We start from the raw sequence: 57,196 nt of genomic DNA on the forward strand, positions 1-57,196 counted from the left end.
GTGTGGTGATGCCGGGGGGCACTGCGCCGATTTTGCTGGAAGAAGAGGCGGGTGAGTTGGTGCGGGTCAGGCTGTTTGGGACGGCGCGGCTTGTGTCGTAGCGTTTTCTGGATGTTTTGCGGTGTGGCCGATGCCGTCTTCGCGAGCAAGCCCGCTCCCACAGTGGATCGGTGTTGGACACAACATTCATGTCCACTGAGGATCCCCTTGTGGGAGCGGGCTTGCTCGCGAAGGCGGCAGTACATCCAACCTGGATGCAACTGACCCACCGCTATTCAGTTCAACTGCTGCGCAAACTCCACCACCGGCATCTGCCGCTTCATCAGCACTTGGCCGTTGCGTATCGAGTAGAGCGGCAAGCCCTGGCTGCGGATCACTTCGTAGTCACTGTCTGCCGACAGGATCAGCAGGTTCGCCGGGCGCCCGGGTTCCAGGCCGTAGCGCTCGCCCAGGGCCATGGCCTTGGCGCTGTTGTCGGTGACCAGGTCCAGGGCGCTTTGCAGGTTGCGGTAGCCGAGCATGTGGCAGATGTGCAGGCCGGCTTCGAGGACCCGCAGGATGTTGCCGTTGCCCAGCGGGTACCACGGGTCGACGATGGAATCCTGGCCGAAGCACACGTTCATCCCGGCTTCGAGCAGTTCGTTGACCCGGGTGACACCGCGGCGTTTGGGGAAGTTATCGAAGCGCCCTTGCAGGTGAATGCTTTCGGTCGGGCACGAGACAAAGCTGATGCCCGAGTGCCCGAGCAGGCGGAACAGTTTGGCGCAGTAGGCGTTGTCGTAGGAGCCCATGGCCGTGGTGTGGCTGGCGGTGACGCGCGCGCCCATGTCGCGGCTGCGGGCCTCTTCGGCGAGCACTTCGAGGAAACGTGAGTGCGGGTCGTCGGTTTCGTCGCAATGCACATCCACCAGGCAGCCGGTGCGCTCGGCCAGGTCCATGAGGAATTTCACCGAGCTGACGCCCTGGTCGCGGGTGTACTCGAAGTGGGGGATGCCGCCCACCACGTCGGCGCCCATGCGGATGGCTTCTTCCATCAGCTCGCGGCCGTTGCGATAGGACTCGATGCCTTCCTGGGGAAACGCGACGATTTGCATGTCGATCAGGTGACGGCTTTCCTCGCGCACCTCCAGCAGCGCCTTGAGCGCCGTGAGCTCGGGGTCGGTCACGTCGACGTGGGTGCGCACATGCTGGATGCCATGGGCGGCGAGGGCCTGGATGGTTTTCTTGGCGCGGGTCTTGGTGTCTTCCTCGGTGATGGTGGCCTTGCGTTCGCCCCAGCACTCGATGCCTTCGAACAGCGTGCCGCTCATGTTCCAGCGCGGTTCGCCGGCAGTTAGGGTCGCGTCCAGGTGAATGTGCGGTTCAACGAAGGGCGGGACCACCAGGTTGCCGCCGGCATCGAGGTCTTCCGGGCCGAGGCTGGGTGCCTCGGTCTGGCGGGCGATGTTGGCGATCAGGCCGTTTTCCAGGTGCAGTTCATGCAAGCCTTCACGGTTACGCAGACGGGCGTTGATGATGTGCATCAGGCGAATCCTTTAGAGGTCTTGTAGGGGCGCATCAGCGGTGCGAGTACCCATTACGCTGATCAATAGCACATACGTTAGCGCGCCGGCAGCGATTCCTACCAGTGGCGCGACCCATGGCGAATTGAACGCCGCGACGGTGCCAACCCCATAGGCCAACAGCCCGGGCCAGTTGAACGCCGGCAGTTGCGCCTCGGCCAGGCGCGGATAACGACCACGCCAGCGGAAGAAGAAATCGGCCATGATTACCCCGCCGATGGGTGGGATCACCGTGCCCAGCAGAATCAGGTATGGCACCAGCAGATCGTACATGCCCAGCAGCGCCAGCAGCGTGCCGATCACCGCACCGCCCAGGGTTACGGTTTTGCGCCGGCGGGTGCGCAGCAGGTTGCAACCGGCCACGGCGAAATTGTAGATGGTGTTGTCCTGGGTGCTCCAGATGTTGAGCAGCAACATGGCCATCGCTGCCATGGCGAAGCCCTGCAACAGTAGCACCTCGACCACGTCCGGCTGCTGATAGACGATGGCCCCGTAGGCGCCGATCAGCACCATCAGGCCGTTACCCAGGAAGAAGCCGATCAGGCTCGCCAGCACCGCGACCTTCGCCGAACGGGAGAATCGCGTCCAGTTGGTCGCCTGGGTCGCGCCGCTGACGAAGGTGCCGAACACCAGCGTGATGGCGGTGGACCAGTCGAGGCTGCCCGTCGGCACTATCGCTAGCAAGCCGTCGAGGCCGCCGACCTTCACCGTCGCGACCCACATCGACAGCATCAACAGCAACATCATCGCCGGCACGGCGATGTAGGAGAGGATTTCCAGCCCGCGATAGCCGATGTAGGCCGTGGCACAGAAGCCCAGGCCGAACAGCACCATCAACCCGAGCACGGTGCCCTCGCTCAATTCGAAATACTTGCCCAGCACCACCGCGGCAGTCGCCGTGCCCCAGGCGTACCAGCCAATCTGCGTGAGCCCCAGGATCAAGTCACTGAGCTTGCTGCCCACCTCGCCGAAACAGAAGCGGCCCATGAGCACCGAATTGAGCCCGCTCTTGAAGGCGATGTAGCCCAGGCCTGCGGCGTAGAGGCCCAGCAGCAGATTGCCGATGACGATGATCGTGAGCATTTCGGCAAAACCGAACGCCACCCCCAGCTTGCCGCCGGCAAACATGGTGGCGGTGAAAAAGGTGAAACCCAGCAGCACCATGGCCGTGGAGGCCAGGCCCTTGCGAGCGTGCATCGGGACTTCGCTCAAGGGATAGTCATTGCCCGGATCGTTCTGAGTCATGTGGCGGTCCTTGCGGATGAGGGGTGTCGCAAGCGTGCAGCGGCCGTGCCAAGCGAGTGATCGCGAGGTTATTTATAGACAATCTTTGGGATTGGGTGGGCGAAGGGATCGAAAGCGGTGCGGCGGTGATTCAAGTTGGAACACAGCTCTCATTGCCGATGATCCAGCCTCCCACAGGGGGAATGCGGTGTGCTTCAGGTTGAGGGGGGCAACGCCAGGAATCGCAACACCGCCGCGACGATAGCCTCCGGCGCGTCTTCCTGGACCAGGTGCCCGGCGTTCGGAACAGGGTGGAACTGTGCACCTGGAATCAGCTTGTGCAGGGCCCGCCCGCGCTCGATGGGGATCCATTGGTCATCCTCGCCCCACAGTATCTGGGTCGGACAGCGTACGGTCGGGTACAGACCCTCGGCTTCGCGGGTATAACGCTCGTCCATCTGCGCAATCTGCCGGTAGAACGCCGCCTGGCCCGACTCGCCAAGCCACGGCTGCACGTAGGGCGCCAGCTCTGCGTCCGGGATGTCCCGTTTGATCGCGCCGCGGATATAGGTTGGCACGATCGCCCGCTGGATATAGTCGGGCAGGCCGCTGAACGCCGCTTCATGCTGGCGTACATGCTGGACAAAGGGTGAACCCCAGGGCGACAGGGCCACCGGGTCGATCAGGGTCAGGCTGCGGTAGTCCTTGCCATTGAGCAGGTGCGTGCGCAGGGCTGTGGCGCCGCCAAAGTCATGGGCCACCACGTCCGGGCAATCCAGGCGCCAATGCTCCAGCAGTTGGGCGAGCAGCTGGTTCTGCACGCCGAGGGACACGTCGGCATCGGGCTGCGCGGACTGGCCATACCCCAGCAGGTCGAAGTAATGCACCGTGTGAGTGGCGAAGAACAGCGGGGCGATGCGGTGCCACACGTAGGAAGAGAAGGGCGTGCCGTGGACAAACACCAGCGGCGGGCCATCGCCGTGGATGGCGTAGCGGATGGGGTGTCCGGTGAAGTCGTAAACCTGATCCAGCGGCCAGTGGGTCATGCTCGATACTCCCTGAAAATGGCTCAGGGGACCAAGCATAGGCCAATGCTGACGGGGTAGGGTAACCCCAATGGTGGCGCTAGATTTTGTGGGAGCAAGGCTTGCCCGCGATGCAGGCGCCTCGGTTCCAGAGAGACTGTGTCATCTTCATCGCGAGCAAGCTTTGCTCCCACAGGCGGACTCCCACAGGTTTATTCGCCGTGGTAGATGCAACCGCTGGTGCAGGTCTCATGGATGCGGATGGCGCTGAGTTCCGGCAGCAATGGCTTCAGTTCATTCCAGATCCACTTGGCCAGGACCTCGCTGGTGGGGTTTTCCAGGCCAGGAATGTCGTTGAGGTAGTTGTGGTCCAGGCGCTCGTAGAGCGGCTTGAAGATCGCCTTGATTTCCGAGAAGTCGCGAATCCAGCCCGTGTGCGGGTCGATGTCGCCGCTCAGGTGGATCGCCACCTTGAACGAGTGGCCGTGAAGGCGGCCGCACTTGTGGCCGTCCGGCACGTGGGGCAGGCGGTGGGCGGATTCGAAGGTAAACTCTTTGAAAATTTCCACAGGTTCGGGCTCTTTAGATATCGGTCGCGAGGCAGGCGGCGGAGTTTATCAGTTTGATAACGGCGTTGCGCGACCGTGCTGACTAAAGGGTCAGCAAACGCTCGCCCAACCCGCCGTTGGCCGTCAGCTCCAGGAACTCATCACCGAGCCGGCGGCTCTCGTCCATCGCCGTGCGCCAGTACTGGCGGCGGCTCGGGTCATCGCCCATGAAGCGCTTGAAGTCGTTGCGGTCTGGCAGTTTGCCGTAGGGCAGGCGCGCCAGGTATTCACGGGACGGCGCCAGCAACAGCACGTCTTGCAGGCGGTCGACGTTGCCCCGGCGCCACGGCAGGCCCTTGTCGAACCAGCCGGGAATGACCCGATCAGTGAAGTGTGGGTACAGCACGATGTCCTCGCCGCTGTACGGCAGGTCGAGGTGGTAGTCCAGCAAACCGCCGTCGCGGTAGGTGCCGGCACCGGCACCCGGCAGGTCGCGCACGCCTTCCATGACCATCGGGATCGAGCCTGAGGCCAGCAGGGCCTGGCGCAGGTTGCCGGCGGCCAACGGAACGAAGCGCGACGGAAAGTCATTCAACGGATGCAGGGGCGGGGCCAGGCGCGGGTCATGGATGATCAGCCGTTCGAAATGCCGCGACAGCCGTGCCCGGCCTCGCAGGTTGTCGGCGATCACCGACGACAAGCCCAGGCCCAGTCGGCCGCGATGATCCTGGGCCAGCAGGCCGTGGCTCTTGACCACCATGATGTTGAGCCGGTATTGCGGGTTATCGAGGATTGAAGCGTCGCGGCCGTCGAGCAAATCATCGAGCATGCGTTGCGAGCTCTGGCTGACCCCGGCCATGGTCACGCCTTTGGCGAAGCTTTGTTCGTTGTACAAGGTGCCCAGACGCCGGATTCCCTCGGCGGCGTCCGGCAGGCAGGCGCTGGCGAAGCGCCAGGCACCCACCGAGGCCCCGATCAGCGAGCGCTCCCGGGGCGCGGCGGGCAGCCATTCGCCGAACAGCGCCAGGTCCAGCCCCTGGATGCCCAGGGCCTTCGGACCGCCGGCAGCGCCCGGCAGGATGCCGACGTCGGCGGCGTTCAAGCCGGCCTGGCGAATCCGCCCGAATGCACGCGGGCCGGCCTTGAGGGTGAGCGCGGGAAACTTGATGTGGATGGCGGTCATACCGGTCTCGAATACGGGTAAGCGGCTGATTATAACGATACAAAACCCTGTGGGAGCGAGCTCGCTCGCGATGGCGGTGGAACTGTCACTTCAATGTCTACTGACTGCTATAGCGAGCAAGCTCGCTCCCACATTGATGTGGGTTCCATGATGGCGATTCAGTTTCAGTTAAGTTCATCCCGATACAGTCCCCCCCGCTGAAGATTATAAAAAGGAGACAACCCATGAACCGCCTGACTGCCTTTTTCATCGCGACCCTCATGGCCCTCGGCACGAGCCTGGCTCACGCACGAGACCTTGATGACGACGAAGCCCGCAAACTGCAAGACGCTGGTACCATTCTGTCCTTCGAAAAACTCAATGCCGCTGCCCTGGCCGAACACCCTGGCGCCACCTTGACCGATACCGAGCTGGACGAAGAGTACGGCAAGTACATTTACCAGGTGGATCTGCGCGACACGAAGGGCATTGAGTGGGATCTGGAATTGGACGCCACCAACGGCAAGGTGCTCAAGAATCATCAGGATACGTAATGAAGCTTAATCTGCGCGCCCATAGTCGATGGGCGCTGGCGCTGCTGGCGTTCTGTTCGCTGGCCGTGGCCCGGGACCTGGATCAGGACGAGGCCCTGCAACTGCGCCAGCAGGGTGTGATCTTGCCGCTGGAGCAACTGCTGCAACAGGCGCTGGACCTGCATCCCGGGGCCAAACTGCTGGAAGCCGAGTTGGAGGAAAAACACGGCGTCTATATTTATGAGGTCGAGCTGCTGGACACCGAGGGCGTCGTGCGCGAATTGGACCTGGAGGCCGCGACCGGCCGCTTACTCAAAGATAAGGAAGACTGATGCGCCTGCTTCTGGTGGAAGATCACGTGCCCCTGGCGGACGAACTGATGGCCGGGCTTGCACGTCAGGGCTACGCCGTCGACTGGCTCGCCGATGGTCGCGACGCGGTGTATCAGGGCAGCAGCGAACCCTACGACCTGATCATCCTCGATCTCGGCCTGCCGGGCGTGCCGGGGCTCGACGTGCTGGCCCAATGGCGTGCCGGCGGCCTGGCCACGCCGGTGCTGATCCTCACCGCACGCGGGTCCTGGGCCGAGCGCATCGAAGGGCTCAAGGCCGGGGCCGACGATTACCTGACCAAACCTTTTCATCCTGAAGAGCTGCAGTTGCGGATCCAGGCGTTGCTGCGCCGCTCCCACGGCCAGGTCAACCAGCCGACGCTGAAATCGGCCGGGTTGCACCTGGATGAGAGCCGCCAGTGCGTGGTCCGCGACGGCACCGACATCCAGCTCACGGCGGCCGAGTTCCGCCTGTTGCGCTATTTCATGCTGCATCCCGAGCAGATCCTTTCCAAAAGCCATCTCGCCGAACACCTGTATGACGGTGAGACCGAGCGCGATTCCAACGTGCTGGAAGTCCACGTCAATCACCTGCGGCGCAAGCTGGGACGCAGCGTGATCGAAACCCGTCGCGGCCAGGGTTACCTGTTCGGCGGGCAGGCGCAGTGAGATCCATCCAGCGGCGCCTGAGCCTGGGGCTGATCGGTGTGATGGTGGTGGTCGGCCTGGTCCTGGCACAGACCAGTCTGTGGCTGTTCGAGCTGGGCTTGCAGCGTTACCTGGAAGCCGGGCTGCGCAACGACAGCGAAAACCTGCTGGTGGCCCTGGTGCGCGGCCCGCAGGGTTTGCAGTTGGATGAGCGACGCCTGTCGCCGGCCTATCTGCGGCCGTTTTCCGGGCACTATTTCCGCATCGATTTTGCCGATGTGCACTGGCGCTCCCGTTCCCTGTGGGACCAGGAATTGCCCCGGCTCGACCACCCGGGCCTGCACAGCAACCTGCAACTGGGGCCTGAGGGCCAGAAGCTCTTGGTGCTGCGCACCGACTATCGACGGCTGGGCCAGGCGATTTCCATCAGCGTGGCCCAGGACTACACACCGGTGCGTGACAGCTTCCGTCGAATGCAGCAGATCGGCCTCGGGCTGGGGTTGGCGGGGTTGCTGTTGATTCTGTTGCTGCAACGCATCACCGTGCGCCGCGCCTTGCGTCCGCTGGACCGGGCGCGGGAGCAGATTGCCCAGTTGCAGCGCGGGCAGCGTTCGCAACTCGACGAACAGGTGCCACGTGAGCTGGAACCGCTGGTGGCGCAAATCAATCATCTGCTGGCCCACACCGAGGACAGCCTCAAGCGTTCGCGCAACGCCCTGGGCAACCTCGGCCATGCCTTGAAGACCCCGCTGGCGGTGCTGCAAAGCCTGGCGTCGAACGAGAAGCTCGATCCGTATCCCGAGTTGCGCAAACTGTTGCTCGAGCAACTGGAGCAGGTCCGCCAGCGCCTGAACCGGGAACTCAACCGCGCCCGCCTGTCCGGCGATGCCTTGCCCGGCGCGCACCTGGACTGCGACGCCGAGCTGCCGGGGTTGCTGGCCACACTGAACATGATCCACGGCGAACACCTGCACCTGAGCTACGTCGCCCCGCCAGGCCTGCACCTGCCGTGGGATCGTGAAGACCTGCTGGAACTGTTGGGCAACCTGCTGGACAACGCCTGCAAATGGGCCGATGCCGAAGTGCGCCTGACCATGACCGAGACAGCCGACGGGTTCAGCCTGGCCGTGGAAGACGACGGCCCGGGCATCCCCAAGGATCGCCGCGACCAGGTGTTCAGCCGCGGCACGCGGCTGGATGAACAGACCGATGGACACGGCCTGGGCCTGGGCATCGTGCGGGACATCGTCGACACCTGGGGCGGCCTGCTGGCGTTGGACGACAGCGAGTGGGGTGGGTTGAAGGTGGTGATCGAGTTGCCCAAGCGCTGACAGCTATTCATGGCACCGCCTGTATGTGGGGCGAACCTGTGGGAGCAAGCTTGCTCGCGATAGCATTTTTAAAGCCAGCACAGGTGTTGTAGGTGACAACGTCATCGTGAGCAAGCTTTGCTCCCACAAATCCCCCTCATACAGGGGGGCGAGACTTGAAAACCCGCCCCACGGCCCTTGCAGCTTGCCGCCGCTTGCTGCAAAGTCGCGACCTTTTTGTCCGGTGGCTTTCCATCGCTGTGCTTTGAGGTAATGATGATAAATGCAGTAATTGCCGCGGTTGGCGTCATGCTGGTGCTCAGCCTGGCCCGCGTGCATGTGGTGATCGCGCTGATTATCGGTGCGTTGGTGGGTGGCCTGACGGGTGGCCTGGGAATCGAGGCAACGCTCAAGGCGTTCAACGCCGGCCTGGGTGGCGGTGCGACAGTGGCGTTGTCCTACGCCTTGCTCGGTGCCTTCGCCGTGGCGATTGCCAAGTCCGGCATGGCCCATGCCCTGGCGGACAAAGCCCTGGCCCTGGTGGATCGCCAGGATGCCGCGGGTGGCACGGGCGTCAAATGGGTGTTGATCGGTCTGCTGGGAACGGTCGCGATCGCCTCCCAGAACATTTTGCCAATCCACATCGCCTTCATCCCGCTGCTGGTGCCACCGCTGCTCTATGTGCTGACCAAGTTGCAGTTGGACCGCCGGTTGATCGCCTGCGTCATGACCTTCGGCCTGATCACGCCCTACATGTTCCTGCCGGTGGGCTTCGGCAATATCTTCCTCAACGAAATCCTCCTGGCCAACATCGCCCGCAGCGGTGTGGACGTCAGCGGCATCAACGTCACCCATGCCATGGGCATTCCGGCGTTGGGCATGGTGTTTGGCTTGCTGCTGTCGTTGTTCTCCTACCGCAAGAAGCGCGTCTACGACCTGAAGAAGATTGCCCGGGTCGAGCAAGTGGCTGTGCGCTATAACCCGCTGAGCCTGATGGTGGCCGGGCTGGCGGTGGCGGCGGCGTTCGCGGTGCAGTTGCTGGTGGACTCGATGATCATCGGTGCCCTGGTCGGGTTCCTGATTTTCTCGCTGTCGGGGGTGGTGCGCTGGCGCGAGACTGACGACCTGTTCACCGAAGGTATGAAGATGATGGCGATGATCGGCTTCATCATGATCGCGGCCTCAGGCTTCGCCGAAGTGATGAAGGCCACCGGTGAAGTCCAGAGCCTGGTGGAGTCTTCGGCGGCCTGGATTGGCCACAACAAGGGCATTGGCGCGCTGATGATGTTGCTGGTGGGGCTGCTGGTAACCATGGGCATCGGCTCGTCGTTTTCCACGGTGCCGATCCTGGCGACGATTTTCGTGCCGCTGTGCCTGCAACTGGGCTTCAGCCCGCTGGCGATCGTCTGCATCGTCGGCACTGCCGGCGCCCTGGGCGATGCCGGCTCGCCAGCCTCGGACTCGACCCTGGGCCCGACCTCGGGCCTGAACATCGACGGCCAGCACCATCACATCTGGGACACCGTGGTCCCGACCTTCATCCACTACAACCTGCCGCTGCTGGTGTTTGGTTGGGTGGCGGCGATGGTCTTGTAACCTCAATACCGAGTTACCTCAATCTCGAGCAAGCTCGCTCCCACAGTGGATCGGTGTGAACACAAGAGTTGTGGACACCACCAATCCTTGTGGGAGCGAGCTTGCTCGCGAAGGGGCCCTCAAGATCGACCCTTCTCTTAGACCCTGTTCACCTTGTCCTACAGTTTTGCCGCGCGGTGCCGTTAATACAGCTAACCACGCCAATAACACCAACAAGAGTGAACAGCATGCGCCTGAGCCTGAAGGCTAAAGTCCTGTCCCTTGCGATACTGCCGGTATTGCTGTCCGCCGTGATCATCAGCCTGACCACGGCTTTCATCTTGAAGGAGCAAGCTAGCAAAGAGGTCCAGCAAACCCGCGAGCGCCTGCTCAGCGAGGCCAAGGCCACGCTGCAGAACTACGTAGCGGTGGGCCTGACCGCCATCAAGCCGCTCTACGATGCCGCCGCGCCTGGCGATAATGAAGCGCGCGCCCAGGCGATCAAGCTGCTGTCGAACATCAGCTACGGCAAGGATGGCTATTTCTTCGGCTACGACTCCGAGACCATTCGTCTGTTCAAGGCCAACAGCCCCGATGGCGTGGGCAAGAGTTTCAAGGACAACCGCGACCCGAACGGAGTCTACGTCAACCGCGACCTGGTGAAAGTCGCCAAGGACGGGACTCACTACCTCGAATACAGCTCGCCGTTGCCCGGCAGCAAAGACCTGGTGCCCAAACTTGGCTACACCGAATACCTGTCCAAGTGGGACCTGGCAGTCGGTAGCTCGGTCAACCTGGACGGCATCGAAGCCCAGGTCGCGCTGGTGGAAACCAAGGTCCACGATCGCCTGCAAGGCGTGATATTGAGCATCGTCGGGATCGCCGCGGTGGTGTTGCTGGTGATTGCAGTGGTGGGCCTGGTGCTCGCCAACACGATCCTGCGGCCGCTGCACCTGATGAAGGACAACCTCGACGACATCGCCGCGGGCGAGGGCGACCTGACCCGTCGGCTGACCATCACCAGCCAGGACGAGCTCGGCCAACTGGCCGGTTCGTTCAACCGCTTCGTCGACAAGATCCACGGCCTGGTGCGGCAGATCACCGACATGACCTCGCAACTGACCGGGCTGGTGACGCAAGTTTCCGAGCAGGCCCAGCGCTCCGAGCAGGCCATGGAACGCCAGCGCCACGAAACCGATCAGGTCGCCACGGCGATCAACGAGATGTCCTCGGCTGCCCAGGAAGTCGCCCGCAGCGCTCAAGGCGCCGCCGTCGCGGCCCAGCAGACCGACGAGGAAGGACAGTCGGCCAAGCGCGTGGTGGCCGGCAGCATCCAGCAGATTCATGCGTTGGTGAACGATATCCGCAGCAGTGGCGTGTCCCTGGACAGCCTGCAGCAGGACGTGGCTTCGATTGTCAGTGTGCTTGGGGTGATTCGTTCGATTGCCGAGCAGACCAACCTGCTGGCTCTCAACGCCGCCATCGAGGCCGCGCGTGCCGGCGAGGCGGGGCGTGGGTTTGCGGTGGTGGCCGATGAAGTGCGGGCCCTGGCCAGCCGGACCCAGCAGAGCACCCAGGAAATCCAGGGCATGATCGATCGCTTGCAATCAGGCACTCATGCGGCGGTGGAAGCGATGCGCCGTTCCAGTGAGGCTGGCGAGGGCACTTCGGAACGGGCCAACGAGGCGGGCGCCTCCCTGGACACCATGGCGCAGTTGATCGGCACCATCAACTCGATGAACGCCCAGATCGCCAGCGCTGCCGAAGAACAGACCGCGGTGGCCGAGGAAATCAACCGCAGCGTGCATCAGATCGCCGTGGCCGTGGACAGCGTCGCCGACGAAACCCAACTCGGCGCCCAGACCTCCCGCAGCCTGGCCGACCTGGGCCAGCGCCTGGGCAAGCTGGTAGGACAGTTCCGGATCTGATCCCATCGCAGCAGGAGCTGCCGAAGGCTGCGATCTTTTGCTCTCGATCCAGATGTTTTCACCTGGGCAACCGGGTCTTATCGAGAAAGAAGGATCGCAGCCTTCGGCAGTTCCTGCCGTGCTTCACAGGTGCAAACCGCTACAAAACCCTGTGGGAGCGAGCTTGCTCGCGATAGCGTTGGATCAGCCAACATTCATTTGGCAGACGCACCGCCATCGCGAGCAAGCTCGCTCCCACAGGGGCTATGGCTCACGCACATCGCGCATCAACAACCCAAACCGCAGATCCACCGCATCGGGAATCGGCACGTACACCACGTGCCCATCCCCCGGTGCCACCTCGATGCCCTGGCCTTTGGCGTTCTGCAACTGATGCAGGTCGAAGTGGAAATTGCCCTTGGGGGTCATCAGTTCCATGTGATCGCCCAGGCCAAAGCGGTTCTTCACCCGCACTTCGGCCAGGCGTTCGCGCCGTTCGCCGGTCAGTTCGCCGACGAACTGCTGGCGCTCCGACACCGAACTGCCGTTCTGGTAGTTCTGGTATTCGTCGTGCACATGGCGCCTTAGAAAACCTTCGGTGTAGCCGCGCTGGGCCAGGGACTCCAGGTCGGTCATCAGGTTGCGATCAAATTCCCGGCCCGCCACCGCGTCATCGATGGCCTGGCGATACACCTGGGTGGTGCGCGCGCAATAGAAGTGCGACTTGGTCCGGCCTTCGATCTTCAGCGAATGCACGCCCGTGCGCGCCAGGCGCTCGACGTGCTGCACGGCTCGCAGGTCCTTGGCATTCATGATGTAGGTGCCGTGCTCGTCCTCGAAGGCCGGCATGGATTCTCCCGGGCGGTTGGCTTCCTGAAGCAAAAACACCTGGTCGGTGGGCGCGCCAAGGCCCAGGGTCGGCTCGGGTTGATAGGTCTGCACAATGTCGCCCACAGCGTTTTCCACCGCCGGTTGCGCCGAATATTTCCAGCGACAGGCATTGGTGCAACTACCCTGGTTGGCGTCGCGCTTGTTCAAATAGCCGGACAGCAGGCAGCGCCCGGAATAGGCCATGCACAGCGCGCCGTGGACGAACACTTCCAGCTCCATGGCCGGCACCTGCTCGCGGATCTCGGCGATTTCCTCCAGGGACAGTTCCCTAGAAAGGATGATCCGACTCAAGCCCTGCTGCTGCCAGAACTCGACGCTCGCCCAGTTCACCGTGTTGGCCTGCACCGACAGGTGAATCGGCATCTGCGGGAAATGCCGGCGCACCAGCATGATCAGCCCCGGGTCGGACATGATCAGCGCGTCCGGCGCCATGGCGATCACCGGTTCGAGGTCTTTGAGGAAGGTGCGCAACTTGGCGTTGTGCGGGGCAATGTTCACCACCACGTAGAAGCGCTTGCCCATGGCCTGGGCCTCGGCAATACCCAAGGCCAGGTTCGCATGGTCGAATTCGTTGTTGCGCACCCGCAGGCTGTAGCGCGGCTGACCGGCATACACCGCATCGGCACCGTAGGCGAAGGCATAGCGCATGTTTTTCAGGGTGCCGGCGGGGGCCAGTAGTTCGGGGGCGGCGAGGGTCATGATGGCGTCGGATCGCAAAAGGCGGCGAGGGTAGCCCATGCTCGGCCAGGCCATATTGATCTGGATCAAAGGCACAGGGCAAACGCGAAGGCACTCCGGCGCGTCCTGGCGGACTAATGTTTATCCCGCCTTTGGACATGGAAAGCTGATGAATCGAAAGATGCTGCAAAACAAAGCCCAGATGTTGCTCCTGGTGCTGGTCACCATCGCCTTCATCTGGATTCTGCTGCCGTTTTACGGCGCGGTGTTCTGGGCGGTGATCCTGGGCATCGTCTTTGCGCCGATGCAGCGCCGCCTGCAGTTGAAGTTCGGCTGGCACCGCAATGTCACTTCGTTGTTCACGTTGAGTATCTGTGTGGTCTGCGCGATCTTGCCGGTGATCATCATCAGTACGTTGTTGGTCCAGGAAGGCGCGGCGCTGTACAAGAGCCTGGAAAGTGGAGAACTGGACATTGCCGATTACCTGGCCCGCTTCAAGGATGCCTTGCCGCCGTACTTTCAGCACCTGCTGGACCGCTTCGGCCTGGGCAACCTGAACGGCTTGCGCGACAAGATCGTCAAGAGCGCGATGCAGGGCAGCGAGTTCTTCGCCACCCAGGCCTTCAGTTTCGGGCAGGGGACCTTTCAGTTCCTGGTCAGCTTCTTCGTGATGATCTACCTGCTGTTCTTCTTTCTGCGCGACGGCGCGGAGCTGGTGCGCAAGGTGCGCACGGCCGTTCCCTTGGCCGAACACCAGAAGCGCCGCCTGCAGTTGAAATTCAACCGGGTGGTGCGCGCCACGGTGAAAGGCAACCTGCTGGTCGCCATCAGCCAAGGTGCGCTGGGGGGGCTGATCTTCTGGATCCTGGGGATTCCGACGGTGTTGCCCTGGGCGGTGCTGATGGCGTTCCTGTCGCTATTGCCGGCGGTGGGGGCGGGCCTCGTCTGGGCGCCAGTGGCGGTGTATTTCCTGCTCTCGGGGGCGATCTGGCAGGGCGTGGTGCTGACGCTGTTCGGGGTGTTCGTGATCGGTCTGGTGGACAATTTCCTGCGCCCGATCCTGGTGGGCAAGGACACCAAGATGCCCGACTACATGGTGCTGGTCTCGACGCTGGGCGGGCTGGCGGTGTTCGGGCTCAATGGCTTCGTGATCGGGCCGCTGATCGCCGCGCTGTTCATGTCGAGTTGGGCCCTGTTCGTCGAAACCACGCCGCGGGTGCAATTGCCTTAGGCTTTGTATGAAAAGTCGCGCAGGCACTTTTCGTATAAAGCCTAGGCGCTCAGCAGGTACGGGCCGATACGTTGCGACAGGGCCTGGGCGGCGGGCAGTGAAGTCAGCGGGCCGCTGATGGTCACGCCGTCTTGCACCAGATACCAGCAGGCCAGCAACCCGAGCTCCCGGAGTGGGGCGGGGACTGCGCTGCCAATGACAGACATGATTTGAACCTTGGGCATGGGAAACCTCCATCAATCGATGGGGTTACCTTACGACTCAGTGGGGGTAACGAAAAATCAACCGGCTCAATAGTAGGAATCGATGCCGCTCAATCGACGACCAGATCGAGCATGTGCACCACTTCCTGCTCGTTGAGCAGGCCCTTGCGCACCAGGTTTTCCGCCAGCAGGGAAAGGAACTTGGCGCTGCGGTGGCCTTCCAGTTGCTTGAGTTCGGTCAGCACGTTGTACACCTTGCTGGAGGTGCACAGGCCGACGATACGATGAGGGTTTTGTGTGGGCATACCTTCGTCCTTGTTTTTATGAAGCTGTTGTTGGCGGACAGAGCCAGTTTGCGGCCCGGTCATGACGCTCATGTGACAGCTTGGGTTGTTGGAAAAAAAGAAAGCAGGATCCGGACCATAATGCCTTTTTGGCGCCGGATTATTGTTCCGGCAGCGACCTCGGCCAGGCTTATACGGCCATTAGTCTATTTTTTACCCACAAAAAAGCCCCTGGATCTTTCGATTCAGGGGCTTTTGTTTGTTGCTGTCTGGCTCCACGACCTGGACTCGAACCAGGGACCCAGTGATTAACAGTCACTTGCTCTACCAACTGAGCTATCGCGGAATGGCGCGTATGTTACTGATTGGAAAAGAGAAGTCAAGCGTCCATTGCCGGACGGCGCATTCCCGGTGCCCTTTGACGGTCAATCAACGATTGGCAGTTACCGCCAGGGCAGGAGAGGACTACCATGGTCGCCCGGAAGTGGCAGGATGCACTGCCGGCCATTCGCCGACATTAAGGTACTCGCCATGAACCACCTGTTACGCCTTCTCAGTGCCCGACGCGCCGAGGTGCTCTTGTGAGTACCGCCCAGATCAGCCTGCCCAAGGGCGTGGGGCCTCATGCCGAGAAACTGTACGATGCCATCACCCAGGCCAGCACTGCCGAAGAGTTGAACCGCGCCGGTGGCAAGGCCGAGGGCTTTGTCCTGGGGCTGGAAAGCACCAAGGCGATCAAGAGCCAGGTGGCCGAGTCGTTGTATGTCGTTTATGACGATGCGGCGAGCCAGCGGGCGACGGAGCTGTAGCTTCAGCGAGTGTGTCGTGCCCGGTGCTCTTGTGACGAGGGAGTCCCCGCCACGTCTTCGACGCTGCGCTGTCGCGCAGGGAACTAGAGCGACGTCCACGAGATATCTGTTTTTGATCGTTCCCACGCTCTGCGTGGGAATGCATTCCGTGACGCTCTGCGTCACACTCCAGAAGCGGAACGCGGAGCGTCCCTGGCGACATTCCCACGCAGGAGCGTGGGAACGATCGATATGTATTTTCAGCCTTAAAATCACATGGTTGCAATTTGTTCCATGAGAGCTTGCTCCCACGCCACAGAAGCAGGCCACAGAAGCATCAGGCCAAAAAAAGGGAAGCCCAATGGCTTCCCGTTTTTCATCCAGCGCCGAGGGCGTCAGATCACCTGGACGATGGCCTTGGTCACCGCTTCGATGTTGTTCTGGTTCAGCGCGGCCACGCAGATGCGGCCGGTGTCCAGGGCATAGATGCCGAACTCGTTGCGCAGGCGCGTCACTTGTTCAACGGTCAGGCCAGAGTAGGAGAACATCCCGCTCTGGCGAGCGACGAAGCTGAAGTCGTGGTGCGGTGCGGCCTTGGCCAGCATGTCTACCATCTGGACGCGCATGCCGCGAATGCGCAGGCGCATTTCGGCGAGTTCGGCTTCCCACTGGGCCCGCAGTTCCGGGCTGTTGAGCACGGCGGCGACGATGCTGGCGCCGTGGGTCGGTGGGTTGGAGTAGTTGGTGCGGATCACGCGTTTGACCTGGGACAGCACGCGGGCACTTTCTTCTTTCGATTCGCTGACGATCGACAGGGCGCCGACGCGCTCGCCGTACAGGGAGAACGACTTGGAGAACGAGCTGGAGGCAAAGAAGGTCAGGCCCGACTCGGCGAACAGGCGCACGGCCGCCGCGTCTTCGTCGATACCGGCGCCGAAGCCCTGGTAGGCCATGTCCAGGAACGGCACGTGGTTCTTGGCCTTGACCACGGCCAGCACGTTTTTCCAGTCTTCCGGGCTCAGGTCCACGCCGGTCGGGTTGTGGCAGCAGGCGTGCAGCACAACGATCGAGCGGTCGGGCAGGGCGTTGAGGTCTTCCAGCAGGCCGCTGCGGTTCACGTCGTGGGTGGCGGCGTCGTAGTAGCGATAGTTCTGCACCGGGAAGCCGGCGGTTTCGAACAGGGCGCGGTGGTTTTCCCAGCTTGGGTCGCTGATGGCGACGACAGCGTCAGGCAGCAGTTGCTTGAGGAAGTCTGCACCGATCTTCAGTGCACCGGTGCCGCCCACGGCCTGGGTGGTGATGACGCGACCGGAGGCGATCAGCGGCGAATCCTTGCCGAACAGCAAGGTCTGCACGGCCTGGTCGTAGGCGGCAATGCCGTCGATCGGCAGGTAACCACGGGAAACGTGCTGAGCCACGCGAGCCGTCTCGGCCTCGACAACCGCGCGCAGGAGTGGAATACGCCCCTCTTCATTGCAGTAAACACCTACACCCAGGTTGACCTTGTTGGTACGGGTGTCGGCGTTGAAAGCTTCGTTGAGGCCCAGGATGGGGTCGCGGGGTGCCAATTCGACAGCGGAAAACAGGCTCATTATTGCGCGGCTCTAATGGAGAGTGAGGGGAGGTGTGGCGCTCCAGCCGAATGCACTAGAGCGGTGCACAAACGGGGAGCTAGTATAGAGGCCATCACCCGGCACGGCGACAGGCGATTCGGTTTTTACGCTAAGTTTTTACGATTTTTTTCGACCGTTAGTCCTCTCGCCGCGTCAAAGTCTTCAAGGCGTGTAGGACGTTCGTCTTGAAAGCGAAGGCTTTCACCTCCACATTGTGTGCATTCCAGTTTTTTCCTCGGGCGACATCAGTCGTTTCGGTCTTTCTCGTTCCTGTCGGCTGGCCGACAGGGGTGAATCCAGAGGTTATGTCATGTCTGAATTCCAGCTAGTCACCCGCTTCCAGCCCGCCGGCGATCAGCCGGAAGCCATCCGCCTGATGGTCGAGGGCATCGAGGCCGGGCTGGCGCACCAGACGCTGCTCGGTGTGACCGGCTCGGGCAAGACCTTCAGCATCGCCAACGTGATCGCCCAGATTCAGCGCCCGACCCTGGTACTGGCGCCGAACAAGACCCTGGCGGCGCAGCTGTACGGTGAGTTCAAGGCGTTTTTCCCGAATAACGCCGTGGAGTACTTCGTTTCCTACTACGACTACTACCAGCCCGAGGCCTACGTGCCGTCGTCGGACACCTTCATCGAGAAAGATGCCTCGATCAACGACCACATCGAACAGATGCGACTGTCGGCGACCAAGGCCTTGCTCGAGCGCAAGGACGCGATCATCGTCACCACCGTGTCGTGTATCTACGGCCTGGGCAGCCCGGAAACCTACCTGAAGATGGTGCTGCACGTGGATCGCGGCGACAAACTCGACCAGCGCGCCTTGCTGCGGCGCCTGGCGGACTTGCAGTACACCCGCAACGACATGGATTTCGCCCGGGCGACGTTCCGGGTGCGTGGCGATGTGATCGACATCTACCCGGCGGAGTCGGACCTGGAAGCGATCCGCATCGAGCTGTTCGACGATGAAGTGGAGAGCCTCTCGGCGTTCGACCCGCTGACCGGTGAAGTGATCCGCAAGTTGCCACGCTTCACCTTCTACCCCAAGAGCCACTATGTGACGCCCCGGGAAACCCTGCTGGACGCCATCGAAGGGATCAAGGTCGAGTTGCAGGAGCGCCTGGAATACCTGCGTTCGAACAACAAGCTGGTGGAAGCCCAGCGTCTGGAGCAACGGACCCGGTTCGACCTGGAGATGATCCTGGAGCTGGGCTACTGCAACGGCATCGAAAACTACTCGCGCTACCTGTCGGGCCGTCCGGCGGGCGCGCCGCCGCCGACTTTGTATGACTATTTGCCGGCCGATGCCTTGCTGGTCATCGACGAGTCCCATGTCAGCGTGCCCCAGGTCGGCGCCATGTACAAAGGCGACCGTTCGCGCAAGGAAACCCTGGTGGAATACGGTTTCCGCCTGCCCTCGGCGCTGGATAACCGGCCGATGCGCTTCGACGAATGGGAAAGCGTGAGCCCGCAGACGATTTTTGTCTCGGCCACGCCTGGCAACTACGAGGCCGAACATGCCGGTCGCGTGGTCGAGCAAGTGGTGCGGCCGACCGGACTGGTGGACCCGCAAGTCGAGGTTCGCCCAGCGTTGACCCAGGTCGATGACCTGCTCTCGGAAATCTCCAAGCGCGTGGCGGTGGAAGAGCGGGTGCTGGTCACCACGCTGACCAAGCGCATGGCCGAAGACCTCACCGACTACCTGGCCGACCATGGCGTGCGGGTGCGCTACCTGCACTCGGACATCGACACGGTGGAGCGGGTCGAGATCATCCGCGACCTGCGCCTGGGCACCTTCGACGTGCTGGTGGGCATCAACCTGCTGCGTGAAGGCCTGGACATGCCGGAAGTGTCGCTGGTGGCGATTCTCGACGCCGACAAGGAAGGTTTCCTGCGTTCCGAGCGCTCGTTGATCCAGACCATCGGTCGTGCGGCACGTAACCTCAATGGCCGGGCGATTCTGTATGCCGACCGCATCACCGGCTCCATGGAACGGGCTATCGGTGAGACCGAGCGCCGTCGCGACAAGCAGATCGCCTTCAACCTGGCCAATGGCATTACCCCCAAGGGCGTGTTCAAGGACGTCGCCGACATCATGGAAGGCGCCACCGTGCCCGGCTCGCGCAGCAAGAAGCGCAAGGGCATGGCCAAGGCGGCGGAAGAGAGCGCCCGTTACGAGGCCGAACTGCGCTCGCCGAGCGAAATCACCAAGCGCATCCGGCAGTTGGAAGAGAAAATGTACCAGCTGGCCCGGGACCTGGAGTTCGAGGCAGCGGCGCAGTTGCGTGATGAGATTGGCAAGTTGCGTGAGCGGTTGCTGACTGTCTGAGGTTTTTTGGCGGTTTTAAGGGCCTCATCGCGAGCAAGCTCGCTCCCACATTTGGACCGAGTCGCGGTCTCTGTGGGAGCGAGCTTGCTCGCGATGGGCGCGACTCGGTCTGACGACTGGCCACACAAATCCCGCTCTCACTGGAGCCCGCCCGCCATCGCCTGTTACCATTCGCCCCCTGTTTGATCTTCGCTTTTATATTCTTTCCGAGACATGCCATGACCACCGTCCGCACCCGCATCGCGCCTTCGCCCACTGGCGATCCCCATGTCGGCACCGCCTACATCGCTTTGTTCAACTATTGCTTTGCCAAGCAGCATGGCGGCGAGTTCATCCTGCGGATCGAGGACACCGACCAGTTGCGTTCGACCCGCGAGTCCGAACAGCAGATCTTCGACGCCCTGCGCTGGTTGGGAATCGACTGGAGCGAAGGTCCGGACGTCGGTGGCCCGCACGGTCCGTATCGCCAGAGCGAGCGCGGTGACATCTACCAGCAGTATTGCCAGCAACTGGTGGACATGGGGCATGCGTTCCCGTGTTTCTGCACCGCTGAAGAGCTGGACCAGATGCGCGCCGAGCAAATGGCCCGTGGCGAAACCCCGCGCTACGACGGCCGGGCGCTGCTGCTGTCCAAGGAAGAAGTCGCCCGTCGCCTGGCGGCCGGCGAGCCCCATGTGATCCGCATGAAGGTGCCGACCGAAGGCGTCTGCGTGGTGCCGGACATGCTGCGTGGCGACGTCGAGATCCCGTGGGATCGCATGGACATGCAAGTGCTGATGAAGACCGACGGCCTGCCGACGTACTTCCTGGCGAACGTGGTCGACGATCACCTGATGGGCATCACCCACGTCCTGCGTGGTGAAGAATGGCTGCCATCGGCGCCGAAACTGATCCTGCTCTACGAATACTTCGGCTGGGAGCAACCACAGCTGTGCTACATGCCGCTGCTGCGTAACCCGGACAAGAGCAAGCTGTCCAAGCGCAAGAACCCGACCTCGGTGACGTTCTACGAGCGCATGGGCTTCATGCCCGAGGCGATGCTCAACTACCTGGGGCGCATGGGCTGGTCGATGCCGGACGAGCGCGAGAAGTTCTCGCTGCAGGAAATGGTCGAGCATTTCGACCTGTCGCGCGTGTCCCTGGGCGGGCCGATCTTCGACGTCGAGAAGCTGTCGTGGCTCAACGGCCAGTGGTTGCGGGACCTGCCGGTGGAAGAGTTCGCCGCACGTGTGCAGAAGTGGGCATTGAACCCTGAGTACATGATGAAGATCGCTCCCCATGTGCAGGGCAGGGTAGAGACCTTCAGCCAGATCGCCCCGCTGGCCGGCTTCTTCTTCGCCGGTGGCGTGACGCCGGATGCGAAGTTGTTCGAATCCAAGAAGCTTTCGGGCGACCAGGTGCGCCAGTTGATGCAACTGATCCTGTGGAAGCTCGAAAGCCTGCGTCAGTGGGAGAAGGACAGCATCACCGCGACCATCCAGGCCGTGGTCGAGTCGCTGGAGTTGAAACTGCGCGATGCCATGCCGCTGATGTTCGCCGCCATTACCGGCCAGGCCAGCTCGGTGTCGGTGCTCGACGCGATGGAAATCCTCGGGCCGGACCTGACCCGTTTCCGCCTGCGCCAGGCCATCGATCTGCTCGGTGGTGTGTCGAAGAAGGAAAACAAGGAGTGGGAAAAACTGCTGGGCGCGATCGCGTAAGCGTTCAATGAGGCAGGACATACCCCGGTTTTCCGGGGTTTGTCGGTAAGTGATTGTTATCCCGGCAAAAAATTTTCAAATTTGTTGAAAATAAATTTGACAGCCCTCCGATACGCCCTTAAGATTCGCCCCGTCCTCAGCGATGAGGGGCTATAGCTCAGCTGGGAGAGCGCTTGCATGGCATGCAAGAGGTCGACGGTTCGATCCCGTCTAGCTCCACCAATTTACACTTCAAGGCCTGGCCACACCGGTCTTGAAGCGATCAACACTCAGCGTTGATCAGTTGTATAGAAGGGTTTGCGTCCCCTTCGTCTAGTGGCCTAGGACACCGCCCTTTCACGGCGGTAACAGGGGTTCGAGTCCCCTAGGGGACGCCAGTTTTACAGAAGCGATGTTGCAAGATGTCACTCCGCCGCGAGGCGAAAAATCTGGGGCTATAGCTCAGCTGGGAGAGCGCTTGCATGGCATGCAAGAGGTCGACGGTTCGATCCCGTCTAGCTCCACCAATTACAGGTTCAAGGTCTGGCCACACCGCCCTTGAATCGATCAGTTCTCAGCACTGATCAAGTCAGAAGGTTTGTGTCCCCTTCGTCTAGTGGCCTAGGACACCGCCCTTTCACGGCGGTAACAGGGGTTCGAGTCCCCTAGGGGACGCCACGATTACCCGCTCTGCGGGATTTTATAAGGGTCATTCAATTCTTGAATGGCCCTTTTGTTTGTCTGGCGTTCGGCCAATTCCCTTATCCTTGAAAATAGACTTCTGACCAGCGGTCAAATTTCCGCTTGCGGAAAATTATTATAGGAATAATATTTCAATCGTAATATTCGGAGGCGACGATGAGCGATAAAAAGGCACAAACCCGTGAACGCATTCTCAAGGCCGCCAGCGATGCGCTGATCCAGCGTGGGCCGGCTGAGCCGAGCGTGGGCGAGGTGATGGGCGCGGCCGGGCTGACGGTGGGCGGTTTTTATGCCCATTTCGAAAGCAAGGATGCCTTGATGCTGGAGGCATTCAAGCAATTGCTCAATCGGCGCCGCGGCCTGATCGCCGACATGGACGGCGAGCTGACAGGCGAAGAGCGGCGCGCTCTGGTGGCGGCGTTCTATCTGTCACGCAAGCACCGTGACTCCACCGAACACGCCTGCCCGATCCCAGCATCGGTCGGCGAGCTCGGCCGGCTGCCGGATGCGTTTCGTGAAGTGCTCAATGAGCACATCGAGTTGATGGTCGCGCAATTGGCGGCCAGCCCGGAGGACGCCGACAAGGCCCTGGCCGACATCGCCTTGATGGTAGGCGGTCTGGCCCTGGCACGGGCCTTGGGCCCTGGAGAGTTATCGGATCGTTTGCTGCGCGCCGCCAAGTCGGCGGTGCGATGAGCTGAGGCGCGAGCCCTGGAGATGAGCGATGAACAGGCTGAGCTGGATTCGTAGCGTCAATGGCACGCTTGGTTGGGTGGCTCCGCGCTTGGTGGCCAAGCAGATGCGCTCGCTGTTCATGCGCCCGCGCAACTTGCCGCCGCGGGATTGGGAACTGCCGCTGCTGGCCTCGTCCGAGCGTATCACCTTGCGCTTCGGTCTTTCGGCCTTGCGCTGGGGCAAAGGCCCGGCAGTCTTGCTGATGCATGGCTGGGAAGGGCGGCCGACTCAGTTCGCGGCGCTGATCACGGCCCTGGTTGACGCCGGTTACACGGTGGTGGCGCTGGACGGTCCGGCCCATGGTCGTTCACCGGGTCGCGAGGCGAATGTCCTGTTGTTTGCCAGGGCCATGCTCGAAGCCGCCGCTGAGCTGCCGCCGTTGCAGGCTGTGATCGGGCATTCCATGGGCGGCGCCAGTGCCCTGTTGGCTGTCCAGTTGGGGTTGCGTACCGAGACGCTGGTCAGCATCGCCGCACCCGCCCGCATCCTTGGGGTATTGCGCGGTTTCTCCCGGATGATGGGCTTGCCGCCCAAGGCGCGTTCGGCGTTCATTCGCCAGGTGGAAAGCGATGTGGGCATGTCCGCTTCGAAGATGGATGTAGCGCATTACCAGCTGGACGTGCCGGGGTTGATTGTCCATGCCGAGGACGACACATCGGTTTCGGTGAGGGAGTCGCAGTTGATCCATGAAGCCTGGTTCGACAGTCGTTTGCTGCGACTGCCACAGGGCGGGCACCAGCGGGTGCTGGCCGATCCTCGTGTCATTGATGGGGTGTTATCACTGCTGGCCGGGCGCAGTCTGCAAGCGCGGCAATCGGCTTGAAGCGAGTTTGCTCGCGATAGCGGTCCAGCTCGGATCCGGTACACTGCCCCGATCCAAATTCGACCAGGAGAGGGGCATGGGCTGGGATCGCGCAACACCGTTCATTATTGATCTTCAGGTAAATGCCGAAGACATCGACGGGCTGGGCCACGCCAACAACGCGGTGTACGTCAGCTGGCTCGAGCGCTGTGCCTGGCGCCATTCCCAGCGCCTGGGCCTGGATCTGGTGGAGTACCGGCGCCTGGACCGGGCCATGGCAGTGGTGCGACATGAAATCGATTACCTGGCAGCCGCCTATGAAGGCGACGAACTGCAATTGGCGACCTGGATCGTCGACTGGGACCAGCGGTTGAAGATGACCCGGCATTTCCAGCTGATTCGGCCCAGCGACAACACCACGCTGCTGCGGGCCCAGACCACCTTCGTCTGCATCGAATTGTCCACCGGCAGGCCCAAGCGCATGCCGCCGGAATTCATCGAAGGTTATGGTCCTGCGTTGAAACCATCCGGGGTCCTCACCGACTGATCCATCGTCATCGCGAGCAAGCTCGCTCCCACAGGGTTTGGTGGTGGACTCCGATGTTGTGGGCAAAATCCGGTAAACTGCCGCACGTTTTTTCGTTCGAGTGTGTGTTTCCATGCAAATTGCCCTGGCGCCCATGGAGGGGTTGGTCGACAACATCCTGCGGGATGTCCTGACCCGTGTTGGCGGGATCGACTGGTGTGTCACCGAGTTCATCCGTGTCAACGACCGCCTGCTCACGCCGGCCTATTTCCACAAGCTCGCCCCTGAGTTGCTGACCGGTGCCCAGACGGCTGCCGGTGTGCCGCTGCGGGTGCAGTTGCTCGGGTCCGATCCGGTGTGCCTGGCGGAAAACGCGGCGCTGGCGTGCGAGTTGGGTTCGGAGGTTATCGACTTGAACTTCGGTTGCCCGGCCAAGACCGTGAACAAATCCCGGGGCGGGGCGGTGTTGCTCAAGGAGCCGGAACTGCTCAACGAAATCGTCGAGCACGTGCGCCGTGCGGTGCCAAAACACATCCCGGTCACCGCCAAGATGCGCCTGGGTTTCGATAGCCCGGACGGTGCGCTGGTGTGTGCCACGGCACTGGCCGAAGGCGGCGCGGCGCACATCGTGGTGCATGCGCGGACCAAGGTCGATGGCTACAAGCCTCCGGCCCACTGGGAGTGGATTCCCCGGGTGCAGGAAGTGGTCAAGGTGCCGGTGTTCGCCAATGGCGATATCTGGAGCGTCGAGGATTGGCGCCGTTGCCGCGAAATCAGCGGTGTCGAAGACATCATGCTCGGTCGTGGTCTCGTTTCCCGTCCTGACCTGGCCCGGCAGATCGCCGCCGCCCGGGCCGGTGAGGACGTGGTCGAGATGTCCTGGGCCGAGCTGCAGCCGATGCTCCAGGACTTCTGGGTGCAAGTGGTCGAGCAGTTGACACCGCGCCAGGCCCCGGGCCGGTTGAAGCAGTGGCTGGCGATGCTGACCCGCAATTACCCAGAAGCGGTGGCGCTGTTTACCGCTTTGCGCCGGGAAACCGACCTGGACGCGGTTGGCCATCTGCTGGGGGTGCAGCGCACCGAGGCGGCCTGAAAAAAATTCAGAAAAAGCTCTTGAAAAGTTTTTGGCAGTCCCTAGATAGGGGTTACGCGATGCCGAATTCGGGTCGCGGAGACAAAAAAACTTGCTGAATTTTTCAGGAGATTTGAATCATGAGTACTGCATTTTCGCTGGCCCCGCTGTTCCGTTCCTCGGTAGGTTTCGACCGTTTCAACGATTTGTTCGAAACCGCCCTGCGCAACGAGCCGGGCAGCAGCTATCCACCCTACAACGTGGAAAAACATGGTGATGACGAGTACCGCATCGTAGTCGCCGCCGCCGGGTTCCAGGAAGAAGACCTGGACCTGCAAGTGGAAAAAGGTGTGCTGACCATCAGTGGCGGCAAGCGTGAAGCCAGTAACGACAGCGTCACCTACCTGCACCAGGGCATCGCCCAGCGTGCGTTCAAGCTGTCCTTCCGGTTGGCCGATCATATCGAGATCAAGTCCGCCGGCCTGAGCAACGGTCTGTTGAGCATCGACCTGCTGCGGGTGATCCCGGAAGAGGCCAAGGCCAAGCGCATCCCGATCAACGGAGCGCAGCAGCAACCCGCGCTGCAAAACTGATGCAGCGTAAATGAAGAAGGGCGCCAAATGGCGCCCTTTTTCATTGTGGAGATCAGTGGAAGATTAATTGTGGCAAGGGGGTTGTGGGAGCAAGGTTTGCCCGCGATAAAAGCGATGCGGTCCTTCAGAAACCGGGTCGCCTGCAGTCGCGAGCAAGCTTTGCTCCCACATAAAACCTCCTCGCCACAAAGGCCCCGTGTTCCAAGTTATGGCAACAACCGCTCAAACGCCTCCAGCGGCAACGGCCGGCTATGCAAATAACCCTGGTACAAATGACAACCAAGCCCCTGCAGGAAGTGCAATTGCTCCAGGGTCTCCACGCCTTCGGCAATCATGATCAGGTTGAGGCTACGAGCCATGGCGACGATGGCGCGGATGATTTCGGCGTCGTTGGGGTCGCTGGTGGCGTCGCGCACGAACGACTGGTCGATTTTCAGTGTGTCCACCGGCAGGCGCTTGAGGTAGGTCAGCGACGAATAGCCAGTGCCGAAATCATCCATGGCAAAGCTCACCCCCAGTTTCTTGAGCCGGCGCATCTTGGCGATGGTGTCCTCCAGGTTCTGGATCACGATGCCTTCGGTGATCTCCAGTTTCAGCAGGGAGAAGGGCAGGCCGTGAGTGACGAGGCTATTTTCGATGCGTTCGACGAAGTCGCTCTGGCGAAATTGCCGTGGGCTGATGTTCACGCACAGGCTGAATTGTTGGGGATCAATCTTGCCCTTGGCGATCAGTTGCTTGAAGCCGTCGCAGGCTTCATCGAGGATCCAGGTCCCGACTTCCAGGATCAGGCCGCTGTCCTCCAGCACTTTGATGAATTCGTTGGGCGACTGGGCGCCCAGCTCCGGGTGATGCCAGCGCACCAGGGCTTCGGCGCCGATGATGCGGTTGTCCCGGGCATCGACCTGAGGCTGGAAATGCACGCTGAACTCGCCACGGGCCAGGGCAAGGCGCAGGTCGGTCTCCATGCGCAGCCGTTCGCTGGCGGCTTTTTGCATGGTGGTGTGAAACATCTGCGAGGTATTGCGCCCCGAGTCCTTGGCGCGGTACAGCGCAATGTCGGCGCGCTTGAGCAAATCAGTGGGCGTGGAACCGTGGTCGGGAATCAGCGCCATACCGATGCTCGGCGTGACCTGCAGTCGCTGGCCATCGAGAAACATCGGTTCCGAAAGCAGTTCGCGCAGGGTGTCGGCCAGGGTCCGCACTTGCTTGCTGACTTCGTTGCGCGAGCCTTCCAGGCCGCTGAGCAGCACCACGAATTCATCGCCACCCAGCCGTGCGACGGTGTCTTCCAGGCGCACGCTGGCTTCCAGGCGCGCGGTGATGATCTTCAGCACGGTGTCGCCCACCGGGTGACCGAGGGAGTCGTTGATGTGCTTGAAGTGGTCCAGGTCGAGAAACAGCAGGGCGCCGCGCAGGTTGTGGCGTTTGAGCAGGGCGATCTGCTGGCTCAGCCGGTCCATCAGCAAGGCCCGGTTGGGCAGGTTGGTCAATGGGTCGTGGTAGGCCAGGTGACGGATCTGGGCTTCGGCATTGCGCAACAGGCTCACGTCCCGGGCGGTCAGCAGCAGGCATGCGGTTTCATTGAGGGTGATAGGCTCGACTGACACCTCCACCGTAAGGATTTCCCCCCGTTTATTGCGCCCGAGCATCTCCTGGTGGACTACGCGGCCCTTGAGATGCAGCTCGGCCAGCAAGGCGGCCCGCTGTTTTTCTTCGGCCCAGATCCCCACTTCGTAGACGGTGTGCCCGATCACTTCGTCGGCGCGGTAGCCGGTCAACCGGCAGAAGCCGTCGTTGACCTCGAGGTAACGACCGCTTTCGAGTTCCGTGATGGTGATGGCGTCGGGGCTGGAATGAAACGCCTTGGCGAATTTCTCTTCACTGGCCTTGAGGGCGGCTTCGGAGCGTTGTTGCTGGGTGATGTCGCGCAAGGTCGTGACGATGCAGGGCTGGTTGCCGACGTTGATCTGCCGGCTGGAAATCACGCAGGTCAATGGCTGGCCGTTCTTATGGTGAACGACGATGGCGACATTGCTCAGCGATTGTTCGCGGATCACCCGTTCGATGCGTTGCAGGCTACTGCCCGAGGCATCCCAGAGGCCGATTTCGTCGGCGTCGAGACCAATCACGTCGCTGGCGGTCCAGCCGAAGGTCTGGGTGAAACTGGAGTTGATCTCGAGGAACCGGCCACTGTCCTGGTGGGTGACGCAGATGGGGTCGGGGCTGACCTGGAACAGCGTGGCGAATTTCTCCTCCGAGGCGGCCAGGCTCTGCTCGCGCTCCACCTGGTCGGTGATGTCGAGCAAGGTGCCGGCCATGCGCAAGGGGCTGCCGTCGTCGTTGCGGTAGAGGCGGGCGCGGCTTTCCAGGTAGCGCGAGCTGCCGTCCGGCAGTTGCACGCGGTAGGTCAACTGATAGTTGCCCGCCGGGCCTTCGCGCAGGCTGCGATAGGCATTGCGCATGTTGTTGCGTTCTTCCGTGGGGACGCCTTCGAAAAACGCATCGAACGATTCGTGGAACGGCTTGGGCTCCAGGCCATGGAGTTGCGCGGCCCGGGCCGAGCCGTAGAGCATGCCGCTGGGAATGTGCCAGTCCCAGGTGCCCAGTTGCGCGGAGTCGAGGGCCAGGTCCAGGCGTTCCTGGCTGTCCTTGAGGGCCTGTTCGGCGAGTTTGTGCTCGGTGGTGTCGAGGAAGGTGCTCAACAGGTAGGGCTGGCCCTCCAGTTCGACTTTCTGCGCGCTGAGCAGGCCGGTGTGGATCTGGCCGTTGCTGGCCCGCAGCTCCACCTCCATGCTAGCCAGTTCGCCCCTGGCCTTGATGGCCTCCAGCAGTTTTACCCGTTGCCCGGGGTCGACCCACAAGCCCAGTTCCAGGGTGGTGCGGCCAATCACATCGTGCAGCGGCCAGCCGAACAGGCTTTCGAAATACTGGTTGGCCTCGCTGATCATCCCGTCTTCCTGGCGGGTCAACAGCACCATGTTCGGGCTCAGGTGAAACAGCGTGGCAAAGCGTTTTTCCGAGCTGCGCAGCGCCTGTTCCCGCTCGCGCTGATGGGTGATTTCACGGATCACCCCGATCATGCGCGGGCGACCGTGCTTGTCGGGCAGCACGCTGCCGCTGATCTCCAGCCAGTGCAGGCTGCCATCGGGCCAGACGATGCGGTGGTGCATGGCCTGTTCCAGCGGCGCCCCGGCCACTGCCGCATGAAAGGCACGCAGGGCCTTGGCTCGGTCTTCGGGTAGCAACAGGTCCAGGTAATCCACATCCGCTGGCAATGGCTGGCGCGGATCGAAGCCGAACAGGGCCTGGGTGCCTCGGGACCAACTGATCTTCCCAGTCTCGATGTCCCACGACCAGGCCCCCAGCCGCGCACCGTTCAGGGCGGCCAGCAACTGCGGCGCGCTGTCCCAGCTCTGCTCGGACCGTTTCGGGTCGAGCGCCTGGATGCGTGGCATGGGCGGGAGGTGGTCAGCGGGTTTGGGCATTATCTCGCGAGCCTTGAGCGGGGTTGGGCGTTAAGCACAGGCTTCAGGCCCTACAGGCGCGGCACAACCTATGCCCTTGTCCCTGGCAAATCGATTTGTGCGTCCAGTAAGGCCATGAAAGCCCGTGCGGCGTTCGACAGCGTCCGTTCGGTGTGCAAGATATAGCCTAGCTGGCGACTGAGTTGTATGCCCGGCAAAGGAATGCGCGCCACCTGTTCGTCGAGCATGGTGCGCGGCAAGACGCTCCAGGCCAGGCCGATGGAGACCATCATTTTTATGGTTTCCAGGTAATTCGTGCTCATGGCGATGTTCGGCATCAGGCCCTGGGCTTCGAACAGCCGTCGCACGATGTGATGGGTAAACGTGTTGCCCCCCGGGAAAACCGCCGGATGCAAGGCAATGTCCGCCAGGCTGACCGCACCGTTTTCCAGCAATGCGTGTTCCGGGGCGACCACGAAATCCAGGGGGTCGTCCCACACCGGCGTGGCCCGTACCAGCGTGTGGGGTTCGGGGGCGAGGGTGATGACGGCCAGTTCCGCCCGGCCATGGAGGATTTCTTCGTAGGCCACTTCCGAATCCAGGAACTGGATATCCAGCGCCACCTGGGGGTAGCGTCGGGTGAATTCCCGCAATAACGGTGGCAGGCGGTGCAGGCCGATGTGGTGGCTGGTGGCGAGCGTCAGACGCCCGGTCACTTCGCCGCTCAGGTTGGTCAGGGCGCGGCGGGTGTCGTCCAGCACGTTGAGGATCTGATAGGCCCGTGGCAACAGGGCCCGGCCGGCCTCGGTCAGGCCCACTTCACGGCCAAGGCGGTCGAACAGGCGTACCTTGAGTTGTTGCTCGAGGCCGGCAATGCGCTTGCTGATAGCCGGCTGGGTCAGGTGCAGGCGTTCGCCGGCGCCGGAGAAACTGCCCGTCTCGGCGATGGCTATAAAGGCATTGAGGTTGGCGAGGTCCATGGCGGTTCCGGTCGAATTCCAGTTGGTTATGCAAAGTATGAAAAATATGAATTTGAGTTATTTAATGTAACCCCATAGGATCAGCCTCACAAGCCAAGGGGTTATTGATTCGTTCAAGGCCCGGGGCATAGAAACAAGCTGATGAGGAACCGTCTGATGGCCGGCAAAACGCTCTACGACAAGCTCTGGGATTCGCATTTGGTCAAGCAGCGCGACGATGGCTCGGCGCTGATCTACATCGATCGTCACATCATCCACGAAGTGACTTCGCCGCAAGCCTTCGAAGGCCTGCGCCTGGCCGGGCGCAAGCCTTGGCGCATCGATGCCAACATCGCGACCCCGGACCACAACGTACCGACCACCCCGGAGCGCAAGGGCGGCATCGAAGCCATTGCCGACCAGGTCTCGCGCTTGCAGGTCCAGACCCTCGACGATAACTGTGACGAATACGGCATCGTCGAATTCAAGATGAATGACGTGCGCCAAGGCATCGTCCACGTCATCGGCCCGGAGCAGGGCGCGACCTTGCCTGGCATGACCGTGGTCTGCGGCGATTCGCACACCTCGACCCACGGTGCTTTCGGGGCCCTGGCCCATGGCATCGGCACCTCCGAGGTGGAGCATGTGCTCGCCACCCAATGCCTGGTCGCCAAGAAAATGAAAAACATGCTGGTGCGCGTCGAGGGCAAGTTGCCGTTCGGTGTGACCGCCAAGGACATCGTCCTGGCGGTGATCGGCAAGATCGGCACCGCCGGCGGTAACGGCCATGCCATCGAGTTCGCCGGCAGCGCGATCCGCGACTTGTCCGTCGAAGGCCGCATGACCATCTGCAACATGTCCATCGAGGCCGGTGCCCGCGTTGGCCTGGTGGCCGCTGATGAAAAAACCGTGGAATACGTCAAGGGTCGTCCGTTCTCGCCAAAAGGCGCGGAATGGGACATGGCGGTCGAGGCCTGGAAAGACCTGGTGTCGGATGCCGATGCCAAGTTCGACACCGTGGTCGAGCTCGACGCCACGCAGATCAAGCCGCAAGTCAGCTGGGGCACTTCGCCTGAGATGGTGTTGGCGGTGGACCAGAACGTACCGGATCCGGCCAAGGAAATGGACCTGGTCAAGCGCGACTCCATCGTCCGCGCCTTGAAATACATGGGCTTGAGCGCCAACCAGGCGATCACCGATATTCAGCTCGACCGCGTGTTCATCGGTTCCTGCACCAACTCGCGGATCGAAGACCTGCGCGCTGCGGCAGTGATCGCCAAGGGTCGCAAGGTTGCTTCGACCATCAAGCAGGCCATCGTGGTGCCGGGCTCGGGCCTGGTGAAGGCCCAGGCGGAAGCGGAAGGGCTGGACAAGATTTTCCTCGAAGCCGGTTTCGAATGGCGTGAGCCGGGGTGCTCGATGTGCCTGGCGATGAACCCGGACCGCTTGGAGTCGGGCGAGCATTGCGCCTCCACCTCCAACCGTAACTTCGAAGGCCGTCAGGGCGCCGGTGGCCGTACGCACCTGGTGAGCCCGGCCATGGCCGCGGCGGCGGCTGTCAACGGCCGTTTCGTCGATGTCCGCGAATTGATCTGAAGGAGCGCAGCATGAAAGCTTTTACCCAGCACACCGGTCTTGTCGCGCCTTTGGATCGTGCCAACGTCGACACCGACCAGATCATTCCCAAGCAGTTCCTGAAGTCCATCAAGCGCACCGGCTTCGGCCCGAACCTGTTCGACGAGTGGCGCTACCTGGATGTCGGCCAGCCGTACCAGGACAACTCCAAGCGGCCGTTGAACAAGGATTTCGTGCTCAACGCCGAGCGTTACCAGGGCGCCAGCGTGTTGCTGGCCCGTGAGAACTTCGGCTGCGGCTCGAGCCGCGAGCACGCGCCATGGGCCCTGGAAGAGTACGGTTTCCGCAGCATCATCGCGCCGAGCTATGCCGACATCTTCTTCAACAACAGCTTCAAGAACGGCTTGCTGCCGATCATCCTCAGCGATGCTGACGTGGATGAGCTGTTCCAGCAGGTCGAGGCCAACCCCGGCTATCAACTGCAGATCGACCTGGCCGCCCAGACCGTGACCCGTCCTGACGGCAAGGTACTGGGTTTCGAGATCGACGCGTTCCGCAAGCATTGCCTGCTCAATGGCCTGGATGACATCGGCCTGACCTTGCAGGACGGCGAGGCGATTGCCGCGTTCGAGGCCAAGCACCGGGCGAGCCAGCCTTGGTTGTTTCGCGATGCTTGATGGATTGATGTAGGCAGTACCGGCCCTATCGCGAGCAAGCTCGCTCCCACAGGTGTTTTGTGAACGCCAAAAATTCCCTGTGGGAGCGAGCTTGCTCGCGATGAGGCCCGCCCAGGCAACACAACACCAAAAGGAAGTCCCCATGACCAGCACCGCCCACAGTCAGGTTGTACAAAAGCAATTCGGTGAACAGGCCTCGGCCTATCTGAGCAGTGCCGTGCACGCCCAGGGCGCTGAATTCGCGCTGCTACAGGCTGCATTGGCCGGTCGTGGCGATGCCCGGGTGCTGGACCTGGGGTGCGGCGCCGGCCATGTGAGTTTCCACGTGGCGCCGCTGGCCGGTGAAGTGGTGGCTTATGATTTGTCCCAGCAGATGCTCGACGTGGTCGCCACGGCGGCTGCCGAGCGTGGCCTGGGCAATATCAGCACGGTATGCGGCGCCGCTGAGCGCCTGCCGTTCGCCGACGCTGAGTTCGACTTCGTGTTCAGCCGCTATTCGGCGCATCATTGGAGCGACCTGGGCCTGGCGTTGCGAGAAGTGCGCCGGGTGCTCAAGCCGGGCGGGGTGGTGGCGTTCATCGACGTCCTGTCGCCTGGCATGCCGTTGCTGGACACGTACCTGCAAAGCGTCGAAGTGCTGCGCGACACTAGCCACGTGCGCGATTATTCTGCCGGCGAGTGGTTGCGCCAGGTCAGCGAAGCGGGGTTGCACACCCGCAGCACCTCGCGCCAACGCCTGCGCCTGGAATATCGTTCCTGGGTCGAGCGCATGCGCACCCCCGAGGTGATGCGGGCGGCGATTCTCCAGCTGCAGCGCTCGATGGGTGACGAAGTGCGTGAATATTTTGAAATTGAGGCCGATGGTTCGTTCAGTACAGATGTACTGGTGCTGTGGGCCGAGCGATAGCATTTTTCCCGGCCAGGCGTTGGGTACAAAGCCCAGGCGTGTGCCGACAGAGCAAACGAGGAAAGCATGAGCAAGCAGATTCTGATTCTCCCAGGTGATGGCATTGGCCCGGAAATCATGGCCGAAGCGGTCAAGGTCCTGGAGCTGGCGAACGACAAGTACGGCCTGGGCTTCGAACTCAGCCACGACGTGATCGGCGGCGCAGCCATCGACAAGCACGGCGTGCCCCTGGCCGATGAAACCCTGGACCGTGCCCGTGCAGCCGATGCCGTGCTGCTGGGCGCCGTGGGCGGCCCGAAATGGGACAAGATCGAACGTGACATCCGTCCTGAGCGTGGCCTGCTGAAGATCCGCGCGCAACTGGGCCTGTTCGGCAACCTGCGTCCGGCGATTCTTTACCCGCAACTGGCCGATGCATCGAGCCTGAAGCCGGAAATCGTTGCTGGCCTGGATATCCTCATCGTTCGCGAGCTGACCGGCGGCATCTACTTCGGCGCCCCGCGTGGCACCCGTCAGCTGGATAATGGCGAGCGCCAGGCCTACGACACCCTGCCGTACAGCGAAAGCGAAATCCGCCGTATCGCCCGGGTTGGCTTCGACATGGCTCGCGTGCGTGGCAAGAAACTGTGCTCGGTGGACAAGGCCAACGTACTGGCTTCCAGCCAACTGTGGCGTGAAGTGGTCGAGCAGGTGGCCAAGGATTACCCGGACATCGAGCTGAGCCACATGTACGTCGACAACGCCGCCATGCAACTGGTGCGTGCGCCGAAGCAGTTCGACGTGATCGTCACCGACAACATGTTCGGCGACATCCTGTCCGACGAAGCGTCGATGCTCACCGGTTCCATCGGCATGCTGCCGTCGGCCTCCCTGGACGCCAACAACAAGGGTATGTACGAGCCGTGCCACGGTTCGGCGCCGGACATCGCCGGGCAGGGCATTGCCAACCCGTTGGCGACCATCCTGTCGGTGTCGATGATGCTGCGCTACAGCTTCAACTTGAACGATGCCGCCGACGCGATCGAAAAAGCCGTCAGCGTGGTCTTGGACCAGGGCTTGCGCACTGGTGATATCTGGTCGCAAGGTTGTACCAAAGTCGGTACGCAGCAAATGGGCGATGCAGTAGTCGCCGCGCTGCGGAATCTGTAATCTTTCGGGCCCACCGCTTCGACGGTGGCCCACTTTTGTATAGGTGTAGTTGCGATGAAACGTGTAGGTCTGATCGGTTGGCGCGGCATGGTCGGTTCCGTGCTCATGCAGCGAATGCTGGAAGAGCAGGATTTCGATCTCATTGAGCCGGTGTTTTTCACCACTTCCAATGTCGGTGGCCAGGGCCCGTCCGTGGGCAAGGACACCGGTGCGCTCAAGGATGCCTACAGCATCGAAGAGCTCAAGACGCTCGACGTGATCCTGACCTGCCAGGGCGGCGACTACACCAGCGAAGTCTTCCCCAAGCTGCGTGAAGCCGGCTGGCAGGGTTACTGGATCGACGCCGCTTCCAGCCTGCGCATGCAGGACGACGCGGTGATCGTCCTCGACCCGGTGAACCGCAAGGTCATCGACCAGCAGCTGGACGCGGGCACCAAGAACTACATCGGCGGCAACTGCACCGTCAGCCTGATGCTGATGGGTCTGGGCGGCCTGTTCGAAGCCGGTCTGGTGGAGTGGATGAGCGCCATGACCTACCAGGCAGCGTCCGGTGCCGGCGCGCAGAACATGCGTGAGCTGATCAAGCAGATGGGCGCCACCCATGCCGCCGTCGCCGATGACCTGGCCAACCCGGCCAGCGCCATCCTGGACATCGACCGCAAGGTCGCCGAGGCGATGCGCAGCGATGCCTACCCAACCGAGAACTTCGGCGTACCGCTGGCTGGCAGCCTGATCCCTTGGATCGACAAGGAACTGCCTAACGGCCAGAGCCGTGAAGAGTGGAAGGCCCAGGCCGAAACCAACAAGATCCTGGGTCGCTTCAAGAGCCCGATCCCGGTGGACGGTATCTGCGTGCGCATCGGCGCCATGCGCTGCCACAGCCAGGCGCTGACCATCAAGCTGAACAAAGACGTGCCGATCGCCGACATCGAAGGGTTGATCAGCCAGCACAACCCTTGGGTCAAGCTGGTGCCGAACAACCGCGAAATCAGCATGCAGGAGCTGAGCCCGACCAAGGTCACCGGCACCCTGAACGTACCGGTGGGTCGTTTGCGCAAGCTCAACATGGGTTCGCAATTCGTCGGCGCCTTCACCGTCGGCGACCAACTGCTGTGGGGCGCGGCCGAACCGCTGCGTCGCATGCTGCGGATCCTGCTCGAGCGTTGATCGATTGCTGCTGTGAAAGAACCCGTGCCTTGTGAGAGGTGCGGGTTTTTTATTGGGGGGCGGTTGTGTGTCAGGGCTGGCCTCATCGCGAGCAAGCTCGCTCCCACAGGTTTTGTGGCCACTGAAGACCCCATGTGGGAGCGAGCTTGCTCGCGATGAGGCCAGCCCAGGCACTGCAAAGCCTCCGGCCAATTGCCTGCATACCCACCACCCGGTAAAGTGCCGCTCCCCACGTTTTACCTGAGGTAGACCCATGAGCCAGTCCTTTGATATTGCCGTGATCGGCGCCACCGGTACTGTCGGCGAAACCCTCGTCCAGATTCTCGAAGAGCGGGACTTCCCGGTCGGCAACCTGCACCTGCTGGCCAGCAGCGAATCGGCAGGCAGCTCGGTGATGTTCCGCGGCAAAAACGTGCGGGTGCGCGAAGTCGACGAGTTCGATTTCAGCAAAGTCCAACTGGTGTTCTTCGCCGCCGGCCCGGCGGTGACCCTGAGTTCCGCCCCGCGGGCCACGGCGGCCGGTTGTGCGCTGATTGACCTGTCCGGCGCCTTGCCGCCCGAACAGGCGCCGCAGATCGTGCCGGAAGCCAACGCCCAGGTGCTCGCCGGTTTGAGCAAGCCGTTGCAGGTCGGTAGCCCCAGCGCCTCGGCCACGGCCTTGGCGGTCGTGCTGGCGCCGCTGCGCGAATGCCTGGACTTGCAGCGCATCAGCCTGACCGCCAGCCTCGCTGTGTCGGCCCAGGGCCGCGTGGCCGTGAGCGAATTGGCGCGCCAGACCGCCGAGCTGCTCAACGCCCGTCCGCTGGAGCCGAAATTCTTTGATCGGCAGATGGCGTTCAACCTGCTGGCCCAGGTCGGCATCCCGGACGAGCAGGGCCATACGCAGCTGGAAAAGCGCCTGGTCCGCGAGTTGCGCCAGGTGCTGAATCAACCTTTGTTAAAGATTTCCGTAACTTGCATTCAAGCCCCGGTGTTTTTTGGCGATAGCTTTAGCGTGACTGTGCAGTCTGCCAGTCCCATCGACCTGGCCAAGGTCAACGCGGCGTTGGAAGCGGCACCCGGTATCGAGCTGGTGGATGCGGGCGATTACCCGACGGCGGTGGGCGATGCGGTGGGGCAGGATGTGGTCTACGTTGGTCGTGTGCGCGGTGGGATCGACGATCCGGCGGAACTAAATATGTGGCTGACGTCAGATAACGTGCGCAAGGGCGCGGCGCTCAATGCGGTGCAGGTGGCTGAGTTGTTGATAAAAGACTTGCTGTAAAAGATACTTGGCATCAATTTGTCGAATGATTCTAGCTGGGCGCTATGCTTGGTCGGAATGCTGAAGGCGAACATCCCTCTGGGGGACTTTCCCGGGGCATGAGTGAAATGATCGCGCGCACCGTCGCTTCGGGGCTGCGCGTAATGCCTTACGGCAGCGGCATCAATACCTTCTCGCTGGCCGAGGAATGTTCAAACAAAGGAAGAGGCTATGGTTCAAGTTCGCAAACTGGTGTTAGCAATAGCGGCCGCCTCGGCGCTGTCCTCCGGTATGGCGCAAGCGCTCGGGCTCGGGGAATTGACCCTGAAGTCGACGCCGAACCAGCCTCTGGTCGCCGAGATCGAGTTGCTCGACGTCCAGCAACTGACCGCTGCCGAAGTCGTGCCGAGCCTGGCCTCGCCCGATGACTTCGCCAAGGCCGGCGTCGACCGCCAGGCCTTTCTCAATGACCTGAGCTTCACCCCGGTGATCAACGCCAATGGCAAGAGCGTCCTGCGGGTAACGTCCAGCCGGCCGCTGTCTGAACCGATGGTCAAGTTCCTGGTGCAGGTGATGTGGCCCAACGGCCGTCTGCTGCGCGACTACAGCGTATTGCTCGATCCTTCCAAATTCTCGCCACAGGCCGCCGACGCCGCCCGGGCGAAACCGCCTCAGGTGGTGTCCACGCCGGTCACCGGGGCGACCAAGCCTTCGCAATACACCACCACGCCGCGCGATACCCTGTGGGAAATCGCCGCCAAGGTGCGTAACGGTGGATCGGTCCAGCAAACCATGCTGGCGATCCAGGCGTTGAACCCGAACGCATTCATCAACGGCAACATCAACCTGCTCAAGACCGGCCAGGTATTGCGCCTGCCGGACCCGGTGCAAAGCACTGCATTGCCGCAACCCCAGGCCATCGCTGAAGTGGCTGCGCAGAACGCCGCCTGGCGCTCGGGTCGTCGTAGCGTGGCGGGTGCTGGCAAGCAGCAATTGGATGCTACCAAGCGTGGCCGTGGTGACGGCGCGCCGGCACAGGCTGCCGGCCGCGACAACTTGAGCCTGGTGTCGGCTGACTCAGCGAAGGCGGGCGGCAAGGGCAAGGGCGCTGCCGGCGATGCCCAGGCGCTCACCAACAAGCTTGCAGTCACCCAGGAAAGCCTCGACTCGGCTCGCCGGGATAACGAAGAACTGAAAAGCCGCATGGCGGATCTGCAGAGCCAACTGGACAAACTGCAGCGCCTGATCGAGCTGAAGAACAACCAACTGGCCAAGATGCAGGCCGAAGGTGCCGCCGTTCCTCCTGCTGGCGAGGCACCTCCTGCAATGTCCGCAGAGCTGACTCCTGCGCCAGCGGCACAGGCCCCGGCGGCTGCACCTGCGCCAGAGGCAGCCCCGGAAGCGACGCCGCCTGCCACTCCGGTCGAGCCGACGCCTGCCGCGTCCAACGAGCAAAAATACAACGACCTGCTGACCAATCCGATCCTGCTGGGATTGATTGGCGGCGGCGCGCTGCTCCTGCTGTTGTTGCTGTTGTTGCTCGCCCGTCGCCGCAAGGCCCAGCAGGAAGCGGAAAAACACTTGCGCATGGCCCGGGCCCTCGAGGAGGAGGCTGACTTCTCCCCGGAGCTCGATCTGCCCCCGAGCAGCTTCGAGGGCATTGATGTTCCGCCGCCAAGCGTAAAACTTGAGCCAAAACCCGTGCCTGCCCCTGCGCCAGTCCCCAAGCCGGCTCCAGTGGTTGCGCCTGTGGTGGTCACACCGCCTATCGCAGCGCCATTGGTGGCTCCGGCTGCCGAGCGCTCCGACGACGTGCTGCCCCAGGCCCAGTCCCATATCGATCGCGGCCGCTTGAACCAGGCCGCCGACCTGCTTGAACAAGGCATCAAGGCCGAGCCCCAGCGCAGCGACCTGCGCCTGAAGCTGATGGAAGTCTACGGTCAGCAGGGCGACCGCGACGCCTTCGTCGCCCAGGAACGCCAGTTGGTGGCCAATGGCGAAAACTTCGCCCAGGTCGAACAGCTGAAAAGCCGTTTCCCGGCCATGGTGATCGCCACCTCGGCAGGCTTGGCCGCCGCGACAGTGGCAGCAGAGCTGGACGCGCAGTACGTCAAGGAGCTGCTGGAAGACAAGACACCGACCGACGAAGAGCTGGACAGCGCCTTCGACCTGAGCCTGGATGACCTGGAAACGACCCCGGCTGCGCCGATGCCAGAGCCTGTCGCTGAGCTGGACGCGTTCCCGGAAGACGACGACCTGAGTTTCGAGTCGGTGCTCAAGCAGCAGACTGAAGCCAACGAAAGCCTGGACGACCTGTCGGAATTCGACCTGGACCTGGGCGCCGATGCGCCGACCCCGATCCCGGCGCTCGACGACGAAGACTTCCTGCTGGACCTGGGCGACGATCTCAAGGGCCTGGATTTGCCTGCGACTGAAGCGCCAGCCTTGGCTGACACCCCAGCCGACGATCTCGAACTGCCGGCGGACTTCGATCTGTCCCTGTCTGACGAAATGGACGCGCACGATGCGCCCAAGGATGCCTTCGAGTCCGAGCTGGATGATGTAAACGCCGAGCTGGATCGCCTGTCCGACAGCCTGGGCCAGCCGACGTTTACCGCCGAAGATGCCCTGGTCGGTGCTGAAGACGAGCCGGACTTCGACTTCCTTAGCGGTACCGACGAAGTGGCGACCAAGCTCGATCTGGCCCAGGCCTACATCGACATGGGCGACAACGACGGCGCCCGCGACATCCTCGGCGAAGTCCTCAGCGAAGGCGACGCCACCCAGAAGAGCGAAGCGCAGGAGATGTTGTCGCGCTTGGCTTGAGTCAGTGGTTATACAAGAATGGCAGCCGGTGAGGCTGCCGTTTCTGTTTGTGGCGGGATTTGCGGGTGTTTGGACTGGCCTCATCGCGAGCAGGCTCGCTCCCACAGGGGATTTGCGGTGGGAGCAAAGCTTGCTCTCGATGACCAAGGTACATTCAACATCAATGCAAGCTGACCCACCGCTATCGCGAGCAAGCTCGGCTCCCACAGGGGGGGTGGTGGGAGCAAAGCTTGCTCGCGATAGCGTCAGCTCATTCAACACAGGATCACCCGTCGGACTGGCATCCCAAGCCATCGGCCTTATAATGCCCGCCTTTGCGTACCTCAGCAGGCTGTAATTTCTTGGCAAACATAGACAACCCGGCCGCCGAAATGGCGGCCGACGGCTTTTTCCGGATCGCCTTGGGCGTTGAATACAAAGGCTCGCGCTATCGTGGCTGGCAGCGCCAGGCTTCCGGTGTATTGACGGTGCAGGAAACCCTTGAAAACGCCCTGTCCAAAGTCGCCGACTCGCCCGTGTCGCTGCATTGCGCCGGTCGTACCGATGCTGGTGTGCATGCCTGCGGCCAAGTGGTGCATTTCGACACCCAGGCCGAGCGCTCGATGAAGGCCTGGGTGATGGGCGCCAACATCAACTTGCCCCACGATGTCAGCGTCAGTTGGGCCAAGGTGATGCCGGCGCACTTTCATGCACGCTTCAAGGCCATCGCCCGGCGGTATCGCTACGTGATCTACAACGATCAGATCCGCCCGGCGCACCTGAACGAAGAAATCACCTGGAATCACCGCCCGCTGGACGTCGAGCGCATGGCCGAGGCCGCGCAATACCTGGTCGGCGTCCATGATTTCAGCGCCTTCCGTGCCGGCCAGTGCCAGGCCAAGTCGCCGATCAAAGAGTTGCATCACCTGCGCGTGACCCGTCACGGCAAGATGATCGTGCTCGACATCCGCGCCAGCGCGTTCCTGCATCACATGGTGCGCAACATTGCCGGCGTGCTGATGACCATTGGTGCTGGCGAACGGCCGGTGGAGTGGATCAAGGAAGTGCTCGACAGTCGCATCCGACGCTCCGGTGGCGTCACGGCGCACCCGTTTGGCTTGTACCTGGTACAGGTCGAATATCGCGATGAATTCGAGCTGCCGGAGCGTTACATCGGGCCACATTTCCTCACGGGCTTCTCGGAACTCGACGGCTGACGCCCTCCGCAGCATTTGCTACCATCCGGGACTTTCACGGATTTGCCTGAGGTTTTACCCACCATGCCGGTCGTTCGCAGCAAGATTTGCGGGATCACCCGCGTCGAGGACGCGTTGGCGGCGGTCGAGGCCGGGGCCGATGCCATCGGGCTGGTGTTTTACGCCAAGAGCCCGCGCGCGGTGACGGTGCAGCAGGCGAGGGCGATCATCGAGGCCCTGCCGCCGTTCGTGACCTCGGTGGGCCTGTTCGTCAATGCCAGTCGTTGCGAGTTGGGCGAAATACTCGATGCGGTGCCGCTGGGTTTGTTGCAGTTCCATGGCGACGAGGCCCCGGCCGATTGCGAGGGCTGGCATCGCCCATACATCAAGGCGTTGCGGGTCAAGGCCGGGGATGACATTGCCGCCAGTTGCGCAACTTTCGCCGGTGCCAGCGGCATTTTGCTGGACACCTATGTGGAAGGCGTTCCCGGAGGGACCGGTGAAGCGTTCGATTGGTCGCTGGTGCCCCAAGGCCTGGACAAACCGATTATCCTGGCCGGTGGCCTGACCGTGGACAACGTGGCTCAGGCCATTCGCCAGGTTCGCCCTTACGCGGTGGACGTGAGCGGAGGTGTGGAGCAGAGCAAGGGCATCAAGGACCCTGCAAAGATTCGTGCATTCATGGCCGCTGTGCGCAGTAGCCAGTCGTCAATGTGACGGCTGGCAGACTGCCGCCGTCCATACCAGCACTGTACAAAGCAGGCAGGTGCCGCCTCCGGGTGGGCCGATAGCGAAGTGGTAGCCGCCGTGCGGTTGCCGGGATGGCTGAGGAAGGTTGGGTTGCACGCAGGTCATGTTTTGCACTGACCGTGGCGGCCCCTCGACTCGCCGCACAATGAATTTAGCTCAAGGGCATACGCGGGGCCGCGAACCAAAGCGTTCGGGCCGCCGGTACTGGAGAAAGAAAGCATGAGCAACTGGTTGGTAGACAAACTGATCCCTTCGATCATGCGTTCCGAGGTGAAGAAAAGCTCGGTGCCTGAAGGTCTGTGGCACAAATGTCCATCCTGCGAGGCGGTGCTGTACCGTCCCGAACTGGAAAAGACCCTGGACGTTTGCCCCAAGTGCAACCACCACATGCGCATCGGCGCGCGTGCCCGTATCGACATTTTCCTCGATGCCGAAGGCCGTGTTGAGCTGGGTGCCGACCTGGAGCCAGTGGATCGCCTGAAATTCCGCGATGGCAAGAAATACAAGGACCGCCTGACCGCTGCCCAGAAGCAGACCGGCGAAAAAGATGCGCTGATATCCATGAGTGGCACCCTGCTGGGCATGCCGGTGGTGGTCTCGGCCTTCGAATTTTCCTTCATGGGCGGTTCCATGGGCGCCATCGTCGGTGAGCGCTTCGTTCGTGCCGCCAACTACGCTCTGGAAAACCGTTGCCCGATGATCTGCTTCGCCGCTTCCGGCGGTGCGCGGATGCAGGAAGCGCTGATCTCCCTGATGCAAATGGCCAAGACCTCCGCGGTGCTGGCGCGTCTGCGCGAAGAAGGCATTCCGTTCATCTCGGTGCTGACCGATCCGGTCTACGGTGGTGTTTCCGCCAGCCTGGCGATGCTGGGCGACGTGATCGTCGGCGAGCCGAAAGCCCTGATCGGCTTTGCCGGCCCGCGTGTGATCGAGCAGACCGTGCGTGAAAAACTGCCGGAAGGCTTCCAGCGCAGCGAGTTCCTGCTGGAGCACGGTGCCATTGACATGATCATCCATCGCCAGGAGCTGCGTCCGCGCCTGGGCAACCTGCTGGCACAACTGATGGGTCTGCCGACGCCGAAATTCGTCGCCGCACCGATCGAGCCGATCGTGGTTCCGCCAGTGCCTGCCGGGCTATGACCCAACGCACCCTGGGCGACTGGCTTGCCTACCTCGAGCAGTTGCATCCATCGGCCATCGACATGGGGCTGGAGCGCTCGCAAACGGTAGCGTCCCGCATGGGACTGGCCAAGCCGGCGCCCCGGGTCATCACCGTCACTGGCACCAACGGCAAGGGTTCGACCTGCGCCTTCGTGGCTTCGCTGCTGCGGGCCCAGGGGCTGAGCGTCGGTGTCTACAGCTCGCCGCACCTGCTGCGCTACAACGAGCGGGTGCAGGTGAACGGCGTCGAAGCCTCTGACGCCCAGCTGTGCGAAGCCTTTGCCGCGGTGGAAGCCGGGCGAGGCGATACAACCCTCACTTATTTCGAGATGGGCACCCTGGCGGCGTTCTGGTTGTTTGCCCATGCCGGTCTCGATGCGGTCGTGCTGGAGGTCGGCCTGGGCGGACGGTTGGATACGGTCAACCTGGTGGACGCAGACATTGCACTGGTCACCAGCATTGGCGTGGACCATGCCGATTACCTGGGCGATACCCGCGAATCCGTGGCCTTCGAGAAGGCCGGCATCTTTCGCCAGGGCGCGCCTGCGCTCTGCGGCGATCTCAATCCTCCCCAGCCGTTGCTGGACAAGGTTCGCGAATTGAACTGCCCGTTCTTTCTGCGCGGGCGGGATTTCGACCTGGCGATGACCGAGCAGCACTGGCAATGGCGCGGCAGCGACCTGCAGGGCAATCCGGTGGAATTGCACGATCTGCCCTTGCTGGACCTGCCGATGGAAAACGCCGCCCTGGCGCTCCAGGCCTACCTGTTGCTGGGCTTGCCATGGGATGCCGGGCAAATCGTCCAGGCGCTGCAGGCGACCCGTGTGGTCGGGCGCCTCGATCGTCGTCGGTTCGATTGGCAAGGCAAGCGTCTGAACCTGTTGCTGGATGTCGGCCATAACCCCCACGCGGCGCAGTACCTGGCCGAGCGCCTGGCACGGCGGCCCGTGGTGGGGCGGCGCCTGGCGGTGTTCGGGCTGCTGTCCGACAAGGATCTGGATGGCGTTGTCGAGGCGTTGGGTGCTAGTGTCCAGCATTGGGCGGTGACGCCACTGGATTCGCCGCGCTCGCGTACCGCGGCGCAGTTGCAGGAAGCCTTGCAGCGCCATGGCGCTTCAGTGCAAGCCTACGCTAGCGTGGCCGATGCCTTGGAAGGGCAGTGCGCCCTGGCGACGGCCGATGATGAAATCCTGCTGTTCGGATCATTTTTTTGTGTTGCCGAGGCCCTTCAATGGTTGGCCCGGCGCTCCACGGAGGAGGCTGCAGATGGCATTGCTGGATAAGGCGTACAAGCAGCGCATGGTCGGGGCCCTGGTGTTGGTGGCCCTGGCGGTGATTTTCCTGCCGATGCTGTTTTCCCGTCAGGACGAGCAACGCCAGGTCACGGTTGACGCGCCAGCCGCGCCCCAGGCGCCTTCGGTGCCGCCTGTGCAAGTCGAACCCGTGGCGGTGCCCGAGCCCCAGGCATTGCCTCAGGAACCTGTCCCGAGCGACGAGGAGCTGGCCGAGCAATCGGCGCCGTCGATGCCGATAGCGCCTGCACCTGCACCCGCAACGCCTGCGCCTGCCGCACCGAACAAGCCGTCAGTCGCTCCGGCTCCAGCCCCAGCCCCCGTTCCGGCCGCTCCAGCGGTCAAGCCGGCCCCAAGCCAGCCGATTACCGCCGCCACGACCAAGCCGGACACCACGCAAAGCCGCGTGGATGCCAATGGCCTGTCGGTCAGTTGGTCGGTGCAACTGGCCAGCCTGACCAGTCGCGAAAGTGCCGAGAACTTGCAGAAAACCCTGCGCAGCCAGGGCTACAACGCCTACATCCGTTCCGCCGATGGCAAGAATCGGGTGTTTGTCGGCCCGCTGATCGAGCGTGCCGAAGCCGACCGCCTGCGTGATCTGCTCAGCCGCCAGCAGAACCTCAAGGGTTTTGTGGTGCGCTTCCAGCCAGAGCGCGGCTGACAGCGATTTAGCTGATTTGAATCGTGCAGCTTACCGACAGCCCTGCGCTCTGCTAAAATGCGCCGCCTTATCCGTCCGTAGGCTGCACCGTGCCATTTACCTGGGTTGACTGGGCGATCGTTGCGATCGTCGCCATCTCCGCATTGATCAGTCTGAGCCGCGGCTTCGTCAAGGAAGCCCTCTCGCTGCTGACCTGGATCATCGCGGGAGTCGTAGCCTGGATGTTTGGTGGTTCGCTGTCCCAGTACCTCGCCGGATACATCGAAACTCCGTCGGCTCGCGTGATCGCGGGCTGTGCCATCTTGTTTATCGCCACCTTGCTGGTTGGCGCAATGATCAATTATCTGATCGGCGAACTGATTCGCGTCACCGGGCTTTCCGGGACGGACCGGTTCCTGGGCATGGCCTTTGGCGCCGCGCGTGGCGCGTTGCTGGTGGTCGTGGCCGTCGGGCTCTTGAGCCTGGGGCCGGTACAGCAGGATACGTGGTGGCAGGAGTCCCGGCTCGTGCCACAATTTCTATTGGTCGCAGACTGGTCCAAAAACCTGATCCTGGGTTGGAGCAGTCAGTGGCTTGCCAGCGGTATCAGCGTACCCGCTGAAATACCGTTCAAGGAACACCTCTTGCCGATGGCCAAAACGCCGCAGTAAGTGTTGTTCAGTTCAGATCCATTAAGTAGGGGTTGCGTCGCATGTGTGGCATCGTCGGTATCGTCGGTAAGTCGAACGTCAATCAGGCGCTGTATGACGCGCTAACCGTGCTCCAGCACCGCGGCCAGGACGCTGCCGGTATCGTGACCAGCCATGACGGCCGGTTATTCCTGCGCAAGGACAACGGCCTGGTGCGTGATGTGTTCCACCAGCGCCACATGCAGCGCCTGGTCGGTCACATGGGTATCGGCCACGTGCGCTACCCGACCGCGGGCAGCTCGACGTCGGCTGAAGCCCAGCCGTTCTACGTCAACTCGCCGTACGGCATCACCTTGGCGCACAACGGCAACCTGACCAACGTCGAACAACTGGCCAAGGAGATCTACGAATCTGACTTGCGCCACGTCAACACCAATTCCGACTCGGAAGTGATGCTCAACGTGTTCGCTCACGAACTGGCCCAGCGCGGCAAGCTGCAGCCTACCGAGGAAGACGTGTTCGCCGCCGTGACCGACGTGCACAACCGTTGCGTCGGCGGCTATGCGGTGGTGGCGATGATCACCGGCTACGGCATCGTCGGTTTCCGCGATCCCCACGGTATCCGCCCGATCGTGTTCGGCCAGCGTCACACCGACGAAGGCGTCGAATACATGATCGCCTCCGAAAGCGTGTCCCTGGACGTGCTGGGTTTCACCTTGATTCGCGACCTGGCCCCGGGCGAAGCGGTCTACATCACTGAAGACGGCAAGCTGCACACCCGTCAGTGCGCGACCAACCCGTCCTTGACCCCGTGCATCTTCGAACATGTCTACCTGGCGCGTCCGGACTCGATCATCGACGGCGTCTCGGTCTACAAGGCCCGCCTGCGCATGGGTGAAAAACTGGCCGACAAGATCCTGCGCGAGCGTCCGGATCATGACATCGACGTGGTCATCCCGATCCCCGACACCAGCCGCACTGCGGCCCTGGAGCTGGCGAACCACCTGGGCGTCAAGTTCCGCGAAGGTTTCGTGAAGAACCGCTACATCGGCCGGACCTTCATCATGCCGGGCCAGGCTGCACGGAAAAAGTCCGTACGCCAGAAGCTCAACGCCATCGAACTGGAATTCCGCGGCAAGAACGTGATGCTGGTGGACGACTCCATCGTGCGTGGCACCACGTGCAAGCAGATCATCCAGATGGCCCGTGAAGCCGGTGCCAAGAACGTGTATTTCTGCTCTGCGGCCCCGGCTGTGCGCTACCCTAACGTCTACGGCATCGACATGCCGAGTGCCCATGAGCTGATCGCTCATAACCGTACCACCCAGGACGTGGCCGACCTGATCGGCGCCGACTGGTTGATCTACCAGGACCTGCCGGACCTGATCGAAGCGGTCGGTGGCGGCAAGATCAAGATCGAGCACTTCGATTGCGCGGTATTCGATGGCAAGTACGTCACCGGCGACATCGACGAGGCCTACCTGAACAAGATCGAGAACGCACGTAACGATGCGTCCAAGGCCAAGACTCAGGCGGTCAGCGCGATCATCGATCTGTACAACAATTGATTAACCAACCGGCCCTGAGGGGCCGGTTTGCGTTTAAACCGATTTCAGGAGTGACAGCATGAGTCAGGATTGGGATGCCGGTCGGCTGGACAGCGACCTTGAGGGCGTAGCGTTCTATACCCTGGCGGTTCGCGCGGGTCAGCACCGTACACCGGAAGCCGAACATGGCGATCCGATGTTTTTCACCTCCAGCTACGTGTTCCGCACTGCTGCCGATGCAGCCGCACGGTTTGCTGGCGAAGTGCCGGGCAACGTCTACTCGCGCTACACCAACCCGACCGTGCGGGCTTTCGAGGAGCGCATCGCCGCCCTGGAAGGCGCCGAGCAAGCTGTGGCCACTGCCACCGGCATGGCCGCGATCATGGCCGTGGTGATGAGCCTGTGCAGCGCTGGCGACCACGTGCTGGTGTCGCGCAGCGTCTTCGGCTCGACCATCAGCCTGTTCGAAAAGTACTTCAAGCGCTTTGGCGTGGAAGTCGATTACGTGCCCCTGGCGGACCTGTCCGCTTGGGATGCGGCAATCAAGGCCAATACCAAGCTGCTGTTCGTCGAGTCGCCTTCCAACCCCCTGGCCGAGCTGGTGGACATCGCCGCGCTGGCGGAAATCGCCCATGCCAAGGGCGCCATGCTGGTGGTCGATAACTGCTTCTGCACCCCGGCGCTGCAACAACCGCTGAAGTTGGGCGCGGACGTGGTGGTGCATTCGGCAACCAAGTTCATCGACGGCCAGGGCCGTTGCATGGGTGGCGTGGTGGCCGGTCGTAGCGAGCAGATGAAGGAAGTGGTGGGCTTTTTGCGCACCGCAGGTCCCACTCTCAGCCCGTTCAACGCCTGGATCTTCCTCAAGGGCCTGGAAACCCTCGGCCTGCGCATGAAAGCTCATTGCGCCAATGCCCAGGCCCTGGCCGAGTGGCTGGAGCAGCAGGACGGCATCGAGAAAGTGCATTACGCCGGCCTCAAGAGCCATCCGCAACATGACTTGGCCTTGCGTCAGCAGCGCGGTTTCGGTGCGGTGGTGAGCTTTGAGGTCAGGGGGGGCAAGGAGGGCGCCTGGCGCTTCATCGACGCGACCCGGTTGATTTCCATCACCGCCAACCTGGGTGACACCAAGACCACTATCACCCACCCGAGCACCACGTCCCACGGTCGCCTGTCGCCCCAGGAACGTGAATCGGCGGGTATTCGTGACAGCCTGATCCGCGTTGCGGTCGGTCTGGAAGACGTGGCCGATCTGCAAGCCGACCTGGCCCGCGGGTTGGCGGCCTTGTGATCGAGCTGGCTACGCCGCCGAGCGGCACTCATGGCCGGGTTGCACTGGTTACGGGCGCCGCACGGGGCATCGGCCTGGGCATCGCTGCCTGGTTGATCTGTGAAGGCTGGCAGGTGGTGCTGACCGACCTGGACCGCGAGCGCGGTTCCAAGGTGGCGAAGACCCTGGGCGACAATGCCTGGTTCATCGCCATGGACGTGGCGGACGAGGCGCAGGTCGCCACCGGTATCGCCGAGGTGCTCGGGCAGTTCGGGCGGCTCGACGCGCTGGTGTGCAACGCGGCCATCGCCGACCCGCACAACATCACTCTGGAAAGCCTGGACCTGGCCTATTGGAATCGGGTCCTGGCGGTGAATCTGGGTGGGCCGATGCTGCTGGCCAAGCACTGCGCGCCGTATCTGCGCGCTCACAACGGCGCCATCGTCAACCTGGCCTCGACCCGCGCTGCGCAATCGGAACCCGACACCGAAGCCTATGCGGCGAGCAAGGGCGGCTTGCTGGCCCTGACTCATGCCCTGGCAATCAGCCTCGGGCCGGAGATCCGGGTCAACGCTGTCAGCCCTGGCTGGATCGACGCGCGCGATCCCTCCCAGCGTCGTGCACAGCCGCTGACCGACGCCGATCACGCCCAGCATCCAGCGGGCAGGGTAGGTACGGTAGAGGACGTGGCGGCGATGGTGGCGTGGCTGTTGTCGCGCAATGCCGGTTTTGTCACGGGGCAGGAGTTCGTGGTGGACGGCGGCATGACCAAGAAAATGATTTATACGTAAGTGCGGTTGCGGGTGCCGTTTGAAACTGTTTTGAAAAAACTTCAACCCTGCTATTGACTTAGCTTCGGTACCTGCGTAAATTTCGCGGCCTCAACGAAGCAAAGGGTGATTAGCTCAGCTGGGAGAGCGTCTGCCTTACAAGCAGAATGTCGGCGGTTCGATCCCGTCATCACCCACCATGTTTTACGAGAGTTTTGCGAAAGCAAGACGGAAGCTGTCAAAAGCCTCCACCGACGCGCAGCGGTAGTTCAGTCGGTTAGAATACCGGCCTGTCACGCCGGGGGTCGCGGGTTCGAGTCCCGTCCGCTGCGCCATATTTTCCGAAGTAGGCTTCGCCTGGTTCGAGATTCAAGCCCAAGGGTTTGGATCAGACGAGTTAACTGGACGCAAGTTCATAGCGATACGCAGCGGTAGTTCAGTCGGTTAGAATACCGGCCTGTCACGCCGGGGGTCGCGGGTTCGAGTCCCGTCCGCTGCGCCATATCTGCTTCGAGGCCCACTGAACGCCTTGAAGCTAAGAAGCAAGCTGCAAAGCTACTTCTAGTCGATAGCAAAGACCCTGGTCGAAAGACCGGGGTTTTTTGTTTTTGCGATTTGAAAGATTGGAACAGGCCCGTGGCGAGGGGATTTAGCGAAACGTCGCACCGCCCCGCTGGGCTGCGTGAAGCAGCCCTTTGGTGATGTGTTGTCGTTCTCAGAACCCCAATTTATCCCGCAACCCGTAATACCAAGCCCCCATCGCCGCAAATGGCGTACGCAACAACTGACCGCCGGGGAAGGGGTAGTGGGGCAGGTCCGCAAACGCATCAAAACGCTCAGCCTGACCTCGCAGCGCCTCAGCCAGGACCTTACCCGCCAGATGCGTATACGTCACGCCATGGCCACTGCAGCCCTGGGAATAATAAATGTTATCCCCCAGCCGCCCGACCTGCGGAAGACGCGACAACGTCAGCAGGAAATTTCCGGTCCAGGCGTAATCGATCTTCACATCCTTGAGCTGCGGAAAGGCCTTGAGCATCTTCGGCCGAATGATCGCCTCAATGTTCGCCGGATCCCTAGCGCCATACACCACGCCGCCCCCGAAGATCAGACGTTTGTCGCCCGTCAGTCGGTAGTAATCGAGCAGATAGTTGCAGTCTTCGACGCAATAATCCTGAGGCAGCAGGCTATGAGCCAGTTCATCGCCCAACGGCGCGGTGGCAATCACCTGCGTACCACAAGGCATGGATTTGGCCGCCAGCTCTGGCACCAGATTGCCCAGGTAAGCATTGCCCGCCACGATAATGAACTTGGCCCTGACCTTGCCCTGTGGCGTATGCACAACCGGGCTGGGACCCCGCTCGATGCGCACTGCTGGCGATTGCTCATAAATCACCCCGCCCAGCGACTCCACAGCCGCCGCTTCGCCCAAGGCCAGGTTGAGCGGATGAATATGCCCGCCGCTCATATCGAGCATGCCGCCCACATACTCATCGCAAGCCACCACCTCGCGAATACGCCGCTGATCCAGCAGCTCCAGCTGGGTATGCCCGAATCGCTCCCATAAACGCTTCTGCGACTCCAGGTGGCCCATCTGTTTAGCGGTAAGGGCGGCGAATACACCACCGTCCTTCAAATCACACTGAATCTGATACTTCGCCACTCGCTCGCGAATGATCCGTCCACCCTCGAACGCCATGTTGCCTAGCAACTGCGCCTGTTGAGGGCCAACGCTGCGTTCGATCACATCAATGTCGCGGCTATAACTGTTAACGATCTGCCCGCCATTGCGACCCGAAGCCCCAAAACCGACCTTCGCGGCCTCAAGCACGGTGACCTTGAAACCGTTCTCCAGCAAAAACAGTGCAGAGGACAGGCCGGTGTAACCAGCGCCGATCACGCAAACATCCGTCTCGACGTCATCCTGCAGGGCAGGGCGCGGAGGAACCGGGTTGGCCGACGCGGCGTAATAGGACGCTGGATAGGATGTGTTCGCCATTCTGCAACCTCTGTTTTATATTTTTTACGAATGCAGCGATCCTACCCGAGATAAAAATCGGCCGCCAGCTACCGCAAAATCTTCGTTGCCTTGGTGAAATTAAATATTTTGCATATTCATAGGGTTAGGTGAAAAAAAGGTGTTGACACCCCTCCGGAATTCCGTAGAATGCCGCCTCACAGCAGGCACGTAGCTCAGTTGGTTAGAGCACCACCTTGACATGGTGGGGGTCGTTGGTTCGAGTCCAATCGCGCCTACCAAACAAAATCCGCTCTGCTGGGCGGTCTAGAAGGGCTCACCGAAAGGTGGGCCCTTTTTTGTTGCGTTTGGAAACGCTTTGGAAAAGCGACCACCGATATCAACCCTTTGATCGCAATGGAAGTATCGAAGTATGGGTTCATGGAAGACCTTGGTAATCGCCATCACGGTATCAATCAGCGCTTATACAGCCGCGGAACCTAAAGGCTCGTATGAACACTCGATGATGATGATCACATTAGCTCCAACCACTGTCCTTTCTTTAACTACCGGGCTTTCTGAGGTGGCTGCAAGAAACTTCAAGCCCGCCAAGGCCGACGCGCTTGCATTCATTGGCTCAGATGGCGAGATTCGCGGCGCTCAGTTTGAGCAGGCACTACGCTATTACCATACGGCATACAAGCCACCGCTGATGTCTGACCAGCAATTCGCCCAAGCAATCGCGGCCTCTTTCTGATGCCGACCTGGCCTTTCCTATACGCCAGGTTTCTCGTTCTACTTTCCGCCACGCTCCCTGAGCGTGGTACAGCACCGCTTAATCCGTCAAGCAGACCGGATAAGCCTGGTCTAAAAATCATCAGGGCCTCGTCCCTGGTTCAGTAGCCGTCCGGTAGGTACGTCTTGACGAAATCACCTTAGGCCGATGGCGTGGGCAAGACGCTCTTGTTGACGGTTGCCTTGGAGCCTTTACGAGCTTTGGGGGGAAGGCTGCTTGCCCCGCTATTGCAGCGGAACATACACATCAGTTTGCCAGTGATCCTGCGGTGTCTCGGGGTAGATGCTCAGGTAATGGAAGAACAGCGGCTGGTCACGAAGTTCCTCTCCACTGGCAGGAAGCCAATCGCGGTAAATCGGATAGATCGTTTCGCCGATGTGATCCGGTGACCCCATATGTCGTACCACGACGCAGCGACCGCCGGGAATGACGATTTCGCGCACGCCGAACTCATTCGGCGCCACGGCCTCGTGAATCTCGCCGCAGATGGCGAATCGGAATGCTTGCGCAGGTGTCGTATCGGGGTTGCCATAGGGAATGCCAAAGCTGCGACTCGACGCCACCGGCGACTGTCCGCTCTGCTTACGCCACTCGATGAACTTGCGCACGCTCTCATTGACGAGCCCGGCGGGCCCGCAGTGTTCAAATGCTGCGACCCTGACTTCAGGGAATTGCACGATTCGTATTTGCATGATGATAGTCCTGGAAAAATGAGGGATTGCGAACACCGCATTCCAGACCTGCCAGTTCGGCTCCTTCCTGAACGCACTCGGCGTCATACCGAACGCCCGCCTGAACGCCCTGCAAAATGCCTCCGGGCTTTCGAAGCCGGCACCGAGTGCGGCCTCCAGTACCGAGTGATCAGCGGCGGCGGCTAGGCGGTGCGCCGCGCGTCGTAATCGCATCAGTTGCACATAACGTGAAACAGGCACGCCTACGAACGCGGTGAATTGTCGATGGAAGTGAAATGCCGAAAAGTTCGCCACATGGCTCAACGTATTCACCGACAGATCACCTTCGAGATTCTCATTAATGTAGGCGAGGACGGCGTTGAAGCGTTTTGTGTAAGCGAAGTTGGGCGACATGTCAGACACTGGGAAAAGGCTCCTGGAAGTACGGTCGGCAATAGAGTCGACTATAGCGACGTGAACGCGCCTAGCCGCGTTTGCTCAAGGTACGTTTTGGGTTGGCACATGCGATCTCTTCCAAGGCGATGTGAGGGGCGGGGGCATTTCAGATGACCACTTCTGGCCGTTCTCTGCTGGTGTTCACTACCTCGCGTGCTGGTCAAGTCGAATGAGGAAAAAAAGGGGGTAGATTGATTTTTTGCTTCGCTGCGCTGAGAGCTTTCATCGAGTGGATTCGCTTGGATCAACTGCCGACTAGAAAATAAATCCCTTCCCTTTTCCCATAAGTCAGCGCCCTGTGAGTGATAACCTACGAGTTCTTCTATAAATGATATTGGATGCAGTATGACAAGCTGTTTGAGGACGCTCGGAGCTAGCCTCGCTAACAGTATAGTGATCCCCGCCGCTTGGTTATCGGGGCTTACGACGATAGGACTCTTGTGGGGCATGATAGAGTTTTGGCCCGATAAGCTTTCAGTCGATGGACGTCAGCTCTTCCTGGCTTCTGTTTCTATTTTTTGCCTCGCCATATGGCACTTGATACAGCGCAAGAGACGAGCAAAAGCACTTGTAGCATCCATCAACCTAAAAGAAGGTCTGAGCCTTGACGATACTCAACTGCTCGGCTATCCAAGCCCCATATTTTTTGTCTTTGACCTCTCCAACAAGAAGCTCGCTCAATGCCAAAGCGCCACCGGCGACTATCAAATTCGAGACTTCACGTGGGTAACAGGCTGGCAGTGTGAGTGGCAACAGATTGACAGCATGGTGTCGGGCGGCGTTATTCAAATAGTCGATGGGGCAGGCATGAGCGTTCCAGCCGACGAGATTCGGCGTAGATTCATAGGATTCTCACTGGTTTTGACGGTTGCCGATACAAGTCATCCTCTCCTCCGTTTTCCAATGAACCGGAGCGCAGCTGAAGGGTGGTGTGCCCGGTGCAATTTACTTTTCAATTGCTAAACACGAAGCATCACACCAGAAGATAATCAAATCTAAGGACAGACCGCGATTATGCAGGATCCACCAAGCTCGGTTCCTCAAGCGACTGTGTCCTGATCGCTCGTTGCCTTGACTCATAGCAAATTGACGCTACGTATTTTTTGCGAAGCTCAGAAAGGTTGCGCGGTAGATGCACCGCCACCGTCTTTCTATTTCACATCGAAATCAATTTGCGGACACAAGGGGAAATGCATGCTAACCAACATCAAACCGGGACCTAAGCCAGCGCGCGACGATGGTAAGGATGATAGAAGGCGCCACGTAAACCCGGAAAATAAGCCGAAACATCCAACCCTGCCGGTGCACAAACCTTCTAAATAGAGAAAACCGGGACAGGCCACGATTGTGAGAGCCAAGTAAAGTTATTTCAAATCATGGCCTGTCCCCGGTTTCCCTCGCATGGCTGTTGGTTCTTACTGCGATCAGCATTGCTTAAACTGCGTACGCAGGGCTGCTTAACCCTGTGGCCGACGAGCCTGGCCCATGCTTTGCCCGGTCTGGAGCGCTGATTACCGTTCTTGCGAGGGAAAACGGGGACAAACCACGATTGTGGACGGGCTGATTGTCGGCGGATACAAAATCGTGGTTTGTTCCCAACGTCACTCGGTCCCAGTGCCAGGCTTCTTGTATCTGTCTAATCCGTTCGTCAGGCAGGTGAATGATTAGCGGCATGCCCAGGCTGCGCATGAAGATCAATGCCTAGCGCATGAATGACCTTGAGTACGGTATCAAATCTCGGCTTTGATCCGGGTGCGAACGCCTTGTACAAGCTTTCTCGCCCCATGCCAGAGTCCTTAGCGATCTGCGCCATTCCGCGGGCCTTGGCGACATAGCCGATCGCTCGGAGAAACTCCTCGCTATCACCATCAGCCAGCACTTGGGAAAGGTATTCACTGATGGCTTCGTCGCTATCGAGTAGTGCCGCCATGTCAAATGTCGTCAGGTGTTGGCTCATGTTCAAATCTCCTTTGCCAATTTCTTCGCTCGCCGGATATCAGCACTCTGTGAAGACTTGTCACCACCCGCCAGTAGCACGATGACCAATCCACCGCGCATGGTGAAATAGTCCCGGTAGCCAGCGCCTACATCCACACGCAACTCTGAAATACCATCACCGACAGGTTTCACATCACCCAGGTTACCTGCTGCGGCGCGATCAATGCGGCGGGCAATAGCGTTTTTTGCTCGCAGATCACGGACCGATGAATGCCAAGCAGTGAACGTCTGCGTTTGCTGTATGCGGTAAATCATGAATGACCGTATCCAGTTGGATACAGGAAGTCAAAGTGCTGATTTTGGTCGCCCCCCTATATTCTCAATCCGGTGGTGGGGGGAAACAGAGACAGACCAGGATCTGAGGATGAGCGAAACCGTAGTCTGTCCCCAGTCTTTGCGTACGCGGCGAAGAGGAGTCAGTGGGATGTGTTCGAGGGGACGGACTGCGCGGAAACGTCGAGAGGGCGGGTACGGCACGCATAAAAAAGCCCGCGAGAGAGGCGGGCTTATTCAGGGCTGACCTTCAAAGGCAATCGGACTTGCTTATCTGAAAGTCAGTGATCGGAGCACTGCTTGAATCATTGATTGTGTATTTGATCAAGAGCCCCGACTTCACGAACTGTCCTAGACCTTTTTCATCGCAGGATACAGAGGCCGCAAGAGCTTTTTTGTCTTTCGTAAATGCGTCGGAATTGATTTCATCTTTCGAGGTTTTTGTAAGCGTGTAGGAGATACGCATGATCCCGTCTTGATAGGTCACCGAATCAAGGCGAGTGTCATCGACCGTCTTCTGGGACTGGGCATTCATGATGAGCGCGGTCCCTTTAAGCTGGCGTTCTCGCTCCTCCTTTTTGTCTTCCGAAGCAGACCGTGCATGCCAGAGTTGAAGCAGGACAAAGAGTGAGATCATTACTGAAAAAAATAGGATAGGTCCGCGGTACTGCTTCAACTGAGATATCCATGGCAAAAGGCTATCGGTTATTTGACCATGCCGTCCCCCTCATCTCAAGCCGGAAAAATGCCGATGATTGTTTGGTTGAAGAGGATCGAGGACAGACCACGACTATAAAAATCGTGGTCTGTCCTCGGCTCTCCTCGGCTCTCCTCGGCTCTCCTCGGCTCTCGGGTGGGTACAGACGCCAGCTCAGGTGTGTTTTTAAGATGGCTGGGTGGCAACATAGTGGCCTGGTGTGTTGCCATTGATTGGGACTTATATGAAAAAGGTAGTTTTGACTCTCTCGCTGGTCACACTGGCAGCCTGCATGCCTTATCAATCAGTGACCTCGCCAGATCCAAATTGGATGCGTCTGGGTGGAGATGAGCCTGAAGGTTATCCAAGGTCGTTTGTTGAGAACCTGAGCGGCAATTGCGCTCTGGTTACCGAGTCATGGTCTGAGGGACGAATCAATGGTCGTCTGCTGTGGACCAAGAAGCAGGCTCGAAAGGCTGTTACCTGCCCATAGGCGCCTGCGTAAGGGCTGGTTTCGCGCCGCTAAGAAGTGACAAACCACGATTCTGAGGCCGCTAGATTAATGCACGCACCTGGCCCGCCCTTGGCTCGTAGCAGCGAAGTAATGGTGCTAAATTCTGCGCGTCCAGCATGTGGGCCCATCTGGCTCGGCGGGATATTTAACTCCTCTCTCAACCGATTTTGTGGATATGGAAATTCAATGAACACATCCAAGCTTTCGATTGCGCTGTCCTGCGCGGTAGCTGTTTTGATGTTGAGCGGATGCGCTGCCTCTGTAAAAAGCGGCGGGACTGAAACGCTCGTCATTCAGGAGTCAGCCAAGCAGAACCTGATCGTAAACTTTCAAGGCAACAGCAAGGTTCAACAAAACGAGGACTGGCCTCGCTTGAAGCAAGAGTGGAATGACGCCCTGCAAGTCGAAGCAACTCGCGCCGGCTACAGCCTTAAAGAGGCTCAGGCATCAAGCCTCGAGGGCAAGGACGGTGTCGGTATCAAGATCAACGTAACCAATTTCCGTTACCTGACTCCAGGCGCGCGCTACGGAGCCGGGGTCATGGTGGGAAATGCGTGGGTCAATTCCAGTGCCGACTACTCGGACTTGAAATCGGGTCACCTGATTGGAACTCGCACCTATGACACGTCCTCGTCGGCTTGGGAAGGTGTCATGTCGGCTATGA

General features: G+C 61.1%; 50 protein-coding genes and 9 tRNA genes (1 of these 59 cut by a window edge). 42 read left to right on the forward strand and 17 right to left on the reverse strand.

Annotated features, from left to right (window positions below; genetic code table 11):
- Positions 1 to 275: 275 nt before the first annotated feature.
- The 5 genes from codA to KGA89_RS09160 form a co-directional block, all read right to left on the reverse strand.
- The gene (gene codA, locus KGA89_RS09140) at positions 276 to 1,523 is read right to left on the reverse strand and encodes a cytosine deaminase (RefSeq protein ID WP_027912968.1); all 1,248 of its coding nucleotides are present in this window, start codon (positions 1,521 to 1,523) and stop codon (positions 276 to 278) included.
- A gap of 12 nt (positions 1,524 to 1,535) precedes the next feature.
- A complete protein-coding gene (gene codB, locus KGA89_RS09145) occupies positions 1,536 to 2,807 on the reverse strand; it encodes a cytosine permease (protein ID WP_027912969.1) in 1,272 nt (423 codons plus the stop codon).
- 194 nt (positions 2,808 to 3,001) lie between these two features.
- Entirely contained in the window at positions 3,002 to 3,832 is an 831-nt protein-coding gene (locus KGA89_RS09150; protein WP_003203919.1) for an alpha/beta fold hydrolase, read from the reverse strand.
- 191 nt (positions 3,833 to 4,023) lie between these two features.
- Positions 4,024 to 4,380: a 6-carboxytetrahydropterin synthase QueD gene (gene queD, locus KGA89_RS09155; RefSeq protein ID WP_003203918.1), complete on the reverse strand. Its 357-nt coding sequence runs from the start codon at positions 4,378 to 4,380 to the stop codon at positions 4,024 to 4,026.
- A gap of 82 nt (positions 4,381 to 4,462) precedes the next feature.
- A complete protein-coding gene (locus KGA89_RS09160; RefSeq protein WP_003203916.1) occupies positions 4,463 to 5,542 on the reverse strand; it encodes a hypothetical protein in 1,080 nt (359 codons plus the stop codon).
- A gap of 224 nt (positions 5,543 to 5,766) precedes the next feature.
- Between KGA89_RS09160 and KGA89_RS09165 the strand changes: the two genes are divergently transcribed.
- From KGA89_RS09165 to KGA89_RS09190, 6 genes are all read left to right on the forward strand, one after another.
- Positions 5,767 to 6,075, forward strand: a complete 309-nt coding sequence (locus KGA89_RS09165; RefSeq protein WP_003203913.1) for a PepSY domain-containing protein — start codon at positions 5,767 to 5,769, stop codon at positions 6,073 to 6,075.
- Complete coding sequence (locus tag KGA89_RS09170) at positions 6,075 to 6,386, forward strand: PepSY domain-containing protein (protein ID WP_003203911.1); 312 nt, start codon at positions 6,075 to 6,077, stop codon at positions 6,384 to 6,386. The genes KGA89_RS09165 and KGA89_RS09170 overlap by 1 nt, the downstream gene beginning before the upstream one ends.
- Positions 6,386 to 7,054 (forward strand): response regulator transcription factor, encoded by a 669-nt coding sequence (locus tag KGA89_RS09175; RefSeq protein WP_003203909.1) that lies wholly within the window; start codon positions 6,386 to 6,388, stop codon positions 7,052 to 7,054. The genes KGA89_RS09170 and KGA89_RS09175 overlap by 1 nt, the downstream gene beginning before the upstream one ends.
- Positions 7,051 to 8,364, forward strand: a complete 1,314-nt coding sequence (locus KGA89_RS09180) for a sensor histidine kinase (RefSeq protein ID WP_003203907.1) — start codon at positions 7,051 to 7,053, stop codon at positions 8,362 to 8,364. Before KGA89_RS09175 ends, KGA89_RS09180 begins: the two co-directional genes overlap by 4 nt.
- A gap of 258 nt (positions 8,365 to 8,622) precedes the next feature.
- Positions 8,623 to 9,939 (forward strand): Na+/H+ antiporter family protein, encoded by a 1,317-nt coding sequence (locus tag KGA89_RS09185; protein ID WP_161796651.1) that lies wholly within the window; start codon positions 8,623 to 8,625, stop codon positions 9,937 to 9,939.
- Positions 9,940 to 10,166: 227 nt separating this feature from the next.
- Positions 10,167 to 11,846: a methyl-accepting chemotaxis protein gene (locus tag KGA89_RS09190; RefSeq protein ID WP_003203904.1), complete on the forward strand. Its 1,680-nt coding sequence runs from the start codon at positions 10,167 to 10,169 to the stop codon at positions 11,844 to 11,846.
- A gap of 243 nt (positions 11,847 to 12,089) precedes the next feature.
- Here the strand turns inward: KGA89_RS09190 and yegQ are convergent, their stop codons facing one another.
- Positions 12,090 to 13,415: a tRNA 5-hydroxyuridine modification protein YegQ gene (gene yegQ / locus KGA89_RS09195; RefSeq protein ID WP_223471340.1), complete on the reverse strand. Its 1,326-nt coding sequence runs from the start codon at positions 13,413 to 13,415 to the stop codon at positions 12,090 to 12,092.
- 148 nt (positions 13,416 to 13,563) lie between these two features.
- Between yegQ and KGA89_RS09200 the strand changes: the two genes are divergently transcribed.
- Complete coding sequence (locus KGA89_RS09200) at positions 13,564 to 14,625, forward strand: AI-2E family transporter (RefSeq protein ID WP_003203899.1); 1,062 nt, start codon at positions 13,564 to 13,566, stop codon at positions 14,623 to 14,625.
- A gap of 41 nt (positions 14,626 to 14,666) precedes the next feature.
- Here KGA89_RS09200 and KGA89_RS09205 read toward each other — a convergent pair whose 3' ends face one another.
- From KGA89_RS09205 to KGA89_RS09215, 3 genes are all read right to left on the reverse strand, one after another.
- Positions 14,667 to 14,849 (reverse strand): hypothetical protein, encoded by a 183-nt coding sequence (locus tag KGA89_RS09205; protein ID WP_003203898.1) that lies wholly within the window; start codon positions 14,847 to 14,849, stop codon positions 14,667 to 14,669.
- A gap of 89 nt (positions 14,850 to 14,938) precedes the next feature.
- Positions 14,939 to 15,133, reverse strand: coding sequence for a hypothetical protein (locus KGA89_RS09210; RefSeq protein WP_003203896.1), 195 nt, complete (start codon positions 15,131 to 15,133; stop codon positions 14,939 to 14,941).
- A gap of 249 nt (positions 15,134 to 15,382) precedes the next feature.
- Positions 15,383 to 15,458: transfer RNA gene (locus KGA89_RS09215), tRNA-Asn, on the reverse strand.
- A gap of 235 nt (positions 15,459 to 15,693) precedes the next feature.
- Between KGA89_RS09215 and KGA89_RS09220 the strand changes: the two genes are divergently transcribed.
- On the forward strand, positions 15,694 to 15,921 hold the full coding sequence (locus KGA89_RS09220; RefSeq protein ID WP_063320300.1) for a hypothetical protein: 228 nt from the start codon (positions 15,694 to 15,696) through the stop codon (positions 15,919 to 15,921).
- Positions 15,922 to 16,295: 374 nt separating this feature from the next.
- Here the strand turns inward: KGA89_RS09220 and KGA89_RS09225 are convergent, their stop codons facing one another.
- Positions 16,296 to 17,492 carry an amino acid aminotransferase gene (locus KGA89_RS09225; RefSeq protein WP_028236694.1) on the reverse strand — a complete coding sequence of 399 codons (1,197 nt, stop codon included), beginning with the start codon at positions 17,490 to 17,492 and terminating at the stop codon, positions 16,296 to 16,298.
- Positions 17,493 to 17,823: 331 nt separating this feature from the next.
- On the opposite strand from KGA89_RS09225, the gene uvrB reads away from it, so the two are divergent.
- The 11 genes from uvrB (at position 17,824) to KGA89_RS09280 (ending at position 25,948) form a co-directional block, all read left to right on the forward strand.
- Positions 17,824 to 19,839 carry an excinuclease ABC subunit UvrB gene (gene uvrB, locus KGA89_RS09230; RefSeq protein WP_003203884.1) on the forward strand — a complete coding sequence of 672 codons (2,016 nt, stop codon included), beginning with the start codon at positions 17,824 to 17,826 and terminating at the stop codon, positions 19,837 to 19,839.
- A gap of 218 nt (positions 19,840 to 20,057) precedes the next feature.
- Entirely contained in the window at positions 20,058 to 21,539 is a 1,482-nt protein-coding gene (gene gltX / locus KGA89_RS09235) for a glutamate--tRNA ligase (protein WP_014337445.1), read from the forward strand.
- Between the two features lie 146 nt (positions 21,540 to 21,685).
- Positions 21,686 to 21,761, forward strand: a tRNA-Ala gene (locus KGA89_RS09240).
- Between the two features lie 79 nt (positions 21,762 to 21,840).
- Positions 21,841 to 21,916: transfer RNA gene (locus KGA89_RS09245), tRNA-Glu, on the forward strand.
- Between the two features lie 53 nt (positions 21,917 to 21,969).
- A tRNA-Ala gene (locus KGA89_RS09250) sits at positions 21,970 to 22,045 on the forward strand.
- A gap of 75 nt (positions 22,046 to 22,120) precedes the next feature.
- A tRNA-Glu gene (locus tag KGA89_RS09255) sits at positions 22,121 to 22,196 on the forward strand.
- A gap of 180 nt (positions 22,197 to 22,376) precedes the next feature.
- Positions 22,377 to 22,916, forward strand: a complete 540-nt coding sequence (locus tag KGA89_RS09260) for a TetR/AcrR family transcriptional regulator (protein WP_003203880.1) — start codon at positions 22,377 to 22,379, stop codon at positions 22,914 to 22,916.
- Positions 22,917 to 22,944: 28 nt separating this feature from the next.
- On the forward strand, positions 22,945 to 23,778 hold the full coding sequence (locus KGA89_RS09265; protein WP_223471342.1) for an alpha/beta fold hydrolase: 834 nt from the start codon (positions 22,945 to 22,947) through the stop codon (positions 23,776 to 23,778).
- A gap of 76 nt (positions 23,779 to 23,854) precedes the next feature.
- Entirely contained in the window at positions 23,855 to 24,304 is a 450-nt protein-coding gene (locus KGA89_RS09270) for an acyl-CoA thioesterase (protein WP_003203876.1), read from the forward strand.
- 112 nt (positions 24,305 to 24,416) lie between these two features.
- Entirely contained in the window at positions 24,417 to 25,376 is a 960-nt protein-coding gene (locus KGA89_RS09275) for a tRNA dihydrouridine synthase (protein WP_003203874.1), read from the forward strand.
- A gap of 119 nt (positions 25,377 to 25,495) precedes the next feature.
- Positions 25,496 to 25,948, forward strand: a complete 453-nt coding sequence (locus KGA89_RS09280; protein ID WP_003203872.1) for an Hsp20 family protein — start codon at positions 25,496 to 25,498, stop codon at positions 25,946 to 25,948.
- Between the two features lie 206 nt (positions 25,949 to 26,154).
- Here the strand turns inward: KGA89_RS09280 and KGA89_RS09285 are convergent, their stop codons facing one another.
- Together KGA89_RS09285 and KGA89_RS09290 are read right to left on the reverse strand one after the other, a co-directional pair.
- Positions 26,155 to 29,433 (reverse strand): PAS domain S-box protein, encoded by a 3,279-nt coding sequence (locus KGA89_RS09285; protein ID WP_223471344.1) that lies wholly within the window; start codon positions 29,431 to 29,433, stop codon positions 26,155 to 26,157.
- Positions 29,434 to 29,501: 68 nt separating this feature from the next.
- Complete coding sequence (locus tag KGA89_RS09290) at positions 29,502 to 30,392, reverse strand: LysR family transcriptional regulator (protein WP_223471346.1); 891 nt, start codon at positions 30,390 to 30,392, stop codon at positions 29,502 to 29,504.
- Between the two features lie 156 nt (positions 30,393 to 30,548).
- Between KGA89_RS09290 and leuC the strand changes: the two genes are divergently transcribed.
- The 19 genes from leuC to KGA89_RS09385 all read left to right on the forward strand — a co-directional run bounded on the left by leuC (position 30,549) and on the right by KGA89_RS09385 (position 49,672).
- Positions 30,549 to 31,967, forward strand: a complete 1,419-nt coding sequence (gene leuC, locus KGA89_RS09295; protein WP_003203866.1) for a 3-isopropylmalate dehydratase large subunit — start codon at positions 30,549 to 30,551, stop codon at positions 31,965 to 31,967.
- An 11-nt stretch (positions 31,968 to 31,978) separates the two neighbouring features.
- On the forward strand, positions 31,979 to 32,623 hold the full coding sequence (gene leuD / locus KGA89_RS09300; RefSeq protein ID WP_003203864.1) for a 3-isopropylmalate dehydratase small subunit: 645 nt from the start codon (positions 31,979 to 31,981) through the stop codon (positions 32,621 to 32,623).
- Positions 32,624 to 32,765: 142 nt separating this feature from the next.
- Entirely contained in the window at positions 32,766 to 33,530 is a 765-nt protein-coding gene (locus KGA89_RS09305; protein ID WP_003203861.1) for a class I SAM-dependent methyltransferase, read from the forward strand.
- Between the two features lie 66 nt (positions 33,531 to 33,596).
- Positions 33,597 to 34,679: a 3-isopropylmalate dehydrogenase gene (gene leuB / locus KGA89_RS09310; RefSeq protein ID WP_223471348.1), complete on the forward strand. Its 1,083-nt coding sequence runs from the start codon at positions 33,597 to 33,599 to the stop codon at positions 34,677 to 34,679.
- Between the two features lie 54 nt (positions 34,680 to 34,733).
- Entirely contained in the window at positions 34,734 to 35,846 is a 1,113-nt protein-coding gene (gene asd, locus KGA89_RS09315; protein WP_003203857.1) for an aspartate-semialdehyde dehydrogenase, read from the forward strand.
- A 253-nt stretch (positions 35,847 to 36,099) separates the two neighbouring features.
- Positions 36,100 to 37,110, forward strand: coding sequence for an aspartate-semialdehyde dehydrogenase (locus tag KGA89_RS09320; protein WP_223471350.1), 1,011 nt, complete (start codon positions 36,100 to 36,102; stop codon positions 37,108 to 37,110).
- Between the two features lie 210 nt (positions 37,111 to 37,320).
- A complete protein-coding gene (locus tag KGA89_RS09325; RefSeq protein WP_223471351.1) occupies positions 37,321 to 39,915 on the forward strand; it encodes a FimV/HubP family polar landmark protein in 2,595 nt (864 codons plus the stop codon).
- Between the two features lie 371 nt (positions 39,916 to 40,286).
- Complete coding sequence (gene truA / locus KGA89_RS09330) at positions 40,287 to 41,111, forward strand: tRNA pseudouridine(38-40) synthase TruA (RefSeq protein ID WP_223471386.1); 825 nt, start codon at positions 40,287 to 40,289, stop codon at positions 41,109 to 41,111.
- A gap of 63 nt (positions 41,112 to 41,174) precedes the next feature.
- Positions 41,175 to 41,807, forward strand: a complete 633-nt coding sequence (locus tag KGA89_RS09335) for a phosphoribosylanthranilate isomerase (protein WP_223471352.1) — start codon at positions 41,175 to 41,177, stop codon at positions 41,805 to 41,807.
- A gap of 252 nt (positions 41,808 to 42,059) precedes the next feature.
- Positions 42,060 to 42,980, forward strand: coding sequence for an acetyl-CoA carboxylase, carboxyltransferase subunit beta (gene accD, locus KGA89_RS09340; protein WP_003203847.1), 921 nt, complete (start codon positions 42,060 to 42,062; stop codon positions 42,978 to 42,980).
- Positions 42,977 to 44,284, forward strand: coding sequence for a bifunctional tetrahydrofolate synthase/dihydrofolate synthase (gene folC / locus KGA89_RS09345; protein ID WP_223471353.1), 1,308 nt, complete (start codon positions 42,977 to 42,979; stop codon positions 44,282 to 44,284). Before accD ends, folC begins: the two co-directional genes overlap by 4 nt.
- Positions 44,268 to 44,954: an SPOR domain-containing protein gene (locus KGA89_RS09350; protein WP_223471354.1), complete on the forward strand. Its 687-nt coding sequence runs from the start codon at positions 44,268 to 44,270 to the stop codon at positions 44,952 to 44,954. The genes folC and KGA89_RS09350 overlap by 17 nt, the downstream gene beginning before the upstream one ends.
- A gap of 89 nt (positions 44,955 to 45,043) precedes the next feature.
- Positions 45,044 to 45,604 carry a CvpA family protein gene (locus tag KGA89_RS09355; protein ID WP_003179770.1) on the forward strand — a complete coding sequence of 187 codons (561 nt, stop codon included), beginning with the start codon at positions 45,044 to 45,046 and terminating at the stop codon, positions 45,602 to 45,604.
- Between the two features lie 41 nt (positions 45,605 to 45,645).
- Positions 45,646 to 47,151 (forward strand): amidophosphoribosyltransferase, encoded by a 1,506-nt coding sequence (purF, locus tag KGA89_RS09360; protein ID WP_003203840.1) that lies wholly within the window; start codon positions 45,646 to 45,648, stop codon positions 47,149 to 47,151.
- 58 nt (positions 47,152 to 47,209) lie between these two features.
- Entirely contained in the window at positions 47,210 to 48,421 is a 1,212-nt protein-coding gene (locus KGA89_RS09365) for an O-succinylhomoserine sulfhydrylase (RefSeq protein ID WP_223471355.1), read from the forward strand.
- The gene (locus KGA89_RS09370) at positions 48,418 to 49,191 is read left to right on the forward strand and encodes an SDR family oxidoreductase (protein ID WP_003203835.1); all 774 of its coding nucleotides are present in this window, start codon (positions 48,418 to 48,420) and stop codon (positions 49,189 to 49,191) included. The genes KGA89_RS09365 and KGA89_RS09370 overlap by 4 nt, the downstream gene beginning before the upstream one ends.
- Before the next feature lie 103 nt (positions 49,192 to 49,294).
- A tRNA-Val gene (locus KGA89_RS09375) sits at positions 49,295 to 49,370 on the forward strand.
- Between the two features lie 58 nt (positions 49,371 to 49,428).
- A tRNA-Asp gene (locus KGA89_RS09380) sits at positions 49,429 to 49,505 on the forward strand.
- Between the two features lie 90 nt (positions 49,506 to 49,595).
- Positions 49,596 to 49,672: transfer RNA gene (locus KGA89_RS09385), tRNA-Asp, on the forward strand.
- A gap of 213 nt (positions 49,673 to 49,885) precedes the next feature.
- Here KGA89_RS09385 and KGA89_RS09390 read toward each other — a convergent pair.
- On the reverse strand, positions 49,886 to 51,169 hold the full coding sequence (locus KGA89_RS09390; protein WP_027912980.1) for an NAD(P)/FAD-dependent oxidoreductase: 1,284 nt from the start codon (positions 51,167 to 51,169) through the stop codon (positions 49,886 to 49,888).
- 183 nt (positions 51,170 to 51,352) lie between these two features.
- On the opposite strand from KGA89_RS09390, the gene KGA89_RS09395 reads away from it, so the two are divergent.
- Both KGA89_RS09395 and KGA89_RS09400 read left to right on the forward strand, forming a co-directional pair.
- Positions 51,353 to 51,429 (forward strand) — tRNA-Val (locus KGA89_RS09395).
- Positions 51,430 to 51,560: 131 nt separating this feature from the next.
- Complete coding sequence (locus KGA89_RS09400) at positions 51,561 to 51,884, forward strand: DUF2388 domain-containing protein (RefSeq protein ID WP_223471356.1); 324 nt, start codon at positions 51,561 to 51,563, stop codon at positions 51,882 to 51,884.
- A gap of 263 nt (positions 51,885 to 52,147) precedes the next feature.
- Here KGA89_RS09400 and KGA89_RS09405 read toward each other — a convergent pair whose 3' ends face one another.
- On the reverse strand, positions 52,148 to 53,008 hold the full coding sequence (locus tag KGA89_RS09405) for an AraC family transcriptional regulator (RefSeq protein WP_263292939.1): 861 nt from the start codon (positions 53,006 to 53,008) through the stop codon (positions 52,148 to 52,150).
- Between the two features lie 489 nt (positions 53,009 to 53,497).
- On the opposite strand from KGA89_RS09405, the gene KGA89_RS09410 reads away from it, so the two are divergent.
- Positions 53,498 to 54,013, forward strand: coding sequence for a hypothetical protein (locus KGA89_RS09410; RefSeq protein WP_223471358.1), 516 nt, complete (start codon positions 53,498 to 53,500; stop codon positions 54,011 to 54,013).
- Positions 54,014 to 54,698: 685 nt separating this feature from the next.
- Here KGA89_RS09410 and KGA89_RS09415 read toward each other — a convergent pair.
- The 3 genes from KGA89_RS09415 to KGA89_RS09425 form a co-directional block, all read right to left on the reverse strand.
- Positions 54,699 to 55,007 carry an addiction module antidote protein gene (locus KGA89_RS09415; RefSeq protein WP_038858737.1) on the reverse strand — a complete coding sequence of 103 codons (309 nt, stop codon included), beginning with the start codon at positions 55,005 to 55,007 and terminating at the stop codon, positions 54,699 to 54,701.
- Between the two features lie 2 nt (positions 55,008 to 55,009).
- A complete protein-coding gene (locus KGA89_RS09420; protein WP_038858735.1) occupies positions 55,010 to 55,303 on the reverse strand; it encodes a type II toxin-antitoxin system RelE/ParE family toxin in 294 nt (97 codons plus the stop codon).
- Positions 55,304 to 55,571: 268 nt separating this feature from the next.
- Positions 55,572 to 55,997 (reverse strand): hypothetical protein, encoded by a 426-nt coding sequence (locus KGA89_RS09425; RefSeq protein WP_223471360.1) that lies wholly within the window; start codon positions 55,995 to 55,997, stop codon positions 55,572 to 55,574.
- A 721-nt stretch (positions 55,998 to 56,718) separates the two neighbouring features.
- Between KGA89_RS09425 and KGA89_RS09430 the strand changes: the two genes are divergently transcribed.
- Positions 56,719 to 57,196, forward strand: the 5' portion of a protein-coding gene (locus tag KGA89_RS09430) for a DUF4410 domain-containing protein (RefSeq protein ID WP_043042784.1). The gene runs 68 nt beyond the window's last position; 478 of the gene's 546 nt are visible here — the first part of the coding sequence; its start codon is at positions 56,719 to 56,721; its stop codon lies beyond the right edge, outside the window.

This window comes from Pseudomonas sp. A-RE-22, from assembly GCF_019956035.1.
Classification (GTDB): domain Bacteria; phylum Pseudomonadota; class Gammaproteobacteria; order Pseudomonadales; family Pseudomonadaceae; genus Aquipseudomonas; species Aquipseudomonas brassicacearum.

Coding starts and splice junctions, on each gene's coding strand:
- codA (WP_027912968.1), bottom strand. CDS start 1,523: ATGCACATCATCAACGCCCGTCTGCGTAACCGTGAAGGCTTGCATGAA.
- codB (WP_027912969.1), bottom strand. CDS start 2,807: ATGACTCAGAACGATCCGGGCAATGACTATCCCTTGAGCGAAGTCCCG.
- KGA89_RS09150 (WP_003203919.1), bottom strand. CDS start 3,832: ATGACCCACTGGCCGCTGGATCAGGTTTACGACTTCACCGGACACCCC.
- KGA89_RS09160 (WP_003203916.1), bottom strand. CDS start 5,542: ATGACCGCCATCCACATCAAGTTTCCCGCGCTCACCCTCAAGGCCGGC.
- KGA89_RS09165 (WP_003203913.1), top strand. CDS start 5,767: ATGAACCGCCTGACTGCCTTTTTCATCGCGACCCTCATGGCCCTCGGC.
- KGA89_RS09170 (WP_003203911.1), top strand. CDS start 6,075: ATGAAGCTTAATCTGCGCGCCCATAGTCGATGGGCGCTGGCGCTGCTG.
- KGA89_RS09175 (WP_003203909.1), top strand. CDS start 6,386: ATGCGCCTGCTTCTGGTGGAAGATCACGTGCCCCTGGCGGACGAACTG.
- KGA89_RS09190 (WP_003203904.1), top strand. CDS start 10,167: ATGCGCCTGAGCCTGAAGGCTAAAGTCCTGTCCCTTGCGATACTGCCG.
- yegQ (WP_223471340.1), bottom strand. CDS start 13,415: ATGACCCTCGCCGCCCCCGAACTACTGGCCCCCGCCGGCACCCTGAAA.
- KGA89_RS09200 (WP_003203899.1), top strand. CDS start 13,564: ATGAATCGAAAGATGCTGCAAAACAAAGCCCAGATGTTGCTCCTGGTG.
- KGA89_RS09205 (WP_003203898.1), bottom strand. CDS start 14,849: ATGCCCAAGGTTCAAATCATGTCTGTCATTGGCAGCGCAGTCCCCGCC.
- KGA89_RS09210 (WP_003203896.1), bottom strand. CDS start 15,133: ATGCCCACACAAAACCCTCATCGTATCGTCGGCCTGTGCACCTCCAGC.
- KGA89_RS09225 (WP_028236694.1), bottom strand. CDS start 17,492: ATGAGCCTGTTTTCCGCTGTCGAATTGGCACCCCGCGACCCCATCCTG.
- uvrB (WP_003203884.1), top strand. CDS start 17,824: ATGTCTGAATTCCAGCTAGTCACCCGCTTCCAGCCCGCCGGCGATCAG.
- gltX (WP_014337445.1), top strand. CDS start 20,058: ATGACCACCGTCCGCACCCGCATCGCGCCTTCGCCCACTGGCGATCCC.
- KGA89_RS09260 (WP_003203880.1), top strand. CDS start 22,377: ATGAGCGATAAAAAGGCACAAACCCGTGAACGCATTCTCAAGGCCGCC.
- KGA89_RS09265 (WP_223471342.1), top strand. CDS start 22,945: ATGAACAGGCTGAGCTGGATTCGTAGCGTCAATGGCACGCTTGGTTGG.
- KGA89_RS09270 (WP_003203876.1), top strand. CDS start 23,855: ATGGGCTGGGATCGCGCAACACCGTTCATTATTGATCTTCAGGTAAAT.
- KGA89_RS09275 (WP_003203874.1), top strand. CDS start 24,417: ATGCAAATTGCCCTGGCGCCCATGGAGGGGTTGGTCGACAACATCCTG.
- KGA89_RS09280 (WP_003203872.1), top strand. CDS start 25,496: ATGAGTACTGCATTTTCGCTGGCCCCGCTGTTCCGTTCCTCGGTAGGT.
- KGA89_RS09285 (WP_223471344.1), bottom strand. CDS start 29,433: ATGCCCAAACCCGCTGACCACCTCCCGCCCATGCCACGCATCCAGGCG.
- KGA89_RS09290 (WP_223471346.1), bottom strand. CDS start 30,392: ATGGACCTCGCCAACCTCAATGCCTTTATAGCCATCGCCGAGACGGGC.
- leuC (WP_003203866.1), top strand. CDS start 30,549: ATGGCCGGCAAAACGCTCTACGACAAGCTCTGGGATTCGCATTTGGTC.
- leuD (WP_003203864.1), top strand. CDS start 31,979: ATGAAAGCTTTTACCCAGCACACCGGTCTTGTCGCGCCTTTGGATCGT.
- KGA89_RS09305 (WP_003203861.1), top strand. CDS start 32,766: ATGACCAGCACCGCCCACAGTCAGGTTGTACAAAAGCAATTCGGTGAA.
- leuB (WP_223471348.1), top strand. CDS start 33,597: ATGAGCAAGCAGATTCTGATTCTCCCAGGTGATGGCATTGGCCCGGAA.
- asd (WP_003203857.1), top strand. CDS start 34,734: ATGAAACGTGTAGGTCTGATCGGTTGGCGCGGCATGGTCGGTTCCGTG.
- KGA89_RS09320 (WP_223471350.1), top strand. CDS start 36,100: ATGAGCCAGTCCTTTGATATTGCCGTGATCGGCGCCACCGGTACTGTC.
- KGA89_RS09325 (WP_223471351.1), top strand. CDS start 37,321: ATGGTTCAAGTTCGCAAACTGGTGTTAGCAATAGCGGCCGCCTCGGCG.
- truA (WP_223471386.1), top strand. CDS start 40,287: ATGGCGGCCGACGGCTTTTTCCGGATCGCCTTGGGCGTTGAATACAAA.
- KGA89_RS09335 (WP_223471352.1), top strand. CDS start 41,175: ATGCCGGTCGTTCGCAGCAAGATTTGCGGGATCACCCGCGTCGAGGAC.
- accD (WP_003203847.1), top strand. CDS start 42,060: ATGAGCAACTGGTTGGTAGACAAACTGATCCCTTCGATCATGCGTTCC.
- folC (WP_223471353.1), top strand. CDS start 42,977: ATGACCCAACGCACCCTGGGCGACTGGCTTGCCTACCTCGAGCAGTTG.
- KGA89_RS09350 (WP_223471354.1), top strand. CDS start 44,268: ATGGCATTGCTGGATAAGGCGTACAAGCAGCGCATGGTCGGGGCCCTG.
- purF (WP_003203840.1), top strand. CDS start 45,646: ATGTGTGGCATCGTCGGTATCGTCGGTAAGTCGAACGTCAATCAGGCG.
- KGA89_RS09365 (WP_223471355.1), top strand. CDS start 47,210: ATGAGTCAGGATTGGGATGCCGGTCGGCTGGACAGCGACCTTGAGGGC.
- KGA89_RS09390 (WP_027912980.1), bottom strand. CDS start 51,169: ATGGCGAACACATCCTATCCAGCGTCCTATTACGCCGCGTCGGCCAAC.
- KGA89_RS09400 (WP_223471356.1), top strand. CDS start 51,561: ATGGGTTCATGGAAGACCTTGGTAATCGCCATCACGGTATCAATCAGC.
- KGA89_RS09405 (WP_263292939.1), bottom strand. CDS start 53,008: ATGTCGCCCAACTTCGCTTACACAAAACGCTTCAACGCCGTCCTCGCC.
- KGA89_RS09410 (WP_223471358.1), top strand. CDS start 53,498: ATGATAGAGTTTTGGCCCGATAAGCTTTCAGTCGATGGACGTCAGCTC.
- KGA89_RS09415 (WP_038858737.1), bottom strand. CDS start 55,007: ATGAGCCAACACCTGACGACATTTGACATGGCGGCACTACTCGATAGC.
- KGA89_RS09420 (WP_038858735.1), bottom strand. CDS start 55,303: ATGATTTACCGCATACAGCAAACGCAGACGTTCACTGCTTGGCATTCA.